Origin of the sequence: Escherichia sp. E10V5, assembly GCF_004212315.1 — a bacterium.
Taxonomy (GTDB): Bacteria; Pseudomonadota; Gammaproteobacteria; order Enterobacterales; family Enterobacteriaceae; genus Escherichia.
The window spans coordinates 285776-343446 of sequence record NZ_RHJM01000009.1; the positions used below are offsets into that span (position 1 = coordinate 285776).

Consider the following 57671-nt stretch of genomic DNA (forward strand, 5'->3'; position numbering starts at 1 on the left):
AAACGCATCAATCACGTTGTGATCGATACCTTCATTCTCCCCCGCCAGTTCAGCACTAAGTTTGGCCATAAACTCCACCAGAAAACGGGCGTTGTGTTGCGCCAGTTGTTTACCTTTTGTGGTTTGCATCGTTTGGGGTAGTTTTAGCAGCTTGGTCTGGAAGTGGTCCAGCGCGTAACGTTTATCATCGAGCGGGCGATGCTGCGCGAACGGATCTTCGCCATCAAACAGCGCCACACCTAACGCGCCTGAAACCGCAAACACACGCGCCAGGCCAATCGCGCCTAAGGCTTCCAGCCGGTCCGCATCCTGCACGATTTTAGCTTCCGCCGTTAAGGGCGTAATTTGCGCACTGAAACTGTGTGCGGCAATGGCATGACAAACGGGCTCTATTTTCTCCGCTGGAAATTGCGCAAACTCTTCACATAGCAGGCGACGCGTCTCTTCTGCTGCCAGCATTGAAGATTGCTGCCGTTGCGGATGATTTTTCGCCAGACTCACGATATCGTGAAAATAACAGGCGGTTAAAATCACCAGCATGTCCACGTCTTCATCGACCGCCAGTTTTTGTGCCGTCGCCCAGACGCGGCGAAAATGACACAGGTCATGGGCCGCGTCCTGATACTGATGATGGCTCTTCAACCAGTTCTCGAATTGTGCCTGCCAGTGTTGTAAGTCCATATGCGCTCCGCTGCCAAAGAGTCGCAACCTTAGCAGTTTTTACTCATAGCGTCTGCTACGTACGGGGCGAGGTCGCGTGTACCAGGCAATGCCGCCTAACAACGCCCCGACCATGGCCATAAACAAAAAACCCACTAACGCGCCTAACCACTTTCCCGCAGTTGAACCTAAATCACTTTCAAATCCAGACACGGGGGCATCGGGGATGCGGCTCATTACCCAGATGTAACGCGCCATTACCCAGACAAAATAACCACACCAGGTATAGAAAGCCCATAAAGCCAGTTTGCCGCCAGGGCTACGAGAGAGTCTTTCTTCCATTGCTGTCGAACCATACTCCATTTTGAGATAACCCGGAAAATTCAGACTTATACTGTTATGTGATAAAAGTCACATTTTTCCACATCGGTCGAGCCAGTCAAGTCTCACTCATTTTTTGAACAAATATATGAATCTTAACCACTGACATTATGTGCAGAAAAAACAAGTCGGAAGGCATTTGTTTTTTGTTTGGGCATAATTGATTAATTCATATTTTGAATATATTGGCATTGAATACAATTATACCTTTTTTGTTTTCTGTGTCATGATGACTACGTTATTAGCCTTTTATCGTCTTGTTTATATTTTTTGGGCCGGCATGATGCCGGCTTTTTTTATGCGTTCATTAATGTGCAGTAGATCACACTCAGTCTTTAGTTCAACAATCATTGATGTAATCCATCCTTCCAAAAGAACAATAACCAATTGATATACAAATATAAATATGATGAATGCTTATGCCTGAAATTCATAATTATGAATTATATTAAATAGAATAGAAACATTTTGAAATCTTTTAAATACATTTGTTACATGTAATCTTTAAAATAAAATGAACTTCATAGAATAGTATCCAAATGTGCTTTTTTTTGGATAACGGCACTTATTGATATATTCATGAAGATTATAATCACAAGGGAATACATAATGAAAAGAAAAGTTCTGGCAATGCTGGTCCCGGCGTTATTAGTTGCTGGCGCAGCAAATGCGGCTGAAGTCTATAATAAAGATGGTAATAAACTGGATTTATACGGAAAAGTAGCAGGTCTGCACTACTTCTCTGATGACTCAGGCAGTGATGGCGACATGTCATATGCCCGTATCGGTTTCAAAGGTGAAACCCAGATCGTTGACCAGTTCACTGGCTATGGTCAGTGGGAGTTTAACATTGGCGCAAATGGCGCTGAGAGCGACAAGGGCAATACCGCAACTCGTCTGGCATTTGCAGGCTTAGGTTTCGGTCAGAACGGTACTTTCGACTATGGTCGTAACTACGGTGTCGTATATGACGTTGAAGCATGGACCGATATGCTGCCAGAATTTGGTGGCGATACCTACGCTGGTGCCGACAACTTCATGAACGGTCGTGCTAATGGTGTTGCAACCTACCGTAACAATGGTTTCTTTGGTCAGGTTGATGGCCTGAACTTTGCTCTGCAATATCAGAGTAATAATGAAAGCAGTGGACCATTCGGTCAGGAAGGTTCTGGTAAGGGACGTAGCATTACCAAAGAAAATGGTGATGGTTTCGGTATGTCAACTTCCTATGACTTCGACTTCGGTTTAAGTCTGGGTGCTGCATATTCTAACTCTGACCGTACCGATAACCAGGTTCACAAAGGTTTGCATGATACTCGTTACGGGGATCGCTTCGATGCAACTGCTGGCGGTCAAACAGCAGAAGCATGGACCGTTGGCGCTAAATACGACGCTAATAACGTTTACTTAGCAGCCATGTATGCTGAAACCCGTAACATGACTGGTTACGGTGATGCTGATGCTATCGCTAACAAAACCCAAAACTTCGAAGTTGTTGCTCAGTATCAGTTCGACTTCGGTCTGCGTCCGTCCATCGCTTACCTGCAATCAAAAGGTAAGGATTTAGGCGGTGTAAATAGTGATAACTTTGACAGCCAGGGTAATCATCATTACACCAACAAAGACCTGGTTAAATATGTTGATATCGGTATGACCTACTATTTCAACAAAAACATGTCCACCTATGTTGATTATAAAATCAACCTGCTGGACAACGGCGACGACTTCTACAAAGAAAACGGCATCGCGACCGACGATATCGTTGCTGTGGGCTTAGTCTACCAGTTCTAATCAGCCAACGCGCCGCGGCACGTAACTGTAAAACGTAATATCGGCCTGAGTTCGTCCCTCATCGAATTCAGGCTTTTTTATATCCCACATCAAATCACCAACAGCGGCACGCTAAACTGCCGTAGCATGTCGATAAACCCTAATTCCTGCGTAGCTCCCAGCACAATAACATCAGCCAGTTGTTGTTCAGCAAGTTCCTTTATCCCTTCCGGAAGAGTGCCGAAATGAACATATGTATGAATAAATCCTTCAGGCAAAACCAGTTGTTCTGCTATATGAGCTAAACGGCACACAGCCTGCCCACGTAGACCTTCTTTAAAACGATGCATATCAGAAATATACCCACGCTCGAGAACTCTTAAATATTCCGGTATAAAGCCAAGTAAGTGAACATGTCCAGAAGAAACATTGGCGAAAAATTGCGCGTGCAAAAACGCTTGCTCTCTATCATCCCGAGAAAAAACATTCACCGGAATAACAATATTTCGGTACATAGGTATTCCCTGAAAAAATTCAATATAATCAACTGCACTTGAATTATTAGTGCATATTTCTAATACTATATTTAAGTCGTTTTTTTGGAAAAGTTATCGTTGCTGCCCCACTTTAGTCTCCAGGCCATTCCCTCTGACAAATTGTGCAAAGAGTACATCTGATGACAAGTAATTAATCATATCTGTCATCAGTTAAACCTTAATCTGGATCATCATTCTTTCGCGATAATCTCTCGTGCCAGACAGTTTTACGATTATTTTTTTGCTAATAATCTCATTTTCTTAACTTACACTCTCATAGCATGGCCCGGCGAGATTCTTCGCTTCAGCATTTACCTGTTTTAAGCAGGCCTCAGGCGAATCATCCTATTGTAGGCACATCTGGCGCCGCTCTAAACTTCACGTGAGCACAAAAAATCACCACAATTAAAAATTGTGCTACCGTGAGTCAATATCCTGATTTCTGAAAAATAGACTAAAATAAATTAACACCAATTACGACCACTTTACGCAATAAGGAGAAATCGGCATGATTAATATTCGATACAAGTGCAGCACAATCATCGCACATTCCCCCCTTGCATACCGCTTTCGATATATTGACTCCAATTTACCACCTGGTTAAAAATAGCAACCAGCTCAGTCGCGAATATAGTGACTAACCTACATAAGTAACAACAAGGAATACACTATGTCTGTTCAACAAAGTAAGAATCCGCAAATCGATATGGCTGAAGATAATGCTTTCTTCCCGTCAGAATATTCGTTAGGCCAATATACCAGCCCGATTTCTGATCTTGATGGGGTAGACTATCCAAAATCGTATAGCGGAAAGCAAAAAATTCTGGTAATCGCCGCCGATGAACGCTATTTGCCAACTGATAATGGTAAGCTCTTCTCAACAGGAAACCATCCGATTGAAACGTTGCTGCCGTTATATCATCTGCATGCTGCTGGTTTCGAGTTCGAGGTTGCGACGCTTTCTGGCCTGATGACAAAATTTGAATATTGGGCTATGCCGCGTAAAGATGAAAAAGTGATGCCATTCTTTGAGCAGCACAAATCTCTGTTCCGCAATCCGAAAAAATTGGCAGATGTTGTCGCCAGCCTCAACGCAGACAGCGAGTACGCAGCAATCTTTGTTCCTGGCGGTCACGGTGCACTCATTGGTTTACCAGAAAGCAAAGACGTGGCTGCCGCTCTGCGGTGGGCAATCGAAAATGACCGTTTTGTTATCTCCCTTTGCCACGGTCCGGCAGCCTTTCTGGCGCTTCGCCACGGCGATAACCCATTAAATGGTTATTCAATTTGCGCATTCCCTGACGCTGCAGACAAACAAACACCAGAGATTGGCTACATGCCGGGTCATCTGACCTGGTACTTTGGTGAAGAACTGAAGAAAATGGGCATGAACATCGTCAATGATGATATTACCGGCCGGGTACACAAAGATCGTAAACTTTTAACCGGTGACAGTCCTTTCGCAGCAAATGCGTTAGGCAAACTGGCAGCACAGGAGATGCTGGCCGCATACGTAGGTTAATCGGCTGACACTTACTGTGGAATAAAAGTGGGGGTAACTCTCCCCCACTTAACAAACATGAAAACGACCACCTCCAATTACTGACGTTTTAACGCTTCCCTTCACTTTATGCCCCCCAGACTGAAGAATGCGACACAAGCTGTTTTTAAACAAAATGATAATTCTCGAAAATGATTAACACATAAATAATAAATATATAGTATATTCCACGTTATTATTTATCGATTTTAGAAATCAATCATTTCTGTTAAACTTCACCACGTTTTAACCAGAATGGAAGCGAGGTTGGAAATGTCATTTGTATCATTTTTCAGACGTATTGCATTTGCGTATTATGATTATCGCTGCAAAAATACTGATATTGCAAAAAGTGAATTCGTAGTTATTCACATTCCCGATCAAATTGGGGATGCAATGGCTATTTACCCAATAATCCGATCGCTTGAAATGCATAAAATAAAACACTTATTAATCGTCACATCAACAATTAATAAATCTGTTTTTGATGCACTTCATCTGGAACAAACAAAATTAACATTGATCAGTATGACAATGCAGGATCATGCCAGTATTAAAGAAATAAAAAAATTAGCAAAAAACATCAATGAACAATATGGAACTCCTGATCTTTGTATTGAAGCAATGCGCAAGAAAAACCTGAAGACGATGATATTTATTAGCCATTTACGAGCCAATACAAATTTACAGGTTGTGGGTTTAACAATGAAATGTTATTCACCGATATGTAAGTCAGCGTCGAAAATGGATCAGTCACTACGCGCCCCAGTACCGCTGACATGGGCCTTCATGATGCGAGAAGTAGGATTTCCGGCGCCCCCGCCCATATTTGAATTGCCCCTCAGCGAAATAGTGCTAAAAGAAGTACGTTGTGAAATGCATTCATTAGGTTCATATATTGCTCTTAATTTAGAAGGTAGCGTGCAAGAGAGAACATTTTCATTAGCAATGGCACAAAGAATCATTGAGATGATTAAAACACAATCAGACATGCCAATTGTCATTGTTCATGGTCCGAAAGGTTCGGAAACAGCCCTGAAACTAACCCGGCATTTTGATAACGTTTATCATTTGTCGTTATCACCTTCAATAATGCGGTCTGCAGCAATCATAAGAGATGCCTTCCTTGCAATAACGCCAGACACATCTATTTTACACATGGCAAGTGCTTATAATGTTCCTGTCATCGCCGTGTATGCTGATTATAAGACTCGCTGGCCTGCCATGGCCGGCATTTCAGAGACGATTGTGGTAGGAAAGGCTATTGATCATCTAAATTTGGATGAATTCAGCAATACGCTGAAAAGGATTATCGCGAAAATTTCAGTCACAGCGTAATGAAAGCTCTAACAAAAATTCAAACACTAAAGCACGTTTGCAGAAAAGCAAAAAGCCCGCTCGAAAGCAGGCTTTTTTGAATTTGGCTCCTCTGACTGGGATCGCCGTAGCCATTAACTGGCTGATTGGTAAGCTAAAACAAAAAATGGAGTTTGTCAAGACCACCAGACTGACCACCTTTTTACGGTATCTATATAAGCAGGCCTTAGGTAGATATGAGAAATGGAGCTTCTCAAATTTCAGGTAGTAATCATTCACTTAAATTACCACTAGCGATTTTTACGTCAATTCCAGGTCACATATTCAATGAGTTGATTGACGTTATTGCAGGTAATATTCTCGCTCAATAAAGGTACCGATAACTTTGTCATGCATTTCTGCCGATTTCGAATACCCTAAAGTCTTACGGTTCAGCCGTTTCAGCCTGTTACGCAGCGTCACATTTTCACCCTTGATACGCTGCGTGTAGAGTTTACCTGTGATGTGTTTTCCATTCGGCAACATGTAATGCGCTGACGCTATCTGTACACCAGAAGACAACTTTAAATCCCGCCAGCAACTTCAATAAGTTACGGAGCGTCTTTTTACTGCGACGGCCAAAAGCATGCTCAACAATACGTTTGAGGCGAAGCTCCCATGCCTACCACAACCAGCGCTGCTGCTTCTTATTGCCCACAAATGACTACATCTCATCAACTTCATAGATTAGCTGAATTTGCAGGTTGTCCAGCGGAAGCGTTGTTACACATCGCGGCGTAAGTTTTTTAGCATGCGCACAACGGCATTAATACTGATATGCAGTGCCCGTGCGGCGTCACGAATACCGGCATTGTTCATAGCAAAATCAACAATCTGTTCTTTCATGCCGTGCTGGCAGGCGCAGTATTCATACTCAAGCTGGAAGGTTCGGGAGCACCCCTGGCTGCGATAACGCTGATGGTTAGCTTTCCCCAGACCGTGTTTTTTAACAGGGTCAGTTTGCTCACAAAACGGGCATTTCACATCAACTTTAGCCATTGGATACACTTAGCAGAAGAGCGATCTTACAACATGATCAACACCTTGAATACTTGATCCAATTCCATTACCTTACATACATTATTATTTGCGATTCAGATACTAAGTACTAAATTTCATTATGGTAAAATACACTTGCTTTTAAGAAATTCACTAACAATGGTATCTATTTTCTCTGTTTTTAACAAACCATCAAGATAACCACATGACAATATAAAATCACCATTAGACGCCACGGAATATATGTATCTCGGCGATGATGAATTATCATCGGAATGTGCGTTTGTTATTACAAAAAAATACGGCGTTAATATGTCGCCTGTTGGGATTCCTAGAACATCATATTTTATGAATAAGTATTTAAATGCATTTTTTATGAAAACAGGTTCTATTTTTTTATTTGATGTTTTTGGAGGCATAAATTCAGTACTCTCACTTATCGCCTGTAAATTTGCATATAACGGTTTCCCTCCTAACTCTCCATGTGTAAATAAATAATGAAGTTTAGCCCCCCCCCATGCTATCAAACTTAACAGGAGACATGCAAAAAAAATGAATTTGCTATTCTTCATTTCAAATTCCTAACCCAGGATTATAATGAGAAAGAACAGGGGACAGAGGAGCACCTTGTGCGTAATGCACTGAGTTTCCATGAGATAACATCCCACCCAAGAACCCTACAGTCGCAGGAAATTGGGCTGGCTTTCCACCATTAGCGATAGCGTACCTGATAAAATCACTAGATACATTTGCATCGTATAGTGCATCGATTACCATTGTGGCACAATTATGAGAAAAATATGAATAATCACCTATGTCACTGTAATTATCTTTTATATATTTCATCATTCTTTCTTCTTGTTCTGGTGTAGTATCTATTTCATACACAGTAGTGGCTCTGTAAGTAGATTGCCAACTTAGGTAGTTTGTCAACTCGGATCCGAACTTTGTATTTGTGCCATAGCTGTAAACTCCATGGCCACTAAACGCTAATGCGGCATGGCCAAATGGGTTTCCGTCAGTTTCACCGCCAACTAATATTAATGTTTTTAAGCCTAAGGGATCTATATATGCAATAGGGTTTAGCGGGTATTGGAATAAATTACTCCCTCCTTCCAGCCCTATCGGGTCCTGGGTGATATAACGTCCCTGTAGCGGATCGTAGTACCGGTGACGGTTATAGTACAGCCCCGATTCATCATCGTACTGCTGCCCCGGCAGGCGGTATGGCTGGAACAGATGATGCGGGTTCTCCTCATTAAGCTGGTTCCCCCACTCGTCATACTCCCCGCGCCATTCCGTTGCCCCTTCGCTGCTGATGAGTGCCAGCGGCAGTCCCCGGTGGTCACAATGGTAAAGATGAATTTTTCGCTCAGGCAAATAAACCGGTTCTATCTGTGCCGCCAGCCGCTCCACCGTCAGTCCGCACTGTGCCAGCCACTGACTGCTTTCACTGCTCACGCGGTCTGCCCGGATTTCCCCCTCCAGCCTGTCCAGCATCCTCACCAGTTCCGCCGGGAACACCACACCGTGACCGTCCTCACTCCCTTCCTGCTGTAACTTCTCCGCCAGGCTTCGCCGCTGCGCTTTATCCAGTTCGCCGTTCTCTGTCTCGATGCGGATGAGCGGCGTGAAGCTTCCCGGCTGGTACACTGTCTGGATACGCGTGGTGTCGTTCTGTACTGTGGTCAGCCGGTCGCCGTCCCAGCCGTACCACGTCATCTCCGGTTTACGCGACAGCGACATCCAGCCCGTCAGGTCACGCTCGCGACGCCACACCCGTTTCCCTGTCCGGCGACCCAGCGGGTCGTAAAGGTATCGGCTCTCGACCAGCGGCTCACCATGCTGTATCCGCGTATAGAACACCAGTCGGTGCTGATGATCATAATGGTAGTGGTGGGTACGTTCGTCATCCGTCCGGATAACCCCTTCCGGTATGCAGTCTGTCTTCTCCATCAGCCTGCCGTATTCATCGTAGCGGTAGACATAATGCGCGTCTTCGGTGATGCGGTTATCCGGCCACGCAGTGAGCGTACTGTCAGGGTGCAGCTCCGGGTCCGGCAGCCGGTTTCCCGCCGGGTCGGTGGCATACAGGATACGGACATCCAGATTCGCGGCGATGGTGCGCACGCTCGCCAGCCTGCCCGTGGCGCTGTAGCCATATTCCCGCGTCTGTCGTGGGCTGCTGATGCGCACCAGGTCGCCGCTGTCATTCCAGTTATAGTCACAATCAAACACCAGGCTGTTCAGGTGCCGGCTCTGTAACTGGCCTGCGGGGGTGTAAGTGCTGGTCAGTTCCCGGGCGTTATTGCCGAAGCTCCGTACCGTCTCCCGGTGCAGTTTGTCCCGCGTGTACTCCACCAGGGGCGTGTCGCCCAGCTTCATGCCCGCCAGGTAGCCGCTGCCATACGTCAGCCACTCCACCGGTGGCAGGCTGTCTGCCTGAAAGCGGTTTGCCAGCCCCTGTTCGTTGTAAGCGTGTTTCGTCTCATGCTGCCAGAGCAGTTCCCCCGTCTCCGGGTTATGTACCGTCTGGCGCTCGCCTGTGAGACGTCCCTTACGGTTATAGCCGTAATGCACCGCCACCCGGTGACCTTCGCTGATATGGCTGATTTCTTTCAGCCAGCCACGGGCGTCATACTGCCACTGCTCCGCCATATCACCGTTCACCATGCGGTGTGTCAGCCGGTCAGCCTCGTCGTAATGCCAGTGCGTGACCAGCCCCTCATCCTCGCTCTGCGTGAGTTTCCCGGTCAGGTCGTAACGGTAACGCTGTGTCCGCCCGTCAAAACCGCTCTGCTGTATCAGGCGGTCCAGCGCATCGTAACTGAAGTTGCTGTGACTGCCGTTCTCGTTAGTCAGCGTGGTAACGCGTCCGGCAATGTCGTATTCCATACTGCGTGTCAGCCCGCCCTGGATGGTACTGACGGCCTTTCCCCACCCATCGTACCGTGTCTCACTCCGGTTGCCGTCCGGGGTGATGACGGCGGTCAGGTCGCCTGCGGCGTTGTACTCATACTGCGTTTCACGGCCCTGCGTATCTTTCACCGAGATTAACCGGCCACGGTTGTCATAGCTGCGGTAAAAGCTGATGCCTTCCTCACGGTGAACCACCGTCATCTGGCCGAAGCGGTCGTATTCGTAATGCGTTTCATAGCCTGAGCAGTCGGTGAACGTCAGCAACTGACCGTAGCGGCTCCACGTCATCTGCTTGCGGCTACCCGTCGCATCTTCAGTTGCAGAGGGTAATTCACTGTGCTGATTATCATAACTGTAGCGGGTGACATCGCCGTTGCGTGCGATTTCCTGCGTCAGACGCCCGTACTCATCATATTTCCGGCGCATTTCCAGCCCATCAGGCCCGGATGCTGAGGTTAACTGGTTCTGGTTGTTATAGTAAAATTCCGATTTCCTGCCGTCCGGCGTGGTGATGCGCGTGACGAGACCCGTCACCACATTCGGACTGTATTCTGTTGTCCGGCCTGCTGCATCCGTCTGTGACTGGAGTCGCCCCATATAGTCAAATTTACTTCGGGTGATGCTGCCATCCGCGAGTTCCTTTTTCACCACACGTTTCAGCCCGGCTTCACCTTCCGTGTGCAGCACCTCGCGCCGGTTCAGGCTGTCGGTGATGGTGATGCGGTTTTTCTCATACTGATAGGTGTAGCTTAAGCCTGCCGGATTAAACTGCTCCGTCACTCGCCCGGTGTCATCGTAACGGTAACGCATCTCCGGTCGGCCCGTGTGACGGTGCGCCACCATCCGGCCCCGGTATTTATCATCGTAAGTAAAGCTGCGCACCTGTGTATTGCTGCGGTCATACACCGCCGCCAGCTCACCGCGTGGCGTCCAGTCGTAGCACACCAGTGGCGCGGCAGGTAAATTTTCCGGGTATTCCGGGTCGTGCGTCAGCCACACCGCTGACAGGCGGATACCATTATCCCGGTCATACTCCGTATAGTCCGGCAGTGAATCCGGGATATCCGGTCGTTTTGTTCCGGCTGCAACCGCCTGCTGCCGGGCCTCTTCCGCCCGCTGCGCCTGCGTGGTCAGCATCAGGCGGAACTGACGGCCTGCGCCATCGGTCACGCCGGTGATTTCGCCGCTGAATTCACCGGCGGCTTCACGGTGGAACGTCTGTGTGCGCCCGAAGCGGTCCACCAGCCCGGTCAGTACCCGGTACGGCGGCAGTGGCGCGGGCAGCACCTCATCCGCTTCCGGCACCCGCTCACACCAGCCGAGCAGCCACCACGGCCCCTGCGGACTGTTCGTCGCCAGATAACGATGCGGACTTAAGCGGAGTTCTTCCGGCAGCGCCTGCCAGAGTGCGGCCAGCCGGTGACCTTCATCCAGTTTCGCCACGCCGCCGCGCACCAGCCACAGTGACTCGCTGCGGCTGTAACCGTCCTCACCGGGAAGCAGGTGCTCAAAATACAGGCTTCTGCCGCCGTTATCATTGAGTATCAGTGTGTTATCGCGCAGCTGTAAGCGGATATCAAAGGGTGCTTTCCAGCCGGGGCCGAGGATACCGACCGGCGCGGGCGTTTTTGTCCGGTAACTGCTGTAGGTGCGGGAGAGCATGAACGGCAGCGGGCCGGGCAGGGCGAAGTCGGTTTCTCCGGGAAGGACCTTTGCACCCAGCAGCGGATTGACCGGATGGCCGGACGTCACCCCGCCGGGGCACACCGAACAGGCCACGCCGGTGGGGGCACCAATTCTCACGCCTGCCGACCCCTGGACTATCGGACCGCCTTTCATTGTGGCATCGCCCTGACGTGCTGCCGGTTTTCCGCTCATGGTTGATATCCTTTTTATGGTTCATCTGGCCTGATGCTGGCGGCACCGGACAAAATGATAAATAGCGTTACTGTATGAAACGAAATACGCTTTTTTTACATTCATTTTTTTGACTGATATCAACGGGACGAAATAACTGACAGAATATTTATTAAAAAGTGTCTGCATATTGCCCAATATATATTTTATATAAATATAATTGTATTTAATATTTATCGCGTGATTGTATTTTTCTGTGCGTCAGCTTCCGCTAAACCTCTTGCTGTAAATTACCGATCATTGTATTGTTGCGCCGCGCCTGCAAAATCAGGCGTCGGGATTAGCCTCCTGAAGCTCCTCACTGACGATACAATGTTTTTGTGTCGCGCACGGTCTCATCTCAATGGTGGGATCGGGCGGGGGCGTCGAAAGACGCGCCAGTGTCAGTGAGGCTGGTAAGGCTAACCCCGTCCGATTTCACCACCCGTGAGATTAGCCTCTCCAGTGGTGGAATATTTATCACTCACTGGAGATGGCCTTATGGCAACTACCCTCACTTCTGAATGCAATTTACTTGCTGCTCCCTTTAGTGCCGCTACCGATTTCACCGATCTGGCGGAGTACTGCGATCGCGTTGCCACAACACTCATCGAGTGCCGCGATCCGGCGCTGAAAACGGCGCTCTGTGGCAGGCTTAATACCTGTCTTGCACTGTTGCGGCCCACGCTGAACGAGCCGATCCCGCCACATCTGATCGACGGTTTTATTACGAATGATCTTCCCGATGTTTCACCCGGTTTTGAGCCTGGTGCAGGATTACTCTGCGATTACTGCCTGGCGCTGACGCAGATACTGAACAGTCACGCGCTGTTGCCGGAAACCGAAACGACGCTGACCGGGTTGCTGTGCGATCTGGTCTGGTATTTTGCTGACAGTCTGAAAGCCCCGCACTGGATACGTACCGCTGACGGCGTGCAGGTTATCGACGGGAGGTCAGTATGATACAACCCGACTGGCACCCCGCCGATATTATTGCGGGCCTGAGAAAAAAGGGAACATCGCTGGCTGAGGTTTCCCGCAGCGCGGGACTGGCGTCCGCCACGCTGGCAAACGCGCTGACCCGTTCGTGGCCACGCGGCGAAAAACTCATTGCGGATGCGCTGGAAACATCACCGGAAATTATCTGGCCGTCCAGATATTTCGATGATCAGGGCAACCGCATTGTAAGACTTATGCGAGAGCGACGCTCCTGATGGCTGGAGCGTCAGGAACACGGTTACAGTAAAATCAGGCTCTCCCGGCTCTCTGCCTGCTTCTGCTGGCAGAGAGCCGGGAGAAGACAAGCGAAGCGCGGCAGTTTTTCAGTCACGAAGTAAGCAAACAATCTTTTAAACGCAAAAAACGTTTTTTCTTTCTGCGCCAGAAATAACGGTGTAATCTTCCTCCTGCACTATCGCCTTCGGGCACCCTTTGGCTTCATGGTCTGCAAGAAGTCCCTGATTTATCAGGACGACCAGCCCTTGCTACCGGTACGACCTCCGCAATACCGGAACGTGAAAGCGTTTGAGGCTAAAAGTACATACACCCGGACGGCTTCATCGTCATCGTTTTACCGCAATGGCCTTCACTGGCTGCAAGGTTTCTCTTTGCCGGAATTTCTCCGGCCTGCTTATCCCCTGCTGATGACCGGCGCCCTTTACATGACGGGCTGCGGCCTGCATTGCCGCCAGGCTTTGCTGCCGCGTGACCGTTAACCTGCATCAGACTGTTAATTTTCGAATACTGCACCAGAAACGCAATGTTTGTCCCTGCACCAGACGAGGCGTCACTTTGATCGCGTAAGCGAAAAAGCAAAGTGATGCCGCACAACATACCGCCGCAAGCCGCTCCAGTTCTGGCCTGCGCCATATTTCCGCCGTCTGACATGCCCTTTGGGGCCGCTGTCAGTTCAGAGTAAAGGAGAAAAAGATCGATACCGAGGGGGGCACGACGCCCCGGAGACACCCCTGCTTCGTCAGGCAGTCTGTACCGCGTACAGCCTGAAACTCCCTAAACCTCAACAAACTGCCACTCCGGCGTGAAGGTATCGTTCTGGCGCAGCCAAAAAGCACACGCCGGAGACTGTTTGTTTTTGTTGTCAGGGGGAGTCATGAGCAAATTAAGCAGTGAAATGAAGGCGCTGGCGAAGAAAGCGGGCGGCAGCTTCAAAACGGTGAATGATCGTATCCATATTACAAAACGGTTCAGTGAACATTTACGGGCGCTGAATATCCAGATCCAGCGGGTGGAGCAGATCAGGGTTCGCCATATCGAATGCTACATTGAGGAACGGCTGGAGCAGGATATCGGTTTACGGACACTGCAAAATGAAATGGCGGCGCTGCGATCCGTGCTGAGACTGGCGGGACGCCGACAGGTGGTAGAGCATCCGCGTCTGACCAATAAGGCGCTAGGGTTGTCAGGCGCTTCGCGCAACGGCACGCGCCGCGCCATCACGCCGGAACATTACCAGCAGGTGATGGAGAAAGCCCGCACTCAGGACGCAGGGCTGGCAGCAGCGCTGGAGATTGCGCGGCTGATGGGGCTGCGTTCGCAGGAGGCGGTACAGAGTTCACAGTCGCTGAAAACGTGGCTGAAAGCCATTTCCCGTGGCGAAACCTGGCTGAAAGTGGTGTTTGGTACTAAAGGCGGGCGTCCACGTTATACGACGATCCTGAACGCTGGCGCAGTCAGAAAGGCGGTGGAAAACGCGTTACCGATCGCCAGACAGCGCAATGGCAGGCTGATCGACAAACCTGACCTTAAAACGGCGCTGGAGAGCTGGCACAAACAGGCAATCAAGGCGGGGCTGAAGGGGGAATTTTCCCCGCATTCGCTGCGTTATGCGTGGGCGCAGGACGCGATCCGCCATTATCTGGCGCAGGGATTCAGCGAAAAGGAGTCACTGGCGCTGACGGCGACGGATCTGGGTCACGGCGACGGTCGCGGACGCTGGGTGAAACAGGTGTACGGCTACCGATGGAAGGAGGAATGACGGATTTCATGAATGGCGCAAAGTAGTACGTTACTGCGTAACGACAGCGATTTGCCGCACCCTCTGTACCGGATCTGGCGCAGGGGGCGAACGAGTTTGCTGGCACAGAGTTATATTATTATTAATAATGATGGCAAATAATTTATTATTTCCCTGTCACAATCTGGCGCACTATCCTGCCGTATCTGATGACGTCTCCAGGAGAAAATAATAATAGTCATAACCTTGCATAAATACCGGATTGATAGATTTTCGTGCAAAAAATTTTGGCCCCAAAAATTTTTGCACGCTTTCCTCTCAAAGAAATAACATCTATCGGTAATACCTTTCATAATAAATCAATTCTGGTGCAGAAGAATGTCTTAATGATCCTCTCCATGTTTTTCTGCGTCCTGTGGCATATTCTGCGAGGTCGCAGGATGGCTTATCATTTTATAAAAAATACTGCGACGGTTTTTGACATCATATCCTGCTGCATATAAATTAACAATCTCTGGTGCAGACTGTCATGGTATATTTCCGAATAAACTGGTTGCGCCAGAAAGGGAAAGGGCCATAAAGGTTAAGGGGGCTATAAGGGTAACAGCGCCTGACCGGAAAGGGCCAAAACCAAAGGGCCAGAAACTGGCGCAGCCCTGAATGTGTAAAGCGGCGGGATGCGGATACAGATACCGACTCATCCGGAACTGATGCAGAATGGTGTCCCTGTATATCTGATGCAGTTATAATGTGTTTCAGGACGGACTGTCTGGTATTTTATGGTTCAGCTTTTAGGTTATGTTAATCGGTATTTTCGTGAAAATATCGCTTATTGATAGATTTTCATCCTCCGTGATTAACACGTTAATAACGGAAGGTGGTTACCTATTAATGGGTTATATATTGATAGGTTTTCACCTGTTTTGATTTGCACGCAAATCAAAAAGGTCAGTTACCTGCCAATGAGACATTGATTAATAGATAATCTCCTGAAAATATTCTACTGGAATAATTTTTGGTATTTACCTATTGATATGTGATCTATTGATTGGCTTTCGCCAAAAATTATTCACTGGTGAATAATTTTGTACGCTTCCCAATTAATAGTAATAAAAACAGCGGCAATACCTCTCAATACAAAAAAGCAGATCCCGATCAATCAGGATCTGCTTTTCCAGTTTTAATGATTTACGCTATTTCTGATTCAGGCTGCCTTATGCTGCCGCGCATAAATGTACGGCGCAACATACCCCTCGCGGCACACATCCAGATAATCCGACCACCACTGCATCATGGCTTTTCTGGCCTCCAGATGCTCGGCCTTATGCACATATGCCGCCCGCACGCTGTTACGCTCCTGATGGCTCATTTGTCGCTCCACCGTATCGCGTGACCAGAGATCCGACTCCACCAGGGCGCTACAGGCCATTGCCCTGAGTCCATGCCCGCAGATTTCAGTTTTCGTGTCATACCCCATCAGACGCAGCGCCCGGTTGGTGGTGTTTTCGCTCATCGGCTTGTACGGATTATGATCGCCGGGAAAGACCAGATCCAGATGCCCGGAAATATCCTGTATCTGTTTCAGAATGGCAATCGCCTGACAGGAGAGCGGCACGATATGCGGGGTACGCATTTTTGCGCCACGCCCCGAAAACCGTACTTTATCGATGGCCTCACGGGTGGCGGGGATGGTCCAGATTTTGTTTCGAAAATCAATCTCGCTCCAGCGGGCGAAACGCAGTTCGCTGGAGCGGATGAACAGGTGCAGCGTCAGCACCACCGCCAGTCGGGTTAACTCCCGGCCCTGCTGGTAGTCGCCAATGCGGTCAAGCAGTTCAGGCAACCGCTCCAGCGGTAAAGCAGGATAGTGATTCTTTACGGGTGAGGCGACAACGCCATCAAGATGCTGCGCCGGGTTGCTTTCGGTAAGTCCCTGCTGAACGGCATAGCGCATGATGTTGCTGAGTTGCTGCCGGGTTCGGGACGCGACTTCCAGAAAGCCCTTATCCTCAATAACCCGCAGCAGGGCTGTGAAATCCTGTGTTTTAAGGGCAGCAACGGACAGATGACCAATCGCCGGGAAGATATGGTTTTCCATGCTGGCGCGAATACGGGCGGCATAGTCAGCCGACCATTTTTTGTTGGTTTTGTGCCAGGCCAGCGCCACCGCCTTAAAGCACTTTTCAGGCGAGCAGGCCGCTTTCTCTGCCATGCGCTGTTGCGCCGGGTTGATATTCTGCGCCAGTAGCTTGCGGATACCGTCGCGCTGTTGCCTGGCTTCCGCCAGTGAGACCAGCGGATATGCACCCAGACTGACTCTGGATTCTTTGCCAGCGAAGCGATATTTGAGATACCAGATGCGCGAACCGCCCGGATTGACGAGCAGATACAGACCATGAGAGTCGGAGAGTTTTACCGGACGGGAAGAAGGTTTTAACTTGCGGATTTTAGAATCGTTTAAAGACATTTGGGGGTCACTCCAGAATCGAACCAAACTGACCCCAGATCTGACCACCAAATTATCCCGATGCGGAGAGAAAACCAGATACGCATCGGGAAAGATTTTCACGCTAACTTACTGAATCACAAACGAATAGGGACGTATAGATAAGCATGAAAACTTGAATTTGGCTCCTCTGACTGGACTCGAACCAGTGACATACGGATTAACAGTCCGCCGTTCTACCGACTGAACTACAGAGGAATCGTGAGAACGAGGCGAATATTACTTAGCAGCGCAGCGAGTGTCAACACTAAAATTCGTAAGTCATTTCAATCGGTTAATTAAGCAACAAAATTTATATTTAATGAACATTTGGTACTGAATTGGTGTCTCGCCCATTGGCATTTCGTAGCCGTTGTAATGGATCCTGCTTATAAAATTGGCAGAAACGTTGCCACAGCGAGGGGAAGCGTGGCGCAAAAAGTTCCGGTGCACTAAAAAAGTATTCGGAAAGTACGGCAAAACATTCTGCAGGGTCACTAGCAGCATAAGCATCGATGCTGGAGGCATTTTCGCCCACTAACTCAATTTCTTCCTGAATGTTATCCATCGCCGCATGAAGATCGTGTTCCCATCCAGCGACTTCACGCAAAGAAATGAAGGGAACCCCACTGGCGCGATCGCCATTTCGTGTATCCAGCTTATGTGCAACTTCGTGGATAATCAGATTAAAGCCCGAGGCATCGAAAGAATCTTGTATATCGAGCCAGTTCAGCACGATTGGGCCTTGCTGCCAGCTTTGTCCTGATTGAACGATACGTTGATTATGCACCAGCCCTATATCGTCTTCCCATTCATCGTCTACCACAAATGGCGCAGGGTAAATTAGCACTTCATGAAAACCATCCAACCATTCCAGTCCAAGCTCCAGAACAGGCAAGCAGAAAAGTAAGGCGATGCGACTACTTTTCAATGCATCAAGTTCAAATCCTTGCAGCGGGACCAGCCTTTTTTGCTGCAAAAAACGTTCGGCAAGAGTGACTAGTTTGCTTTGCTCCTGCTCTGTCAGACATGTCAAAAGAGGTATCGCCAGAGCTTCCTTCCATGGCAGCGTATCTTCATGATCTGTTTCTTGTACTTTCCAGGGCCACTTAATCATCGTTTTGCTCGCAAACTCGTCACTTGAACAAAATTGCACGGACAGGGACTGTTAAAATGCCAAATTTCCTGGCATCATGGCAACCATCTGAACGGAGAGATGCCGGAGCGGCTGAACGGACCGGTCTCGAAAACCGGAGTAGGGGCAACTCTACCGGGGGTTCAAATCCCCCTCTCTCCGCCAATCATTCAAGCAATTAGCTCGCCTGGTGTCAGTGACACAAATCCCATTAGGAAAATTCAAAAAAATCCATCAGAGAAAAATAGCATCAGCCGAGCATGCGTTGCGGCTTTAGCGTTCACATTTTTCTGTTCAACGCGGTTGTGATATGTAACTGCCCCCCTCCCAGCCCTTCATCCTCAGTTCTTGGCATAAAAACATTTGCAGATGCTTTCTGTCGCGGTAGTCTCATAAGGTTCGTTTATAGATCGACGGCAATGTGAGTTACCTTTTCCATACTAATTATAAAAAGACAGTACAAACAGGATCACTATGGACTCCACGCTCATCTCCACGCGTCCCGATGAAGGAACGCTTTCGTTAAGTCGCGCCCGACGCGCTGCGTTAGGCAGTTTCGCGGGTGCCGTCGTCGACTGGTATGATTTTTTACTCTATGGCATTACTGCCGCATTGGTGTTTAATCGCGAGTTTTTCCCGCAGGTAAGCCCGGCAATGGGAACGCTCGCTGCATTTGCTACCTTTGGTGTCGGTTTCCTTTTTCGTCCGCTCGGTGGTGTCATTTTCGGCCATTTCGGCGACCGACTGGGGCGTAAACGCATGTTGATGCTTACCGTCTGGATGATGGGCATCGCCACAGCATTGATCGGCATTCTCCCTTCGTTTTCAACTATTGGCTGGTGGGCTCCAATTTTGCTTGTGATGCTGCGAGCTATTCAGGGATTTGCTGTTGGCGGAGAATGGGGAGGCGCTGCGTTGCTGTCCGTTGAGAGCGCGCCAAAAAACAAAAAAGCCTTTTACAGTAGCGGCGTGCAGGTTGGTTACGGAGTAGGTCTACTCCTTTCAACCGGACTGGTTTCATTGATCAGTATGACGACAACTGACGAGCAATTTTTGAGCTGGGGTTGGCGCATTCCTTTCCTGTTTAGCATCGTACTGGTGCTGGGTGCATTGTGGGTGCGCAATGGCATGGAGGAGTCCGCTGAATTTGAACAACAGCAGCATAATCAAGCGGCGGTGCAAAAACGCATCCCGGTTATCGAAGCTCTGTTACGACATCCCGGTGCTTTCCTTAAGATTATTGCACTGCGACTGTGCGAGTTGCTGACGATGTATATCGTTACCGCCTTTGCACTTAACTATTCGACCCAGAATATGGGGCTGCCGCGCGAATTATTCCTCAATATTGGTTTGCTGGTGGGTGGATTAAGCTGCCTGACAATTCCCTGTTTTGCCTGGCTTGCCGATCGTTTTGGTCGCCGTAGGGTTTATATCAGCGGCGCAATAATCGGAACGTTAAGCGCATTTCCTTTTTTTATAGCGCTTGAGGCACAGTCCATTTTCTGGATCGTTTTCTTCTCCATTATGCTGGCGAACATTGCGCATGACATGGTGGTTTGCGTGCAACAGCCGATGTTCACCGAGATGTTTGGTGCCAGTTATCGCTACAGCGGCGCTGGCGTCGGATATCAGGTTGCCAGCGTGGTAGGCGGTGGATTTACACCTTTTATTGCTGCTGCTCTGATTACTTATTTTGCAGGAGACTGGCATAGCGTCGCCATTTATTTGCTGGCAGGCTGCCTGATTTCCGCAATAACTGCGTTGTTAATGAAAGACAATCAACACGCTTGATAGCCTGGCGAAGATCGTCCGATCTTCGCCTTACACTTTTGTTTCACATTCCTGTGACATACTATCGGAAATGCGGTAATTGTATGGAACAGGAGAGACGTATGAATAATAAGGGCTCCGGTCTGACCCCTGCTCAGGCACTGGATAAACTTGACGCGCTATATGAAAAATCTGTAGTCGCTTTACGCAACGCCATTGGCAAATATATTAAAAGTGGCGAACTGCCTGATGAAAACGCCCGAAAACACGGTCTTTTTGTCTATCCATCGCTGACCGTGACCTGGGACGGTAGCGCAACAAACCCTCCCAAAACACGCGCGTTTGGTCGTTTTACTCACGCTGGCAGCTACACGACCACCATCACCCGCCCTGCTCTCTTTCGTTCATATCTTAATGAACAATTAACTCTGCTGTACCAGGATTATGGTGCACATATTTCCGTGCAACCGTCAGAGCATGAAATTCCTTATCCCTATGTCATCGACGGCTCAGAGCTGACGCTTGATCGCTCAATGAGCGCCGGATTAACTCGTTATTTCCCGACAACCGAACTGGCACAAATTGGCGATGAAACGGCAGACGGCATTTATCATCCAACGGAATTCTCCCCGCTATCGCATTTTGATGCACGCCGGGTAGATTTTTCCCTCGCACGGTTACGCCATTATACGGGTACGCCAGTCGAACATTTTCAGCCGTTCGTCTTGTTTACCAACTACACACGTTATGTGGATGAATTCGTACGTTGGGGGTGCAGCCAGATCCTTGATCCTCATAGCCCCTACATTGCCCTTTCTTGTGCTGGCGGGAACTGGATCACCGCTGAAACCGAAGCACCGGAAGAAGCAATTTCCGACCTCGCATGGAAAAAACACCAGATGCCCGCATGGCATTTAATCACTACCGATGGTCAGGGTATTACTCTGGTGAATATTGGTGTGGGGCCGTCAAATGCCAAAACTATCTGCGATCATCTGGCGGTGCTGCGCCCAGATGTCTGGTTGATGATTGGTCACTGCGGAGGATTACGTGAAAGCCAGGCTATTGGAGATTACGTACTTGCGCATGCTTATTTACGCGATGACCACGTTCTTGATGCGGTTCTGCCTCCCGATATTCCTATTCCGAGCATTGCTGAAGTACAACGTGCACTTTATGACGCCACCAAACTCGTCAGCGGCAGGCCGGGTGAGGAAGTTAAACAGCGGCTACGCACTGGAACTGTAGTAACCACTGATGACAGGAACTGGGAGCTACGCTACTCAGCTTCTGCACTGCGTTTTAATTTAAGTCGGGCCGTGGCAATTGATATGGAAAGTGCCACCATTGCAGCACAAGGATATCGTTTCCGCGTACCATACGGGACGCTACTGTGTGTTTCAGATAAACCGTTGCATGGTGAGATTAAACTTCCCGGTCAGGCTAACCGTTTTTATGAAGGCGCAATTTCCGAGCACCTGCAAATTGGCATTCGGGCGATAGACTTGCTGCGCGCAGAAGGCGACCGACTGCATTCGCGTAAACTGCGGACCTTTAATGAACCACCGTTCCGATAATGAGTTCAGATCCTTTGCGTCAGGGAAAGATGTGAAGGATTTGATTAAGTAACAAAGCAAAAAGCCCGCTATAAAAGCGGGCTTTTCAGAAATTTGGCTCCTCTGACTGGACTCGAACCAGTGACATACGGATTAACAGTCCGCCGTTCTACCGACTGAACTACAGAGGAATCGTGAGAACGGGGCGAATATTAACGATGCCCATCCACAATGTCAAAGCCTGTTTTTTAATTTTGAATTCGTTTGCTGAAATAATCTGCGCTTTGTCGTTTATTCCGACACATCTGGCTTTTTTTCATACTATTTATGCTCAGGACGAGGGTATTTCCATAACCATCGCCCTGTCACCATTCGCCAGTAAAACAGCACCGCCCGCACGGCCCAGTCGGCAAACATCCCCATCCAAACGCCAACCACGCCCCAGCCAAGCATAATTCCCAGCACATAACCGACTACCACCCGGCATCCCCACATGCTCAGCATAGAAACCCACATGGCGTAGCGAGCATCTCGAGCACCTTTAAAACCAGCAGGTAGTACCCAGGAGGCGGACCAAATCGGCATAAATAAAGCATTCAACCAAATCAGAATCACAACGACATGTTTAACCTGCGGATCCTGGGTATAAAACGACGCCATAATCCCGGCAAAGGGGGCGGTTAACCAGGCTATTGCCGTTAATCCAATAGTGGACAGCCAGAAAACATGCCTCAATTGAATTTCTGCTTGTGCTATCTGCCCTACCCCCAACCTTCGACCCGTAATGATTGTAGAAGCAGATCCAAGTGCACTTCCTGGTAAATTGATAAGAGCTGCAATCGAAAAAGCGATAAAATTCCCGGCAATAACACTCGTCCCCATCCCGGCAACGAACATTTGTGTTAATAACCGGCCACTGGTAAATAATACGGATTCCACACTTGCAGGAATACCAATCCCCATGACTTCCCAGATAATGCTGAAATTCAATGGCTTAAAATAGCTTTTTAACGAGATCCGTAGCGCAGGATTAAAACCAATCGCCAGAACCCACAAAATGGCGACTGCGCCAATATAACGGGAAATAGTTAATCCCAGTCCTGCCCCGACAAACCCTAACCCCTGCCAGGAGAAAAGACCGTAAATCAATATGCCGCTAATGATGATATTAAGGATATTCAAACTACCATTTATAAGAAGCGGTATTTTCGTATTCCCTGCGCCGCGAAGTGCTCCGCTGCCAATCAAGGTGATTGCCGCCGCAGGATAACTGATGACTGTCAGCTCCAGATAAGTCAGCGCCAGTGCTTTTACCTCCGGTGTGGCCTCACCTGCAACAAAATCGATAATTTGCTCACCAAAATGATGAATAAGCGCTGCCAACAGTACGGCAAACAATGTCATGATCACTAATGACTGCCGTGTCGCTACCCTCGCTCGCCGTCGATCACGCTTACCGAGACTAAATGCCACAACGACTGTAGTACCAAGGTCGATAGCTGCAAAAAAAGCCATAATGACCATATTAAAACTGTCCGCCAACCCAACGCCTGCCATCGCATCTTTTCCCAGCCAACTGACCAGAAACGTGCTCAGTACGCCCATCAACAGGACACAGGCATTCTCCATAAAGATAGGAACAGCAAGCGGGGTTATCTCACGCCAGAACAACACCTTGTAGCTCTTACGTTTTGCGTGCCAGCGAGTGCCGTGAACAAACTGGCGTAAAGCTGAGGAGATATTCAAAACTGACCTTAATTGCAGAAAGTGAAACCACATTTCAAATAATGAGGGAGAATCAGCAAAGCTGCAAAGATTTTCGCCAGCAAATTGTCTGCAAATGCAACAAACTGTTGATAGAAACGGCAAACGGTTGAGAAATTTAAAAATCAGGTTTGACAAAAGATTTTTCGCCGTTAAGATGTGCCTCAACAGCGATTCCTCTGTAGTTCAGTCGGTAGAACGGCGGACTGTTAATCCGTATGTCACTGGTTCGAGTCCAGTCAGAGGAGCCAAATTTCTGAAAAGCCCGCTTTATAGCGGGCTTTTTGCTATATCTGATAATCAATTTCCTCTTCACTATTTTCCATCACCTGTCGCTTAATATCCTCAACCGACAGTCCTGCATTGCACAGTTCCAGAAAACGCCAGACATAATTACGCTGCAATTGGCCTCGTTTTAACCCCAACCAGACGGTATTAGCATCGAAAAGATGGCGCGTTTCCAGACGGATTAAATTCTCTTCCTCTTGTTCGCCACTGGATTGTTCGGCGACCAATCCAATCCCCAGGCCAAGGGCTACGTAGGTTTTGATAACATCAGAATCCTGCGCACTCAATACAATATCTGCCAACAAACCTTTGCGGGCAAATGCGTCATCAATCCGCGAGCGACCAGTAATCCCCTGTCGGTAAGTGATCAACGGCCACTTCGCTATTGATTCCAGCGTCAATGGCGTAATTTTTGTTAAGGAATGATTATCTGGAACGAGCAAACTATGATGCCAACGAAACCATGGGAAGGCGACGAGTTGCGGATCATTGCTCAGACGCTCACTGGCGATGCCAATATCGGCCCCGCCATTTTGCAGCAACGTCGCAATTTCCTGTGGTGTTCCCTGGATAAGCTCAAGCCGCACTTCCGGGAAAAGTTCGCGAAAGGCTTTAATGACCTTTGGCAAGCTGTAGCGTGCCTGAGTATGCGTCGTTGCGATAGTGAGAACGCCAGATGTATTGTTGGTAAAGAGATCGGCAAGTCGACGAACATTACTGGCTTCATTCAGAATGCGTTCTGCAATTACCAGCAATGCTTTGCCCGGTTCAGTCATACCAAGCAGTCGTTTTCCCCGACGAACGAATATTTCTATACCAAGCTCATCCTCCAGCTCTCGAATATGACGGCTGACACCTGACTGTGAGGTAAAAAGCATATTCGCAACCTCTGTCAGGTTGTAATCCTGACGTGCAGCCTCGCGGATTATCTTTAGTTGTTGGAAATTCACGGTAAACTCCGGGCAGATCAGACATTCCGCTATTGTTAAAGTCTAACGCCCGGCATAACAAATAATAAAAACCCGCATCTTATTCCATCCAGATATAACGTTTAGCTAACCAATTGCCATTGTCTTTTTTCCATGACTGGAGGAGTGATCACTGACAATAACAGCTCTTTCACTGCTTGTGCCTGTGGCGACAGTTTTGCTCTGGCAGGTAAATTTAATGACAAGGAGAGGCTCATTGACGGTGTGGTAATACGTGACATCCATCCGTTAACTGCGTCACATAACGAGCGCGCGGCTGATTCGGGTAACACTGCAACCCCCATGCCGCTGGCAATCGCTGCGGTAAGCGTGGCGATAGACTCAATTTCACCGATGACTTTTGCCGTGAGTCGCCGTAAAGAAAAAGCCTCATCAACGCGGAGTCTTACGGCACTGTAATCGCTGGGAAGAAAGAGATTCATTTGCGCTATAGCATTAACATCAACGCTTTGCCCTGGAAAATCCTGAGTTCCGACAAGAAAAAGATCTTCTTTTAACAAAGCCTGGCTGGATACACCTGCCACAGGGGAATGCTCGTAAATTATCGCCATATCAAGCTGGCTATTTATAAGTTTATCATTAAGAACAGCGCCGCTGTTTTCATGTAGATAGATAATCACTTCCGGAAATTCAGCACGTACCGCCTGTAATAAGGGCATGGTGATAGACGACGCGGCAGTTCCTGGCGCAAAGCCAATTGAGACTTGACCCGATAATGTCTGACCTACGTTATGAACTGCCAGTTGGGCCTGTTCACACTGACGTAAAATTGCCCGCGCATGGGTATAGAGAATTTTTCCGGCATCTGTTGGAGTAACGCCACGTTTAGTGCGAATCAAAAGTTGTTGATCCAGCTCGCCTTCCAGTGTGGCGACCTGCTGACTGAGCGCAGGCTGCGCGATATGTAACACTTCAGCAGCCTGGGTCAGGCTACCAATGTCTACAATTTTTACGAAGTATTTCAGGCGTCTGAAGTTCATGTTGCCTCCGGTTTTTAAGAATCGGCCCAAGTGCCGGTATTACTCACAACCAGATTGCAAGATGCTTGCCAGTTTAAGTTTGGCGCTAATGCGAAAGCTAATCGCCTGTCAAATAAGAGATTATGATTGTTTTGTCCTTTCATCCGGGTTACAGAACGAGCGTTCATTGCCCCATAAAAGGATGGCATGCACTACAATGGAACATTACAAAAAAGATTGAATGTTCATCGCTTTGTCGAAATTGCCAGCAAACGAACAAAAAAATGCATTTCCCCCTTTGACATCGCGGAACGCTGCCATTAATATGCGCCCCGTTCACACGATTCCTCTGTAGTTCAGTCGGTAGAACGGCGGACTGTTAATCCGTATGTCACTGGTTCGAGTCCAGTCAGAGGAGCCAAATTCAAAGAAGCCTGCTTTCGAGCAGGCTTTTTGCTTTCTACGTAACAACTATTTTAAAACATCTGTCTCGCCCCAGAATTAACTTGCACTGGCATTCCTGAACGACGCTGCAAAGCTGCGTTTGCGCGATTTACATCAACTTCTTGTCCGTTGATAAACGCCTGCAATGAAGGTGTTACTGGCAATGGCACTTTTCTGTCGGACTCATATTCCGCCCGATTACGCGATAACGGTTCATGAACTTCCAGCCACTTTGAGCCATCCAGTTCCGTTGTGTATTTCACCGGCTGATCGATAATTTGCACGCGCGTCCCGACTGGAACATTATCGAACAAATACTTTATGTCATCATTGCGCAGACGAATACAGCCCTGACTCACCCGTAAGCCAATGCCAAAATTGGCATTAGTGCCGTGGATGGCATAAAGCCGACCAATATAGATGGCATAAAGCCCCATAGGATTATCGGGACCCGCAGGGACAAATGCGGGCAGGCTCTCCCCTCGTTTTGCATATTCACGGCGAGTATTAGGGGTCGGTGTCCAGGTTGGTGCTTCTTGTTTGCGTTCAACGGCCGTCACCCAATTGCGCGGCGTTTCACGCCCGGCCTGACCAATGCCGATAGGAAACACTTCCACTGTATTACTGTCTGGCGGGTAGTAATAAAGACGCATCTCAGCGACGTTAACCACAATCCCCTTGCGTACAGTGGCAGGCAGAATCAGTTGCTGCGGAATGGTGAGTTGCGAACCAGACTTTGGTAAGAAAACGTCAGCCCCTGGATTCGCCTCCAGCATATTACTCAGACCTTGCCCATACTGTGCAGCAAAGGTTTCCAGCGGCTGGGTATTGTGATCAGGAACCGTTATTGTCAGTGGTTGCCCGACTAAACGGCTACCCTCTGGAGGGAGTGGATAAGTTACCGCCAGACTATTATGGCTGGCAAAAAGCAGAACAAATGAACAAAGAATATTTACACGACGCATCATGTCCCTTTCCTAAGTCGCGAAAGCTATCCGATAATTATAGCTTTTATCTGACTTTTCGTTTTTAACTGTTCAATTCAGAAGTCGTCTTCCCCGGTAGAACAATATTACTGGCGGCAAGTTCTCCCATGTTGCTGTATATCGCGCAGGCGGCTTCGATGATGGGCATCGCCAGCGCTGCGCCACTCCCCTCACCTAAACGCATTTCCATATTGAGATAAGGCTCCAGCCCCAAATGTGACAGCGCTATACGCGCCCCTTTTTCTGCCGACAGGTGAGAAGGAATGAGATACGGTTTGATTGCAGGACACATCCGGCAGGCGGCAAGTGCAGCGGCGTAAGAAAGAAATCCATCCAGCAACACGGGTAAACCGCAGGAAGCGGCACCTAACATTACGCCAGCCATTCCGACCAAATCAAACCCACCAACTTTGGCCAGCACATCAATACCATCCAGTGGATTCGGTTGATTCAATGTTATTGCCCGACGAACAACATCAACTTTATGCGCCAGTTTATCTGTCGGCAGGTTTGCGCCAATACCGACCACTTCTTCAGGATCGCGTCCAGTAATCGCACTGACTATCGCCGCTGCCGGTGTGGTATTTGCCATCCCCAGTTCACCCACACCAAACAGCGTGACGCCATTTCTCGCTAACTCGCGCGTATATTGTATGACGTCCAAAAGCAACGCTTCAGCCTGACAGGGGCTCATTGCCGGACCCGAGGCAATATTACCGCTACCTCGTGCGACACGCATGTTAATAAGCCCAGGGATAGGCTCAACGGTATCAATCCCAACATCAATCACGTGAACTTTAGCGCCCGCTTGTGCTGCCAGCACACACACACCAGTTGTTCCACGTGTCATATTTTCAGCCTGGATGGCTGTCACTGCTTTCGGAGAAATAGCGACACCTTCATCCCAGACGCCATGATCGGCACACATAACCAGCACTGTTTTTTGGCCCACATGAGGCACACCATTCAGTCCCGGCATTCCTGCCAGTTGTACGGCAAGCGCCTCCAGTCTTCCCAGACTACCGACAGGTTTGAGTAACCCATCAATATACCGTTGGGTACGCGACATAGCGGCAGGATCGATGGCAGGGATCGTATTCAATAATTCGGCGAGTGTTTGCATGTAGCGTCTCTTCGGTAATCAGTCTTATAGCAGTGCCAGCAGGAAGACCAGTTCACCAAGTTCTATGGCTGCTCCTAGCGTATCGCCGGTTTGCCCGCCCAGAGTCCGTTTGAGAAGCTGGCCGAGGATGAAAATCGCCACCATCGTCACCACCATAGCAGCCACACCATGCATACCCGGCAATAATACGGCAGCAAAAATAGCGGCTAAACCGAGGGTGACACAGGTTTGTCGCCCGTCAATTTTGCCAATGAACACATTACCAAGCCCTTCTTCCCGGGCATAACAATGACGATACATCAACAATGCGGCAGTCCCACGGCTAACCGCACATGCAGCCGCCAGCGATGCAAGGATCGGTTCGCCACGCAGTGCCAACTCGCTTAGCACCAGAATCTTTGCCAGAACCACAAAAATCAGCGCCAGACCACCGTGGGTACCCAAACGGCTATCACGCATGATTTCCAACATGCGATCGCGGCTACGTGCAGAAAATACGCCATCACAGGTATCTGCGAGGCCGTCCAGGTGGAATCCCCCTGTCATCAGCGCCAGCACCAGCACGCTAAACAGTGCCGCCAGCGGTATGCCACACCATGCCTGCAACGCCATGAAGACCACTCCACTAATGGCGCCAAGCAATAAACCAATTAAGGGAAAAGCAATGATACCGCGAGAATAATGCTCGAAATCCAGCCCCTGGGACCAACGACGCGTTACAGGCAGACGCGTAATAAAAGAGAGCATCGCCCAAAATAATTTACTCATTTGATTTTTACTCCAATACCCGAAACCACCAGCCATACTTCATCTGCCGCAGCGGCCAGCTGCTGATTTACCCGCCCGGCAATATCACGAAAATGTCGCGCCAGACGATTCTCCGGCACAATCCCCATGCCCACTTCATTGGTCACTAATACGACCTTTGCAGTACAACGTTGACAGGCGGCAATCAACGACTGAATCTCACCGTTAATCGCCTGCTCCATCGCGTCATAATCCCATTTTTCAGGATCTTTATCGCCGCCATATTCAAACAAAAGATTAGTCACCATTGTTGTAATGCATTCCAGCAACACGGCAGCCTGCGGGTTAATGTCTGCGTTAATTAACTCATCAAGATTTTGCCAGCGTTCCACCGTGTGCCAGTGCGCCGGGCGGCCTTGCCGATGATGTTCAATCCGTGCGGCCATCTCATCATCAAAAATTTGCGAAGTAGCGATATACAGGACCTGTGGAGTGTCCCCAATAAGCGCCTCGGCGTGCCGGCTCTTCCCGCTCCGTGCGCCCCCCGTCACCAAAATCATCATACGGACTCCCGGTTCAATTGTATGATGGTATTCATTGACCAGAGCAATGGATGTTCCACTGTTACTGACCGTAATAACATTTCTTCGATTAATACTGCGCGTATTAAAAATAAAAATCCAGCATTCTCAATCCATTACGAATGGGGGAGGCATTGTGAAATAGCCCAATTTCCCTGCGTTAACGACCGACAAAATGTGTCATTAGCAACGGTTTCTCTGAATTGACACATTTCATTCAGATAATGGATTAACGCTACAGCCCCATCAGCCGAGCCATTCAGCAAACGAGCATTGTGCTCTGCTATTAAGATTACCGTCACGCCATCAGGCATAGGGAGCCTTTCTGGGATGAGTGTCCCGCTTTCAGCAATCAATAACAGCACTGAATAATCGCTATACGCATCTGATAATGATTGTTCTGGCCCACCCTTAAAAGGCAGGAAACCTTGCTGCCAATCCTCACCGACAAAACAGGTAATAGGCAACATTTCAGCCAGATGTTTAGCGAGTTCAATATCGCCAGATGAGAGGCAAAAAAGAGCTATCGATTCAGGTTTTATCGTTTTCATGACCACCACCCTCCGCTTAGTTTCCTGTAATAACGGTCAGGTTGATATGCCACAAAAAAAGATTGCCACACCATAAGTGCAGCCCTGGTGCCTGTCGACACGACGATGAATGAAATAAATGCTGCCGCCATCCCCTGATCCTTTCAGGGTGGTAGGGGTATAAAGACGCGCCAGTGCTCAACCGGGCGCTTCCAGACAACCCACTTCCCACCGAAGTTGTTGGTATTAACTGACAGGCTGGTCTTCTGGCTTAGCGTCATCCTCCCCCGACCTTCCCGATCTCACGATCAGTGGCATTTTCGGGGTTGTCAGCATTACAGCAGCGGGGGCTGCGAGGGATTTCCACCCTCTTCCCAGGCACAAATGTGCCAAACATGTCAGCGTATGTTATGAGCCGATTTCAATTTTCCCATAACACGTAAATGAATTATTACTGCCAGAGTATATTTAACCACCCCTCATTTTTTACATTGAATTTATGCCGTTTCCGCAGCCGTATTTTCGCTAATTTGCTGACGGTAAACCTGCGGCGTTACCTGATAGGTCTGTCGAAAAACTTTGCAAAAATAACTGGTTTGAGAGAAGCCTAAATTACGCGCAATGCTGGCGATGCTCCAGTCACTATGGCACAGCAACTCACGGGCGCTGGCCATGCGTTGTTGGTTTACCCATGCATTAAAACCAATTCCATGATATTTCTTAAACAATTTACTGAAATAATAAGGGCTTAGATAAACATGCGAAGCAACATCCTCCAGGCGTAAATCGTCTGATAAATGCGCATCAATATAGCGCAATGCTTTTTTCATTTTATTATCGTGGGGATTAGACGCACGGGTCTGACGAACTGAATCCGAATGAGGTTTATTCTCTTTAATAACGACAAAATTGAGTTGCTTTTTGAGGCAATTTTCCACAATCAACTTCAACAAATCAGCAGAGGCCATAACTCGCGAGTAATCCATCTCCGGGACTTTGCGAAATTCATTAAGTAATTCGGGATCAGCTTGCCAACGATCATCGACATTCAGAATATCGATCAAATCGACATCACCATTACGCAGGCGGACTTGTCCACACAACACAAAGCCGACTAAATGCCCGGCAATCACCAAAGGAATAGAGAAATCAGTTAATCCTGCATGGCAACGGTAAATACAAGGTTGATCGGATTTAGAAGCTTCCAGGCCTCCACAACGATCGCTCATGCGGCAGCGAGTGCTAAGCTGTGGATGTTGCCGCATCATCTGACAAAACGGGGTGAAGTTAAAAAGTTCGGAAATTTCATCACCGTGGATATTGACCACGACAACCGCAAGGCTGGTCGCCTGCGCAAAATCCTGCGCGATTTTATTAATGAGTTCTGAATTAAGTGTCGCCGCAGAAATCATGATAAAACCTCCCAGTTAATTTATTGTTATTGTAAAAAACAATTGTTTTACATTTAATCTTCACATCATCCCTGATGATTTACTGACGAGAAGCACAGAGGACAATAACAAAAGCCTCCATGAAGCGGGAGACTTTTTAATAAGTTCGGAAAGCAGATCACAAACAGTAAAAAAATAAACGTTTATAACCGCCAGGTTATTTCGCTATTCGCGGATATCTTTAGGCGTAACACTATTGACAGGTAAATTTTGTGCAATGAGAAAGCGATAAATCGCCGCACCAACGCAGGCACCAATGACCGGGGCAATAATGGTTACAATAAAATAAGGAATATTGCGTCCGCCAGTCATCGCTATTTCTCCCCAGCCCGCAAGCCAGGTGAAAATTTTTGGCCCAAAATCACGCGCTGGATTCATGGCAAAACCGGTTAATGGTCCAGTAGAAGCACCAATAACAGCAACCAGAATACCAATCAGTAAAGGTGCAAGAGGCCCCTTCGGTACACCGTTGCCGTCATCGGTCAACGCCATAATCAATCCCATCAACATAGACGTGATGACTATTTCAACCAGTGCCGCCTGCCATACATTTATTGCCGCTGCCGGGTAAGTACTGAAGATACTGGCGAGTTGTAAACTTTCTGCACTTCCACGAACCATATTGTGGGCAGATTCAAAATCGGTAAACAAATTGCTGTATAAAAAATATGCCAGAACCGCACCACCAAAGGCACCCGCTAATTGCGCCACACAAAATGGCAGCACTTTACGGGCTGGGAAAGAGGCAAACAGCCACAGAGCAATGGTAACTGCCGGGTTGAGATGAGCACCGGAAATACCTGCCGTAAGGTAAACAGCAAGCGAAATCCCTAACCCCCAAATAATACAAATTTCCCACAGCCCCAGACTTGCCCCAGCAAGTTTGAGGGCACACAAACAACCAATGCCAAAAAAGAGGAACAGTCCGGTGCCCAAAAACTCGGCAACGCATTGCGCCTTGAGTGAATCATTCATAGTGACACCTTCTTTGCGGAGTTTGTTTCTTCATCAGCCAACAGAATTGCTGATTGTTGTGTATATCGAGCGCAACTATAAAAATTGCTCTGCGGAAAATATTGCCAACATGCATGACAGACTCGTGGAAAAATCGTGCTGACATAGCAAATTATTGTCATTGCAGAAGCATGCAACACAGCGTTAATCAGTGTTGAAAGTAATAATTACCGCCAAACTTTCACAATAAAAAATTGTCATCATGACATAATAAAATTTAAACAAATATCACAGTTCCTTTCCGCGAACCAAACCCAACGAAATATTATTCGCGATTAAACCCTTCAGCCAACGCAATTAATTCACATTGAAAGGCCCACAAAACAACCAATAAATTAATAACATATAGTATATAAAAGCAATTTTATAATATTTGTCCTCTATTTATTTTTCTCATTGGCCGATTAAGTCAGCCATTCTTTTTCCTCGCTTTTTTTTATAGTCATATCGTCAAAAAATCCAGGCGAGGTCTTTATGCAACAAGAAGCGTTAGGAATGGTAGAAACCAAAGGCTTAACTGCCGCCATAGAGGCCGCAGACGCCATGGTGAAGTCGGCAAATGTATTGCTGGTTGGCTACGAAAAAATAGGTTCCGGGCTGGTGACCGTCATCGTTCGTGGTGATGTCGGGGCTGTAAAAGCGGCAACAGACGCAGGTGCCGCCGCCGCGCGTAACGTCGGTGAAGTAAAAGCCGTACACGTTATTCCCCGCCCACATACCGATGTCGAAAAAATCTTACCAAAGGGAATTAACCCATGAGTAGCAATGAACTGGTCGAACAGATCATGGCGCAGGTCATCGCTCGCGTAGCGACGCCAGAGCATGAGGTTCTCCCGGAAACCACTCATCAAACACGAGAGACGGCTATGGCAGAAAAAAGCTGCACGTTAACGGAATTTGTTGGCACCGCTATTGGCGACACTGTAGGTCTGGTCATTGCGAACGTTGATAGCGCCCTGTTGGACGCGATGAAACTTGAAAAACGCTATCGCTCCATTGGCATTCTGGGTGCACGTATTGGCGCAGGTCCACACATTATGGCCGCTGATGAAGCGGTAAAAGCTACGAACACTGAAGTTATTAGCATTGAACTTCCTCGCGATACCAAAGGCGGTGCCGGACACGGCTCATTAATCCTCTTAGGTGGCAACGATGTTTCCGACGTGAAACGCGGTATTGAAGTTGCCCTGAAAGAACTCGATCGGACCTTTGGCGATGTCTATGCCAACGAAGCCGGGCATCTTGAACTGCAATATACCGCCCGCGCCAGCTATGCACTGGAAAAAGCGTTTGGTGCACCACTGGGACGGGCTTGCGGCGTTATTGTCGGCGCTCCAGCCGCTGTGGGTGTTCTGATGGCCGACACCGCGCTGAAGTCCGCCAATGTGGACGTGGTGGCATACAGCTCTCCCGCTCAAGGCACCAGCTACAGCAATGAAGTCATTCTGATTATCTCGGGTGACTCCGGCGCAGTCCGTCAGGCGGTCATCTCCGCACGCGAAATCGGTAAAACCGTACTTTCGACTCTCGGCGATACACCGAAAAACGATCGCCCTTCCTACATCTGAATTCCCTGAGGCAGATTCATGAGATCGAAAAGATTTGAAGCACTGGCCAAACGCCCAGTCAACCAGGACGGTTTCGTTAAAGAGTGGATTGAAGAAGGCTTCATTGCGATGGAAAGCCCGAACGATCCAAAACCGTCAATCAAAATTGTTAACGGCGTCGTCACCGAGCTGGATGGAAAACCCGCCAGCCAGTTTGACCTGATCGACCACTTTATCGCCCGTTACGGCATCAATCTCGCGCGCGCCGAAGAAGTCATCGCGATGGATTCGGTCAAACTTGCCAATATGCTGTGCGATCCAAATGTCAAACGTAGCGATATCGTTCCCCTTACCACAGCAATGACGCCCGCCAAAATCGTCGAAGTGGTTTCGCAGATGAACGTGGTAGAGATGATGATGGCGATGCAGAAAATGCGCGCCCGTCGAACACCATCACAACAGGCTCACGTCACTAACGTCAAAGATAACCCGGTACAAATTGCCGCTGACGCAGCTGAAGGCGCATGGCGCGGGTTTGATGAACAGGAAACCACCGTTGCCGTGGCTCGCTATGCGCCGTTCAACGCCATCGCTCTGCTGGTAGGTTCCCAGGTAGGGCGCCCGGGCGTCTTGACCCAGTGTTCACTGGAAGAAGCCACCGAACTGAAACTCGGTATGTTAGGCCACACCTGTTACGCCGAAACGATTTCTGTTTACGGCACGGAACCTGTTTTCACCGATGGCGATGATACCCCGTGGTCAAAAGGATTTCTCGCGTCATCTTATGCTTCTCGCGGCTTAAAAATGCGCTTTACTTCCGGCTCCGGCTCTGAAGTACAGATGGGTTACGCGGAAGGCAAATCAATGCTTTATCTCGAGGCTCGTTGCATTTACATCACCAAAGCCGCAGGCGTACAGGGGCTGCAGAATGGTTCCGTAAGCTGCATTGGTGTTCCATCAGCTGTGCCGTCAGGCATCCGCGCAGTGCTGGCGGAAAACCTAATTTGCTCATCGCTGGATCTGGAATGTGCCTCCAGTAATGACCAGACCTTTACCCACTCAGATATGCGCCGTACCGCGCGTTTCCTGATGCAGTTTCTGCCGGGTACTGACTTTATCTCTTCCGGTTTTTCCGCTGTGCCGAACTACGACAACATGTTTGCCGGTTCAAACGAAGACGCCGAAGACTTCGATGATTACAACGTCATTCAGCGTGACCTGAAGGTTGATGGCGGTCTGCGACCGGTGCGCGAAGAAGATGTTGTCGCTATCCGCAATAAAGCCGCACGCGCTTTACAGGCTGTCTTTGCCGGTATGGGATTACCCCTTATTACCGATGAAGAGGTCGAAGCGGCGACCTATGCCCACGGTTCGAAAGATATGCCAGAGCGCAACATTGTAGAAGACATCAAGTTCGCCCAGGAAATTATCAATAAAAACCGTAACAGCCTGGAAGTGGTGAAAGCCTTGGCGCAAGGCGGTTTTACCGATGTCGCTCAGGACATGCTCAACATGCAAAAAGCGAAACTGACCGGCGATTATCTCCATACCTCAGCCATTATCGTCGATGACGGACAAGTGCTCTCTGCGGTCAATGACGTCAATGATTACGCCGGACCGGCTACAGGTTATCGCCTGCAAGGGGAACGCTGGGAAGAGATCAAAAATATTCCCGGTGCACTTGATCCCAACGAAATTGACTAAGGGTGAGAAATGGAAATTAACGAAAAATTACTGCGTCAGATTATCGAAGACGTGCTGGCAGAAATGCAAACCAGCGACAAGTCCGTTTCATTTCGCGCGCCTGTCGCCTCCACTGCCACTTCCGCACCGGATGCCGGAAATTTTTTAACTGAAATTGGCGAAGCCCAACAAGGCACTCAGCAGGATGAAGTCATTATTGCTGTAGGCCCGGCATTTGGCCTGGCGCAGACCGTCAATATTATCGGTATTCCGCATAAAAACATCTTGCGTGAAGTGATTGCCGGTATTGAAGAAGAAGGCATTAAAGCGCGTGTCATTCGTTGTTTTAAATCGTCCGATGTCGCATTCGTAGCAGTCGAAGGCGATCGCCTTAGTGGTTCCGGCATTGCTATTGGTATTCAGTCAAAAGGCACCACGGTTATCCACCAGCAGGGGCTTCCTCCTTTGTCTAACCTGGAACTTTTCCCGCAAGCGCCTTTGTTGACGCTGGAAACTTATCGCCAGATTGGTAAAAACGCCGCGCGTTATGCGAAGCGTGAGTCTCCACAACCAGTTCCGACCCTCAACGATCAAATGGCGCGGCCTAAATACCAGGCCAAATCAGCCATTTTGCATATCAAAGAGACGAAGTACGTGGTCACTGGCAAAAAACCGCAAGAACTGCGCGTGACGTTTTAACAAAGGAAACCTTCATGAATACCGATGCAATTGAGTCGATGGTCAGGGACGTGTTGAACCGCATGAACAGTCTACAGGATGCAGCTCCTGTTTCTGCGACACCCAACGCGTCAATACAGAACGCCAAAGTGACGGATTATCCGCTGGCAAATAAACATCCGGAATGGGTTAAAACGGCGACCAATAAAACGCTCGACGATTTCACTCTGGAGAATGTACTCAGCGATAAAGTCACCGCCCAGGACATGCGCATAACCCCTGAAACATTGCGTATTCAGGCCGCGATTGCCAGAGATGCTGGTCGCGATCGTCTGGCGATGAATTTTGAACGTGCCGCCGAGCTTACCTCAGTGCCGGATGATCACATCCTTGAAATCTATAATGCGTTACGCCCTTATCGTTCAACTAAGCAAGAACTCATTGCCATTGCTGACGATCTTGAACGTCGTTATCAGGCCAAAATTTGCGCTGCATTTGTCCGCGAAGCTGCAGAACTCTATGTCGAGCGTAAAAAACTGAAAGGCGACGATTAAGGACGAACTATGCGATATATAGCAGGCATTGATATCGGCAATTCATCTACAGAAGTTGCTCTGGCGACGCTCAGTACGTCTGGAGAATTGTCATTCGTGAGCAGCGCCCTTGCGGAAACCACCGGAATTAAAGGTACGTTGCGTAACGTATATGGCATTCAGGAGGCGCTCGCACAGGCAACGAAAAAAGTCGGCATCAATGTCAGCGATATTTCGCTTATTCGTATCAACGAAGCAACTCCTGTCATTGGCGATGTGGCGATGGAAACCATTACGGAAACCATCATCACCGAGTCAACCATGATTGGTCACAACCCAAAAACGCCAGGCGGAGTAGGACTGGGCGTGGGGCTCACCATCACTCCACAAGAGTTGTTAACACGTCCGGCGGATACACCGTACATTCTGGTCGTGTCATCGGCATTTGATTTTGCCGATATCGCGACCATGATAAACGCCTCCGTGCGTGCCGGATATCAACTGACTGGCGTTATTCTGCAACGTGATGATGGCGTGCTTGTCAGTAACCGCCTGGAAATCCCTTTACCCATTGTTGATGAAGTCCTCTACATCGATCGTATTCCGCTCGGCATGCTGGCCGCGATTGAAGTCGCCGTTCCCGGGAAGGTTATCGAAACCCTGTCTAATCCGTATGGGATTGCCACTGTTTTCGCCCTCAATGCTGAAGAGACTAAAAATATCGTTCCTGTTGCACGAGCACTCATAGGCAACCGTTCTGCAGTAGTGGTGAAAACACCTTCTGGCGACGTTAAAGCCCGTTCGATACCCGCCGGAAACATCGAGCTGCTTTCTGCCGGACGTACAATACGAGTTGATGTTGCTGCTGGTGCCGATGCCATTATGAAAGCGGTCGGCGAGTGCCCAAAACTGGAAAACGTAACGGGAGAACCGGGCACCAACATCGGCGGTATGCTGGAACATGTTCGCCAGACTATGGCGGAACTGACCAATAAACCCAGCCACGAAATTTTTATTCAGGATTTACTGGCGATAGATACCTCTGTTCCCGTCAGCGTAACCGGTGGGCTGGCTGGTGAATTTTCACTGGAACAGGCAGTGGGTATCGCCTCTATGGTGAAATCCGACCGACTGCAAATGGCGATGATCGCCAGTGAAATTAAGCAAAAACTGCATGTTGATGTTCAGGTCGGAGGCGCTGAAGCAGAAGCTGCAATTCAGGGAGCCTTGACTACCCCAGGAACCACACGCCCTCTGGCAATTCTGGACTTAGGCGCAGGTTCTACCGATGCCTCCATCATCAATCAGAAAGGGGAAATGATAGCCACTCACCTTGCGGGAGCGGGCGACATGGTGACGATGATTATTGCCAGGGAACTGGGCTTAAATGATCGTTATCTGGCAGAAGAAATCAAAAAATACCCGTTGGCAAAAGTAGAAAGCCTGTTCCATTTACGCCATGAAGACGGCAGCGTTCAGTTCTTCCCTACTCCGCTGTCCCCTCATGTATTTGCCCGCGTTTGTGTGGTGAAACCTGACGAACTGGTGCCTATTCCCGGCGATTTAACACTGGAAAAAGTACGTGCTGTTCGCCGCAGTGCGAAAGAGCGCGTCTTCGTCACCAATGCCCTGCGCGCGCTACGTCAGGTAAGTCCAGGCGGAAATATTCGCGATATTCCGTTCGTCGTTCTGGTCGGCGGTTCTTCGCTGGATTTCGAAGTGCCGCAGTTAGTCACCGATGCATTGGCGCATTATCGATTGGTCGCCGGACGGGGGAATATCCGTGGTAGTGAAGGCCCGCGCAATGCGGTAGCTACCGGGCTACTGATTTCCTGGCACAGGGAGTTGGCTCATGGAAAGTAAAGAATATACGCCCGCTATTGTCGTTACGGAAATAGGTGACTGTATCAGTACATGGAATGAGGTGCTTCTTGGCATTGAAGAGGAAGGTATCCCCTTTCGCATTCAACATATCCCGTCAGGTGAAGTCATCGATAGCGCCTGGCAGGCTGCTCGTCAGTCCCCCCTGTTGGTTGGCATAGCCTGCGACCAGGAAAAGCTGATTGTGCATTACAAAAACTTACCGGCATCAGCGCCACTGTTTACGCTGATGTATCAACAAGATAACCATGCCCGGCGCAGCATCGGCAATAACGCTGCCCGCCTGGTAAAAGGCATTCCCTTCAGGGAATGCCACTCATAATCCACAGGAGAAACGCTGTATGAACAACGCACTAGGACTGGTTGAAACAAAAGGGTTAGTTGGCGCAATTGAAGCCGCAGATGCCATGGTTAAATCCGCCAACGTGCAACTGGTTGGCTATGAAAAGATTGGTTCGGGTCTGATTACGGTGATGGTCCGTGGCGATGTTGGCGCAGTAAAAGCCGCCGTTGATGCAGGAAGCGCCGCCGCAAGCGCCGTTGGCGAAGTGAAATCCTGCCATGTCATCCCGCGGCCACACAGCGATGTTGAGGCCATTTTACCTAAATCTGCATAACCCCATTCGCTAAGGAGCACAGCGTGAAGCAATCACTGGGATTACTTGAAGTCAGTGGTCTGGCACTCGCCATCAGTTGCGCAGATGCTATGGCAAAAGCCGCGTCCATCACGCTGGTTGGCCTTGAGAAGACCAATGGCTCAGGCTGGACGCTCATTAAAATCACCGGTGACGTCGCCTCGGTTAATGCGGCGATCGCGACGGGGGCCAGTTTCGCCGAACAGCGAAATGGCCTCGTCGCACACAAAGTGATTGCCCGCCCGGGTGAGGGAATACTGCCCCGCCCAACAGAAACAATGAATATGACGGTGGCAGTAAGCGAAACGCCAGCAACAGTCGCCCCCCCAGAGATTATCTGCTGTAATTTGTGTCTTGATCCCGCGTGTCAACGGCAAAAAGGTGAGCCACGTTCACTTTGTCTGCACTCTGATAAGCGAGGGGAGTAGCAATGGATAAACAAACCTTGCAGGATACTGTTAGCCAGGTTCTGGATGAAATGCGCGAGCGCCCTATCCCTCTGGGCATTTCCAGTCGTCATATTCATCTTTCAACGGCGGATTATGTGCGCCTTTTTCCTGAACAAGCGATCAGCGAGAAAAAGTCATTACTGCAACCTGGTCAATTCGCTGCTGAACAGGTTGTTACGCTGGTGGGTCCAAAAGGCAAATTACACAACGTTCGCTTGTTAGGGCCACTACGTAATTCAAGCCAGGTGGAGATTTCCCGGACTGACGCCAGAACATTAGGGATCACCGCCCCGCTACGTATGTCTGGCGATCTCAGCGGCACACCGGGGATTCGTCTGATAAGCCCGTTTGCAGAGCTGGAAATCGCTTCTGGCGTTATTGTCGCACAACGGCACATTCATATGTCTTCGCTAGATGCCCTGATTTATGGCGTTACACATGGCGATAAAGTGGCGGTCGCCATTGAAGGTGATGAACGACGACTGATATTCGATAACGTTGCTGTTCGCGTCTCACCAGATATGCGCCTTGAAATGCATATTGATACCGACGAGGCCAACGCCGCAGGCGCTGATAATCCAGCCGTTTTTGCCACGCTGGTGTCGTTGCCATGAATAACAAACTGATGCAACACATTGTTGAAGAAGTGATTTTTCGCCTGAAACAACGTGCGGGGAAAACACTCGCGCTGTCGGTTTCGCAACTGCGAGAAGCCAGCGTTAACGAGATAGTTCATCAGTATGCTTCGTTACAAATTCGATACGTCGATTTACCGTTGCTGCGACAACTTGCGGAGAACGAAACGTCCGATCGAGCGGTAATCCACATTCACGAGGCGTTAGCCTGGGGAATACACATTCAATTGTCGTTGCAGAGTCATTTCCTGAACGCCATCAAATTGAAGTCTCTCGCCCATCTACCGCTAACCTGGTGCGACGAACAAGGACAACCAATCTACCTTCATCGTGGTCAGCTTTTAAGTTATGCCGACGTAGTGCAGTTATGCGCAGGGATAGTGGTGTTGCAACGGAAATGTTGTGTGACCGCACTTGCGCGTGAAGCGGCAATGACCCGAAACATTCAGTTAATCAGGCAGGAGTAACCCATGCATCTGGCTCGAGTCACTGGCGCGGTGGTATCCACGCAAAAATCACCATCCCTGGTTGGGAAAAAACTGCTGCTGGTTCGCCGGGTCAGTGCTGACGGCGAACTGCCTCTCACGCCATTAACCGGTGACGAAGTTGCCGTTGATTCAGTCGGTGCAGGCGTCGGTGAGTTGGTACTCCTCAGCAGCGGCTCCAGCGCCAGACATGTTTTTAGCGGTCCCAACGAAGCCATCGACCTGGCAGTGGTCGGCATTGTAGATACGCTTTCGCGCTAAGGAGTTGAAAGATGGCGATTTATACCCGCACAGGTGATTCAGGAAGTACGTCTCTATTTACCGGACAACGCGTGAGTAAAACTCATCTACGCGTCGAAGCCTACGGCACACTGGATGAACTGAACGCGACACTCAGTCTGTGTTATTGCGCCACCGCCATCGAAAGCCATCGCATATTACTGGAAGCCATTCAGCAACAGATATTTTGGTTTAGCGCCGAACTCGCCAGTGAAAGCGAGCAGCCATCAGCGCAGCAGCGTTACATCAGTACGGAAGAAATTGCTGCACTTGAAAAAGCGATCGATAGCGCAATGAGCGCTGTTCCTCCAGTTCACTGTTTCATTCTGCCAGGACGTTGTGAAGCCGCGAGCCGCATGCATTTCGCCCGCACCGTGGCCCGGAGAGCTGAAAGGCGTCTGGTTGAACTGACAACGGAAGCCTCCGTCCGCCATGTTTTACTGCACTATATCAACCGGCTTTCCGATTGCCTGTATGCCCTCGCCCGCGTGGAAGACAACGTTGCTCATCAGAACCTGATGATTCAGGAAATCACAAAACGTTATCACGCAGCCAACCACATTCCAGCATTGAAGGAACGCACGATGTCGCTCACTTTTCAGGATCTTCATCAGCTCATTCGTAGCGCGGCAATGCGCGCGGATGAACTGCATATTCCCGTTGTCATCAGCATTGTTGATGCCAACGGGACAGAAAGTGTTACCTGGCGGATGCCTGATGCACTTCTGGTCAGCAGTGAACTGGCACCGAAAAAAGCCTGGACCGCCGTGGCGATGAAAACGGCAACACACAAGCTTACGGATACCGTGCAACCGGGTGCGCCGCTTTACGGACTCGAAAGCCATATGCAAGGCAAAGTCGTCACTTTTGGTGGCGGCTTCCCCCTCTGGCGTGACGGAATATTGCTTGGAGGGCTTGGGATTAGTGGTGGTAGCGTTGAACAAGACATGGATATTGCCCAAAGCGCAATGACGGCAATTAACGTGGGAGAAAACCAATGAATAACTCTGAATTAGAAACACTGATCCGCAATATTCTGCGCGAGCAGCTAGCACCCACGACATCACAAACGCAAAGAAACGGTATTTTCCAGACTGTCGATGAAGCTATCAGCGCTGCACACCAGGCCTTTTTGCGTTTTCAACAGTGTCCTCTTAAAACCCGCAGCGCCATTATCAGCGCTATTCGCGAAGAATTAACGCCCCGTCTTACAGAACTGGCGGAAGAGAGCGCTAACGAAACGGGAATGGGAAATAAAGAAGATAAGTACTTAAAAAACAAAGCGGCACTCGATAACACACCTGGAATTGAAGATTTAACCACCACCGCACTGACCGGTGATGGTGGCATGGTTTTGTTTGAATACTCCCCGTTTGGAGTTATTGGCTCGGTCACGCCAAGTACCAATCCCACGGAAACCATCATTAACAACAGCATCAGCATGCTGGCAGCTGGTAATAGCGTCTACTTCAGTCCACACCCGGGAGCCCAAAACGTCTCGCTGAAATTGATCGCCATAATCGAAGACATCGCGTTTCGCTGTAGTGGCATTCATAACCTGATCGTTACTGTATCTGAACCGACCTTTGCCGCAACCGAACAGATGATGGTGCACCCTAAAATCAGCGTTCTGGCGATTACCGGCGGTCCGGGTATCGTCGCCATGGGAATGAAAAGTGGCAAAAAAGTGATTGGTGCCGGTGCGGGTAATCCCCCCTGCATCGTCGATGAAACGGCAGATATTGTGAAAGCTGCCGAAGACATCATCAATGGAGCCTCGTTTGATTACAACCTGCCGTGTATCGCTGAAAAAAGCCTGATCGTCGTGACCTCAGTGGCTGATTATTTAATTCAACAGATGCAAAGTTTTGGCGCCCTTCTTCTTAGCCATGAACAAACTGAAAAATTGCGTGCTGTTTGCCTGCCAGACGGCGTCGCCAACAAAAAACTGGTCGGCAAAAGTCCATCAACCTTGCTCGAGGCCGCAGGCCTCCCTTTGCCGGTAAAAGCGCCGCGCTTACTGATTGCCGTTGTTGACGCCGATGATAGCTGGGTTACCAGCGAACAACTCATGCCAATGCTACCCATTGTGAAGGTCAACGATTTTGATAGCGCCCTCACACTGGCGCTGAATGTAGAAGACAGTTTGCATCACACCGCAATTATGCACTCGCAGAACATCTCACGGCTCAACCTTGCTGCGCGCGTTATGCAAACCTCTATCTTTGTCAAAAATGGCCCCTCCTGGGCTGGTATTGGCGTCGGTGGCGAAGGTTTTACGACCTTCACCATTGCTACACCGACCGGAGAAGGGACAACGTCAGCCCGGACTTTTGCCCGCTCACGACGCTGTGTGTTAACCAGCGGCTTTTCCATTCGCTAGAGAAACGGAAATGAATACTTTTTCACTACAAACGCGTTTATACAGCGGACCGGGAAGTCTCAAAGTGCTTAGTCGTTTCACCAATAAGCACATCTGGATTATTTGCGACGCCTTTTTGGCACGCTCACCGCTGATTGATACATTGCGCCAGGCGCTGCCCGACAGTAATCGTCTCAGTATTTTTAGCGAAATAACGCCCGACCCAACTATCCAGACAGTGGTAAAAGGCATCACTCAGATGCAAACTTTACGCCCGGATGTGGTTATCGGTTTTGGCGGCGGCTCTGCACTGGACGCCGCAAAAGCAATTGTCTGGTTTAGTCGCCAGTGTGCTATCGAAATTGAAACCTGCGTCGCTATTCCCACCACCAGCGGCACCGGTTCAGAAGTGACCAGCGCCTGTGTCATCAGCGATCCTGAGAAAGGAATTAAATATCCCCTTTTCGATAACGCACTTTATCCGGATATCGCGATCCTTGATCCATCTCTGGTCGTGAGCGTGCCACCGGCGATAACAGCCAATACCGGAATGGATGTTTTAACCCATGCGCTTGAAGCCTATGTTTCTCCCCGCGCCAGCGACTTCACGGATGCACTGGTCGAAAAAACCGTGCAAATTGTTTTTCAATACCTGCCCACTGCAGTGAAGAAAGGCGATTGCCTTGCCACCCGCGGTAAAATGCATAATGCCTCGACGCTTGCAGGAATTGCCTTTAGTCAGGCGGGGCTTGGGTTAAATCATGCGATTGCCCATCAACTCGGTGGGCAGTTTCATTTGCCCCACGGTCTGGCGAATGCGCTCCTGCTGACGTCAGTTATTCGTTTTAATGCTGGCGATCCTCGCGCCGCCAAACGCTACGCCCGGCTGGCTAAAACGTGTCATTTATGCCCGGACAATGCCAATGACACCGCAAGCCTGAATGCACTCATTCAACATATTGAACAGCTCAAAAAAGCGTGTTCAATACCGACTCTCGCCAATGCGCTGAAAGAAAAAAAAGCAGAATGGTCATCACGTATTCCCGATATGGTTCAGGCGGCGCTGGCGGATGCTACATTGCGTACCAACCCACGTGTGGCTGATACCAATGCTATTGCAGAATTGCTTGAGGAGTTGTTATGAACGTCGAGTTTACGTCCTGCGACGGTCAGACGATCCGCGAGCGAGTACAAGCAGCAGGCGTTGTTGGTGCTGGTGGCGCAGGATTTCCGACACATATCAAGCTACAAGCACGTGTTGATACGTTCCTGGTGAATGCGGCGGAATGCGAACCCATGTTGAAAGTGGACCAGCAGTTAATGGCACAGCAAGCCAGCCGCCTGCTTCGCGGTGTTCACTATGCAATGAAAGCCACCGGGGCCAGTAGCGGAATCATCGCGCTGAAAGAAAAGTATCAACTGGCAATAAACGCCCTCACACCATTACTACCGCCTGATATCCGCCTGCATATTTTGCCCGACGTTTACCCCGCAGGAGACGAAGTGCTGACCATCTGGATGGCTACAGGTCGCCGCGTTCCACCAGCCGCGTTGCCCGTTAGCGTCGGCGTAGTCGTCAATAACGTCCAGACTGTGCTGAATATTGCCAGAGCTGTTGAGCAGCAGTATCCGGTAACGCGCCGCACGCTAACCGTTAATGGTGCAGTTGCTAAACCCGTAACGGTGACCGTTCCCATCGGGATCTCTTTACGCGAGGTACTGGCGCTGGCGGGAGGCGCAACGGTAGATAATCCTGGTTTTATCAATGGCGGTCCGATGATGGGGAGTTTGATCACATCGCTCGATACGCCAGTCAGCAAAACCACTGGCGGCTTGCTGGTTTTACCCAACTCTCATTCACTGATCCAACGTCGAATGCAGGATGACCGCAGCGTACTTGCCATCGCGAAAACCGTTTGTGAACAATGCCGCTTATGCACCGATCTCTGCCCACGCCATTTAATTGGTCACGAACTATCACCACATTTGTTAGTACGTGCAGTTAACTACCAACAGCTCGCTACGCCGCAACTGTTACTGACAGCGCTCACCTGTTCGGAGTGCAACGTCTGCGCCAGCGTTGCCTGCCCGGTAGGTATTTCACCCATGCGCATAAACCGCCTGCTTAAGCAGGAACTACGCGCAAAAAACCTCCGCTACGAAGGTGCCTTAAATCCTGAGGATGCCATGGCAAATTATCGGCTGATTCCAGTAAAACGGCTGGTGGCAAGATTGGGATTAGCCACGTGGTATCAGGACGCGCCATTGTCTGAACACGTACCACAACCCGAAAAAGTGACACTATTGTTACGTCAGCACATCGGTGCCAGCGCAATTCCGTGTGTACAAAACGGCGATCGCGTCGTTCGTGGGCAGTGCGTGGGGCTAATTCCACACGGCACATTAGGTGCCCCTGTTCATGCCAGTATTGATGGCATGGTCAGCGATGTGACAGAAAACGCGATTACGATAGTGAGAGGTTAATCATGTCGAAAGCGGTAGGTATTTTAGAACTTAGCAGTATCGCGAAAGGAATGGAAACCGGCGATGCCATGCTGAAAAGCGCCAACGTTGAATTACTGGTCAGCAAAACGCTTTGCCCCGGTAAATTTCTGCTGATGCTCGGAGGCGATGTCGGTGCAGTACAGCAGGCCATCAACAGCGGCGCTTCCCTTGCAGGTGAAATGCTGGTCGACAGTCTGCTCCTTCCTAATATTCATCCCTCTATCCTGCCCGCAATCAGCGGTCTGAACCATGTTGACCAGCGACGGGCTGTCGGTGTAGTCGAAACCTGGAGTGTAGCGGCCTGCATTGACGCTGCCGATTGTGCAGTGAAAGCGGCAAACGTCACGCTCGTACGGGTACATATGGCCTTTGGTATTGGCGGTAAATGCTACATGGTAGTGGCAGGCGATATTTCTGATGTTAATAACGCGGTATCTGTCGCCAGCGAACGAGCGGGGGAAAAAGGTTTGTTGGTCTATCGCTCGGTAATTGCCCGTCCGCATGAAGCCATGTGGCGTCAGATGGTGGAGGGATAATGTCAACTCAGCACACGACTGAACGAATGATTCAGGAATATGTCCCCGGTAAACAGGTCACGCTGGCACATGTTATTGCCAATCCTGGAAAGGATCTGTTTAAGAAATTAGGCTTACCGGACACCGTTTCTGCTATTGGCATTCTGACGATTACCCCCAGCGAAGCATCTATCATCGCATGTGATATCGCTACAAAATCAGGCGCTGTAGAGATTGGTTTTCTTGATCGTTTTACCGGCGCGGTAGTTCTGACTGGCGATGTTTCCGCCATCGAATATGCGCTTAGCCAGGTCACCCGCACGCTGGGCGAAATGATGCACTTTACCGCCTGCCCCATTACTCGGACCTGACACTATGCGACGCATGATGCTCATTGGCCCCAGCCAGTGCGGAAAAACATCACTCACACAGTGTCTGCGCGGAGAGAATATTCAGTATCAAAAAACGCAGGCAATCGTCTGGTCCCCGGCAACTATTGACACGCCCGGAGAATACCTCGAAAACCGTAACCTTTACAGCGCACTGCTGGTCAGTGCCTGCGAAGCGGACATTATCGCGCTGGTGCTTAATGCAGACGCGCCGTGGTCCCCTTTTTCGCCAGGCTTTACCACGTCAATGAATCGCCCGGTCATTGGGGTAGTCACCAAAGTGGATTTAGCCAGTGAGGAACAGATATCTTTGGTGAAATGCTGGCTACGGGAAGCTGGAGCACGAAAGGTGTTAGTGACCAGTGCGGTAAATAACATCGGGATTGCAGAACTTCTTGCCTTATTGCATACAGAAGAAGGCTGTCGTTAAGCCAGAAATTTCAATATGTTATGAGATGGGTATGATGACTTACAACAGTGAGAAAAGAATCAATGAACAATGAGGATTGCCCGGCAATCCTCATTGAATAAAGCAGAAATTACTTCGCTTCGCCGTTTTTCATTTCGCCCATAGCTTTCAGCTTTTTGGAGATATCGCGGCGTTCTTTGGAGAGCTCAGCATTTTTGATGATGTAATCATCAACACGATCTTCATAGTCGCCTTTCATGCTGGCGATGATGCCCTGAATTGCTTCAACGCTCATACCAGGTTTGATGTAGTCGCTCAGGTTGTCGAGCAGCAGGACGCGTTTCTGGTTGTCACGGATCTTTTTCTCAACGTCCTGGATTTCACGTTGCAGCTTGTTCTTACGGCGGAACAGACGAACAAATTCCAGCACGTCCTGGAATGAAGGCTTGGTAGTTTCCATTTTTATACCCCTGATAATGTGAGAGTCGGATTCGTTTAAGCAACCGCTATTCGTTAGGGCCAACATTACTCATAGCTGCCGCAGATGACAATGCTTTTATCCCTGTTCACTATCATACCCTTTATCCTTGCTGAATCGAAGCAGCAGCAATTTGATTCTGAAGGTCGGAATTTATTTGCGTAAAGCCCGACAAATCAGATTTGACAGTAACTCCAGTTGATGCGCCGTTTCCATGTTTAGCCATACATAGCCATAAATCGGCGTCTCAACGACTTTCAGATCATGATGATTAGCGAGCAACTGGCGCAACTCTTCCACAGCATCGTTCAGTTTTTCTGTATTAGCAAAAACCGGCTGTGGATTGCCTTCGTAAAGGACATGAACAAGAGTCAGCACTATTTGCTGCATCATTTGCTGTGTGTCGCGCAGTTTTTGCGCATTCAGTAGCACAAAATGACTGGGCCTAGTGGCCCAGTAAGCATTGATTTGCAGCTCCAGCATACAAACCAGATTACGGTTAATCGTCTGGATACCTTCATATATCGATTTTGGAATACGGGTTTCTTTGCTGGCGGGCGCAATCAGCCCACGCATTTTCACGGCATCAGCCAGGAGTTTTTGCAGATGGCTTTCCAGATGCGGGCGTTCCAGTAGGTTCGGTGAAAATGCTGATTGGTAGACCCGGTTATATTCGGTCAGACTTTTCGCCAGTTGAATACGCCAGTGGATGAAGGCCCGTTGCGGCCAGATGCCGGTAAACAGCATTGCCAGTAAAGAACCGAGGATCACATCGCCGCTTCGCCATAATGCGGTATCAATTTCACCTGTCGGGGAACCAACAACAATTGCCAGCGTCACGCCAATCAATAAACCTTGATACGGTTTCTTACCCAACGCCAGCCAACCGCAAAGAAACATGGCTGCTGCACACCAGATTAACATCAACGGTAAAGAGATTAACTCCAGTTGCAGAGCGATAAGACCTAAAATCGACCCCAACACCGTACCGCCAATACGTTCGAATGCTCGAGGGACGACGTTACCCCAAAACGAGATAGGCCCCATGATCACCACCATAGTGACCAGTGGCCAGGTGCTTTCCGGGATAGTAAACAGGCGAATAATGAGAAAAGTCAGCAGGAATGCTAGTGCGACGCGAGTACCATGCACGATACGGTAATGACGGTACACACGAATTTCAAACGGACTAAGGCACTTATCAGCTCGCACGCTGGAACTCCGTTAAATAAGGATAAAGTTAACTCAGAACGATTACTGCGGCCAGACACTAAACCAGGTGTCCAGCCGACTTACAAAAAGTAATCCGGAACATTCCCGAAGGGATTATCAGAAGTCTGAAGGTCAATTTTACCCTTTTACATGACGAAAAACAGCGAAGCAATCAGGTTAACACCCTGTTGTTGCACCAGCATTAACCCATTTTCGGCTGCACTGCGACATACATTTCAATATCCCAATAGCCGTCTTCCGCTCCGTTATTAAGATAAACTTCGAAACAGGGCTTAGGTGACATCTGATAAGCACTGTCTTGCAAGAGAGTATTAAAAAACTGATACCATGGCGTAGAAAAATCATCACCTTCTACGCGGGCAACGGCAACCGCATATTGCCCACCGGAGATTTCCGTCAGGATCACGCCTTCACTGTTTTCCGGTAGAGTGAAGTTGTTCTCCAGGGAAACCACCGTGTCACAACGTAACTTTTCGGCAGGTGTTTCATCTGGGTTATCGTAATAGACGGCAAGCCATTCCTTAGGCACAACTTTTTTGTTCTCTACCCACATCATCAACTGCTCAAAACCTTTCTTCACCGTTTGTTCCCACGGGCCAACGAGATGGAAACCTGCAACGGTACGTTTATCTTCCTGCTTAATCTCGTAGTTCATGACGCCTCCACACACTGTTTTTTTGTACAGTATATTTTGCAATGTAAATACCACAAGGAATGAGTGTTGATTATGCGAGCAGACTCGCACTCCTGCCAGTCGGCGCTAAATAAAGGTCAGGATTTATGGTGGAAATAATCGCTCAACCTGGAAAACATACCGCCTTCACCGACAGATTCCAGGGTAACCAATGGCCAGTGCGCAACCAATTTATCACGGTCGTAAAGCTCAATCTCCCCTACCCGCTTATGAGCAGCAATTGGCGCAGTGAGTTCTTTACCATCAAGGGTATATTTTGCTTTGATATTAGGGATCTCCGCTTTCGGCAGCACCATCCAGAATTCTTGTTCCGTTCCCAGTGCGATGTTTTCTTTATCACCATACCAGATGCGTTCCGTACCGACCTTTTTCCCACGGTGCAAAATTTGCACCGTAGTAAAGTTTTGCTGCCCCCAACGCAGTAATTTTCTAGCCTCTTCTTCGCGAGCTTTTGCGCTGTCGGCCCCCATTACCACTGCAATGAGACGGCGTTGCCCATCCACCGCCGAAGCAATGAGATTAAACCCTGCCCCGGATGTATGCCCGGTTTTCAGGCCGTCAACGTTCATGGTTTTATCCCACAATAGCCCGTTTCGGTTTTGCTGGGTGATGCCGTTCCAGGTAAGGCTTTTTTCGCTGTACATATGGTAAAACTCAGGTTCGCCGTGGATGATGGCGCGAGAAAGCACGGCTAAATCATAGGCTGAGCTATGCTGGCCCGGCGCATCCAGACCGTGAACCGTTTCAAAATGGGTATCCTGTAAATGCAACTTTTCAGCGTAATTGTTCATCATTGTGACGAACTGCCGTTGTCCCCCGGCAATATAATCCGCAAGCGCCACACAGGCGTCATTGCCGGAATCCACAATTAATCCACGGCTTAAATCACGTACCGATACGCGATCGCCCTCTTTCAAAAACATCAGTGAAGAGCCGACAAAGACCGGATTATCTTTCGCCCACGCATCGCGCCCCACAGTAACAATATCGTCTGGTGTTATGCGATGGCTATCGATAGCGCGATCGACGACATAGCCCGTCATTAGCTTAGTCAGGCTGGCAGGGTTACGTTGTTGGTGCTCATTACCCGCCGTGAGGATCTGTCCGGTTGTGTAATCCATCAAAACCCATGATCCCGCATGAATCTCCGGAGGTTGGGGTGAAAAGGGAATATTTTCCGCCGCAAAACCAGACGATAAATTAAAAACGAACAAAGAAGCAGCAATAATAAGACGGCGTTTCAACAGCAAATCCTCAGGTGTTTCCAATAGCTGTTCTTTTTACGGAAATCCTGATGAACTGGCTGGAATAAAGTGCAAGAAAATGTGACATTTATCTCATTTTAATCTGACATTATCTGTTTTCACACGCAGCCAAAATATCGCTCTAAAGCTGATTAGCACGGTGATATTTGATACTCTGGCATACAACAGAAATAACGGATTTAACCTAACGATGAATGACGGTAAGCAACAATCTACCTTTTTGTTTCATGATTACGAAACCTTTGGCACGCACCCCGCGTTAGATCGCCCAGCGCAGTTTGCCGCCATTCGCACTGATAGCGAATTCAATATTATCGGCGAACCTGAAGTCTTTTACTGTAAGCCTGCGGACGATTATTTACCCCAGCCAGGGGCGGTGTTAATTACCGGCATCACTCCACAGGAAGCGCGTGCAAAAGGGGAAAACGAAGCTGCCTTTGCCGCCCGTATTCACTCGCTTTTTACCGTACCGAAGACCTGTATTCTTGGTTACAACAATGTGCGTTTTGACGACGAAGTTACACGCAATATCTTTTATCGTAATTTTTACGATCCCTATGCCTGGAGTTGGCAACATGATAACTCTCGCTGGGATCTGCTTGACGTGATGCGTGCCTGTTATGCCCTGCGCCCGGAGGGGATTAACTGGCCTGAAAATGAAGATGGTTTACCGAGCTTTCGACTTGAACATTTAACCAAAGCTAATGGTATTGAACATAGCAACGCCCACGATGCGATGGCCGATGTGTACGCCACTATTGCGATGGCGAAGTTGGTGAAAACACGTCAACCACGGCTGTTTGATTATCTCTTTACCCATCGTAATAAGCACAAACTGACGGCGTTGATTGATGTGCCGCAGATGAAACCGCTGGTACATGTTTCCGGTATGTTTGGCGCATGGCGCGGCAATACCAGCTGGGTGGCGCCACTGGCGTGGCATCCTGAAAATCGCAATGCCGTGATTATGGTGGATTTGGCAGGAGATATCTCGCCACTCCTGGAGCTGGACAGCGACACGCTGCGCGAGCGTCTGTATACCGCAAAGGCCGATCTGGGCGATAACGCCGCAGTCCCGGTTAAGCTGGTGCATATCAATAAATGCCCGGTGCTGGCGCAGGCGAATACGCTGCGCCCGGAAGATGCCGACAGGTTGAGAATTAATCGTCAGCATTGTCTCGATAACCTGAAAATTCTGCGTGAACACCCGCAAGTGCGTGAAAAAGTGGTTGCGATATTTGCTGAAGCCGAACCATTTACACCTTCAGATAACGTCGATGCACAGCTCTATAATGGCTTTTTCAGTGACGCCGATCGCGCCGCAATGAAAATTGTCCTGGAAACCGAGCCGCGTAATTTACCGGCACTGGATATCACCTTTGTCGATAAACGTATTGAGAAACTGTTATTCAATTATCGGGCGCGTAACTTCCCGGGGACGCTGGATTACGCCGAGCAGCAACGCTGGCTGGAGCACCGCCGTCAGGTCTTCACAGCAGAATTTTTGCAAGGTTATGCTGATGAATTGCAGATGCTGGCACAACAATATGCCGATGACAAAGAGAAAGTAGCGCTGTTAAAAGCGCTTTGGCAGTACGCAGAAGAGATCGTCTGAAACAAAAAAGCCGGAGCGATATAAACTCCGGCTTTTTTAGATTTACCGGATGATTATGTCATCCGGCTTTAAAGATTATGCTACGTCTTCGTACTGCGGAACCGGGTTGCGGAAGCTCTTAGTCACGCAAGCCAGGTAAATCAGACCGATAGCCGCCCAGATCAGCCCCAGAACCATTGAGCTTTCTTCCAGGTTAACCCACAGCGCACCTACAGTCAGCGCACCACACATCGGCAGGAACAGATACTGGAAGTGATCTTTCAGCGTCTTGTTACGTTTCTCACGGATCCAGAACTGCGAGATAACCGACAGGTTAACGAAGGTGAACGCCACCAGCGCACCAAAGTTAATCAGCGCCGTTGCCATTACCAGGTCAAAGTTGATTGCCAGCAGAGCAATCGCGCCAACCAGGATAATGTTCATCGCCGGAGTACGCCATTTCGGGTGTACATAACCGAAGAAGCTTTTCGGGAACACGCCGTCACGACCCATTACGTACATCAGACGCGCTACGCCTGCGTGCGCCGCCATACCGGACGCCAGTACGGTAATGGTGGAGAAGATCAGCGCGCCAACCTGGAACGCTTTGCCCGCAACGTACAGCATGATTTCAGGCTGTGACGCATCCGGATCTTTAAAGCGAGAGATATCCGGGAAGTACAGTTGCAGGAAGTAAGTTGCAAAGATGAAGATCATGCCGCCAATCAGCGCGGTCAGGAAAATCGCTCGCGGGATCACGCGCTCTGCATCTTTGGTTTCTTCCGACAAGTTGCTGATGCCGTCAAAGCCGGTAAAGGAGAAGCACAGAATCGTCGCACCGGTAATCATCGGGATGACATGTGCATCACCGGACCAGAACGGACGCGTGCTCGCCAGCGTACCAGCGCCTTCACCTTCAAATACGCCATACACAACCATGCCCAGAATCACCGCGATCAGCACTACCTGCAACACCACGATTACAGTGTTGAAGTTCGCTACGGATTTCAGACTACGCAGGTTAAAGGCGGTCATAAAGGCCACCAGCGCCACCACAAACATCCACGATGGGATGGAAGGCACCAGAGCTTCAAAATAGATTTTCGCCAGCAGAATGTTGATCATCGGCGCGAACAGGTAGTCGAGCAGAGAAGACCAACCCACCATAAAGCCAACCGTCGGGCTAATGGATTTCTGGGCGTATGTGTATGCAGAGCCAGCAGAAGGATAGCGGCGAACCAGCTTCCCGTAGCTCAGAGCCGTAAACAGGATCGCAATCAATGCGAACGCATAGGCTGTCGGCACATGACCATCCGTGAGGCCTGAAACGATACCAAAAGTATCAAACAGCGTCATCGGCTGCATATAGGCAAGACCCATCATTACAACCGGAACTAACGTAAGCGTTTTACGCAATTCCACGCGAGAGGTGTTTGGAGTAACGTTATGCGACATGGTCATTCTCCTTTACGGTGATAACCGTCGCGTAAGCAAAAAATTGCCCCATTTTTTTGGATTCCTCAGCGACAACAACTGTCGATTTTTAGTAAATATCTATCCGGTACGAAGCCCGGCCTCTTGGTATGAATGATTGGTTTGAAGCAAAAAATAACCGACGCGGATGAAACGTCGGTTTTTAGTCATTTTTTGACAGCGGCGCATTGTGCCTAAATGGGGGGTAAATGACAAGAGAATGAGAGGCTTGTCATATAATTTTTTATTTAAATGGCTGATTTTCCGTCATCATATTTTGCATAAACACCAGCAATAGCACTATTTGCTAAAATCTCATCACGCCACCACGCACTGGCAAGCCCTGCGGTTTGTTCATTCCAGCCAATCCATACGGGTTCAAAGAGGGATTGCGCAACCACTTTCTTCTCAATTAACGCGCCACTATCGAGAAAGCGTTGCGCCAGATAGCGCGGTAAATAACCGCAACCAAGACCGCTGATTTGTAATTCCAGTTTGGTTTTAAAATCAAATACGGTAATGGCCTCTTGTTCGTCGAGAAGTTGTGATGCCGTAGATGCGCCAGCCTGCGCGGTATCACCCACGATAATCGCCCGATAGCGTTTAATGATACGGCGATTTAACGGTTCCTCTTCCAGAGCTAACGGATGATGAGGAGCAATCGCGAAAACTTGTTCCAGACAGCCCAACCGAGAGAAACCATATTCGCTGGAAGATGGCGGTTCATGCATCGCGCCAACAATAATATCTGCTCGCCCCTGAGTCAGGGCATCCCAGGAACCGCCCAGAACGCCATTGATAAACTTCAGACGCGTGACGTTGTGATGTTGATAAAAGGCTTCAATGAGTGGCGCAAGCAGTGAAAAGGGAAAGGTATCATCAACCCCGATTACCAGCTCGTTTTCCCAACCTTCATGGAGTTTGATCGCCTGCTTTTCCAGTTCATGCACAGCATGGAGAATTTCCCGCCCCTTCTCCAGCAACATTTTTCCGGTGCGGGTAAACTTAGCGCGGTGACCACTACGATCAAGCAATTGAATATTAAGGTCGCTTTCCAGCTTGTGAACAGTATAACTGAGGGCAGATGGCGTCTTATACAGTTTGGCTGACGCCGCCGCAAAACTACCCTCTTTTTCTAAGGCATCAAGGATCATCAACACGTCCAGCAGTGGTTTCATACACGCCCCCTTGCGGTGTATGCGGCATTCTGCTGGCGTGATGCTTTACTCCAGCGGCATTACCAGTGGATCGGGATACTGGTATTCAAATCCCAATTCATTACAGATCCGGCTGCCATCAATAATTTTACCTTTGCCGCTGTCCAGGCTATTCCTGAACTGCGGAGGTTCCAGTCCCAGTAAACGGGCCATCTGTGGATAGAAAACATTACGCGCAGGGTGAGCTGGCGCACATATATTATAGATGTGCCCGCCTTTAGGTGCCTGTAACAACAGAGTGATAGCGCCAATAACATCTTCCAGGTGGACTAAATTGACGCCGTGTTCTCCATCCGGCGCAGTTTTTCCGGCAAAGAAACGGCCGGGATGACGCCCAGGCCCGACCAGACCAGCAAGACGCAAAATATCAACCGAAGTACCGGGTAAATTGTGCAGCCAGTCTTCCAGCTCTTTTAACACTCGTCCACTATGGGTCAGCGGATTACGCGGAGTGTTTTCTTTCACTGTGCCTTGCGCATCACCGTAAACAGATGTTGAGCTGGTAAAAATAATGCGGGGAATGTGATAAGCCAGCGCGCTATCCACCAGCTCCTGTACCGCTTGTAAATAGAACTCATCGCCGGGGCCGCTGCGGCGTGCCGGAAGCGTAATGACCAGCGCGTCAGCATCCATCAGGGCATCCAGATCGTCAGAGTCGCAAACTAAATCGGGCTCCATGCGAAGCAGATAGCTATCAATGCCACTCATTTGGGCCGCATCTACGCCATCTTGTGTAGTTTTACTCCCAGTGACTTGCCAGCCTCGTGCTGAAAGTGACATCGCCAGCGGCATGCCTAACCACCCTAACCCGACAATTGCGACCTTTTTCATCCGTTTTCTCCTGATACACCTTAGATCTATAAGGCTACGCCAGCGTATCAAAACTGACAATTCATTCTATGAATGAATCTCTTCAATAATGATAACGACATGCTGCAATAAGCAGTGAATCGTCAGTAACCGCGCATACCAGACGGTTCTCCTCTGTAATGCGTCGGGACCAGAAGCCTGACAAATTATGTTTCAGGGGTTCTGGCTTCCCCTTACCTTCAAATGGCGTTCTGCGGGTATCTTTGATAAGTTCATTGATCTTTTTAACAATTCGCTTATCTGTTTCCTGCCAGTACAGATAATCATCCCCCTGATTCCTCAGACCCGATTAGTTTCACTCGATAATGTCCTTTTCCGTTCCTTTGCCTGATTTCAGGCTATCAATTGAGTCCATCAATCTCCGGGCGTTAGCGGGGGAACGCAGTAGATAAGCCGTTTCTTCCAGCGAGTTGTATTCTTCGAGTGACATCAGAACACAAGCCTCTCCATTCTGACGAGTAATAAGGATCGGGGCATGATCTTCAACGGCTTTCATCATTGTTGCCGACAAATTCTGACGCGCTTCGCTGTAGCTAATTGTACGCATGTCAATCTCCTCTTTTGTACAGTTCATTGTGCAATGATGAGTGGCAATAAACTATTTATTAATTAGCCAGTAGCTCAAAGCATTGTCAGCGAGACGAAAAATCCAGGCTTCGCTATTTTTGGTGCCGTCAGGTTAGAGGACTGTCCTCTTAGCCCCCTCCTTTCCCCGCTCATTCATTAAACAAATCCATCGCCATAAAATATATAAAAAAGCCCTTGCTTTCTAACGTGAAAGTGGTTTAGGTTAAAAGACATCAGTTGAATAAACATTCACAGAGACTTTTATGACACGCGTTCAATTTAAACACCACCATCATCACCATCATCCTGACTAGTCTTTCAGGCGATGTGTGCTGGAAGACATTCAGATCTTCCAGTGGTGCATGAACGCATGAGAAAGCCCCCGGAAGATCACCTTCCGGGGGCTTTTTTATTGCGCGGTTGATAACGGTTCAGACAGGTA

At 49.1% G+C, this 57671-nt stretch carries 58 protein-coding genes, 5 tRNA genes, 2 pseudogenes, 1 riboswitch and 1 other annotated feature (1 of these 67 cut by a window edge); of the genes and pseudogenes, 33 read left to right on the forward strand and 32 right to left on the reverse strand.

Translation table 11 applies throughout. From position 1 onward, the window contains the following. Both D9738_RS08395 and drpB read right to left on the reverse strand, forming a co-directional pair. On the reverse strand, positions 1-681 hold the 5' portion of the coding sequence (locus D9738_RS08395) for a phosphohydrolase (protein WP_130259950.1). 39 nt of this gene lie to the left of the window's left edge; 681 of the gene's 720 nt are visible here — the first part of the coding sequence; its start codon is at positions 679-681; its stop codon lies beyond the left edge, outside the window. Between the two features lie 39 nt (positions 682-720). Beyond that, positions 721-1002 (reverse strand): cell division protein DrpB, encoded by a 282-nt coding sequence (gene drpB, locus D9738_RS08400; protein WP_246769576.1) that lies wholly within the window; start codon positions 1000-1002, stop codon positions 721-723. A gap of 648 nt (positions 1003-1650) precedes the next feature. Between drpB and ompC the strand changes: the two genes are divergently transcribed. Continuing rightward, positions 1651-2832, forward strand: coding sequence for a porin OmpC (gene ompC, locus D9738_RS08405; RefSeq protein WP_130208623.1), 1182 nt, complete (start codon positions 1651-1653; stop codon positions 2830-2832). Positions 2833-2921: 89 nt separating this feature from the next. Here ompC and D9738_RS08410 read toward each other — a convergent pair whose 3' ends face one another. Beyond that, on the reverse strand, positions 2922-3326 hold the full coding sequence (locus D9738_RS08410) for a universal stress protein (RefSeq protein WP_130208625.1): 405 nt from the start codon (positions 3324-3326) through the stop codon (positions 2922-2924). Between the two features lie 691 nt (positions 3327-4017). Here D9738_RS08410 and hchA point away from each other — a divergent pair. Next, positions 4018-4869: a glyoxalase III HchA gene (hchA, locus tag D9738_RS08415; protein WP_130259951.1), complete on the forward strand. Its 852-nt coding sequence runs from the start codon at positions 4018-4020 to the stop codon at positions 4867-4869. A 291-nt stretch (positions 4870-5160) separates the two neighbouring features. Then, positions 5161-6225, forward strand: coding sequence for a glycosyltransferase family 9 protein (locus D9738_RS08420; protein WP_130260047.1), 1065 nt, complete (start codon positions 5161-5163; stop codon positions 6223-6225). On the opposite strand, the gene D9738_RS25500 is transcribed toward D9738_RS08420, so the two are convergent. The 4 genes and pseudogenes from D9738_RS25500 to D9738_RS08440 all read right to left on the reverse strand — a co-directional run bounded on the left by D9738_RS25500 (position 6211) and on the right by D9738_RS08440 (position 12039). Next, positions 6211-6402, reverse strand: coding sequence for a hypothetical protein (locus tag D9738_RS25500; RefSeq protein ID WP_346459589.1), 192 nt, complete (start codon positions 6400-6402; stop codon positions 6211-6213). The two genes, D9738_RS08420 and D9738_RS25500, sit on opposite strands and share 15 nt — an antisense overlap. 144 nt (positions 6403-6546) lie before the next feature. Further along, positions 6547-7242: pseudogene (locus tag D9738_RS08430) on the reverse strand (IS1 family transposase). 119 nt (positions 7243-7361) lie between these two features. After that, positions 7362-7814, reverse strand: a complete 453-nt coding sequence (locus tag D9738_RS08435; RefSeq protein ID WP_130259952.1) for a hypothetical protein — start codon at positions 7812-7814, stop codon at positions 7362-7364. Position 7815: 1 nt separating this feature from the next. Further along, positions 7816-12039, reverse strand: a complete 4224-nt coding sequence (locus D9738_RS08440) for an RHS element core protein (RefSeq protein ID WP_240780580.1) — start codon at positions 12037-12039, stop codon at positions 7816-7818. A gap of 519 nt (positions 12040-12558) precedes the next feature. On the opposite strand from D9738_RS08440, the gene D9738_RS08445 reads away from it, so the two are divergent. Next, positions 12559-13020 (forward strand): hypothetical protein, encoded by a 462-nt coding sequence (locus tag D9738_RS08445; RefSeq protein WP_130259953.1) that lies wholly within the window; start codon positions 12559-12561, stop codon positions 13018-13020. Further along, on the forward strand, positions 13017-13271 hold the full coding sequence (locus tag D9738_RS08450) for a helix-turn-helix transcriptional regulator (protein ID WP_130259954.1): 255 nt from the start codon (positions 13017-13019) through the stop codon (positions 13269-13271). The genes D9738_RS08445 and D9738_RS08450 overlap by 4 nt, the downstream gene beginning before the upstream one ends. Positions 13272-13587: 316 nt before the next feature. Here the strand turns inward: D9738_RS08450 and D9738_RS25075 are convergent, their stop codons facing one another. Next, positions 13588-13926, reverse strand: coding sequence for a hypothetical protein (locus D9738_RS25075; protein ID WP_165383324.1), 339 nt, complete (start codon positions 13924-13926; stop codon positions 13588-13590). Positions 13927-14167: 241 nt separating this feature from the next. Here D9738_RS25075 and D9738_RS08460 point away from each other — a divergent pair, with 241 nt between their 5' ends. Both D9738_RS08460 and D9738_RS25410 read left to right on the forward strand, forming a co-directional pair. Next, positions 14168-15052, forward strand: a complete 885-nt coding sequence (locus D9738_RS08460; protein WP_130259955.1) for an integrase domain-containing protein — start codon at positions 14168-14170, stop codon at positions 15050-15052. Between the two features lie 12 nt (positions 15053-15064). After that, positions 15065-15193: a hypothetical protein gene (locus tag D9738_RS25410; protein WP_276320294.1), complete on the forward strand. Its 129-nt coding sequence runs from the start codon at positions 15065-15067 to the stop codon at positions 15191-15193. Positions 15194-16235: 1042 nt separating this feature from the next. On the opposite strand, the gene D9738_RS08480 is transcribed toward D9738_RS25410, so the two are convergent. From D9738_RS08480 to mtfA, 3 genes are all read right to left on the reverse strand, one after another. Then, on the reverse strand, positions 16236-17498 hold the full coding sequence (locus tag D9738_RS08480) for an integrase arm-type DNA-binding domain-containing protein (protein WP_130259957.1): 1263 nt from the start codon (positions 17496-17498) through the stop codon (positions 16236-16238). A gap of 161 nt (positions 17499-17659) precedes the next feature. Then, positions 17660-17735, reverse strand: a tRNA-Asn gene (locus tag D9738_RS08485). A 100-nt stretch (positions 17736-17835) separates the two neighbouring features. Then, a complete protein-coding gene (gene mtfA / locus D9738_RS08490) occupies positions 17836-18633 on the reverse strand; it encodes a DgsA anti-repressor MtfA (RefSeq protein WP_130259958.1) in 798 nt (265 codons plus the stop codon). 93 nt (positions 18634-18726) lie between these two features. On the opposite strand from mtfA, the gene D9738_RS08495 reads away from it, so the two are divergent. The 3 genes from D9738_RS08495 (at position 18727) to amn (ending at position 21998) form a co-directional block, all read left to right on the forward strand. Beyond that, positions 18727-18816: transfer RNA gene (locus D9738_RS08495), tRNA-Ser, on the forward strand. Positions 18817-19125: 309 nt separating this feature from the next. Further along, positions 19126-20442 (forward strand): shikimate transporter, encoded by a 1317-nt coding sequence (gene shiA / locus D9738_RS08500; protein ID WP_130259959.1) that lies wholly within the window; start codon positions 19126-19128, stop codon positions 20440-20442. 101 nt (positions 20443-20543) lie between these two features. Beyond that, a complete protein-coding gene (gene amn, locus D9738_RS08505) occupies positions 20544-21998 on the forward strand; it encodes an AMP nucleosidase (protein WP_130208633.1) in 1455 nt (484 codons plus the stop codon). A 94-nt stretch (positions 21999-22092) separates the two neighbouring features. On the opposite strand, the gene D9738_RS08510 is transcribed toward amn, so the two are convergent. Further along, a tRNA-Asn gene (locus D9738_RS08510) sits at positions 22093-22168 on the reverse strand. A 130-nt stretch (positions 22169-22298) separates the two neighbouring features. After that, positions 22299-23756 (reverse strand): toxic metabolite efflux MATE transporter YeeO, encoded by a 1458-nt coding sequence (gene yeeO / locus D9738_RS08515; RefSeq protein ID WP_280954286.1) that lies wholly within the window; start codon positions 23754-23756, stop codon positions 22299-22301. A gap of 160 nt (positions 23757-23916) precedes the next feature. Between yeeO and D9738_RS08520 the strand changes: the two genes are divergently transcribed. Beyond that, positions 23917-23992 (forward strand) — tRNA-Asn (locus tag D9738_RS08520). A 36-nt stretch (positions 23993-24028) separates the two neighbouring features. Here the strand turns inward: D9738_RS08520 and cbl are convergent. Together cbl and nac are read right to left on the reverse strand one after the other, a co-directional pair. After that, positions 24029-24979, reverse strand: a complete 951-nt coding sequence (gene cbl, locus D9738_RS08525; protein ID WP_130259960.1) for an HTH-type transcriptional regulator Cbl — start codon at positions 24977-24979, stop codon at positions 24029-24031. Positions 24980-25080: 101 nt separating this feature from the next. Beyond that, entirely contained in the window at positions 25081-25998 is a 918-nt protein-coding gene (gene nac, locus D9738_RS08530) for a nitrogen assimilation transcriptional regulator NAC (protein WP_130208639.1), read from the reverse strand. A gap of 324 nt (positions 25999-26322) precedes the next feature. Here nac and D9738_RS08535 point away from each other — a divergent pair. Beyond that, positions 26323-26398, forward strand: a tRNA-Asn gene (locus tag D9738_RS08535). Positions 26399-26453: 55 nt separating this feature from the next. Here D9738_RS08535 and ldtA read toward each other — a convergent pair. The 7 genes from ldtA to pduF all read right to left on the reverse strand — a co-directional run bounded on the left by ldtA (position 26454) and on the right by pduF (position 32814). Next, entirely contained in the window at positions 26454-27389 is a 936-nt protein-coding gene (gene ldtA / locus D9738_RS08540) for a L,D-transpeptidase (protein ID WP_130259961.1), read from the reverse strand. A gap of 61 nt (positions 27390-27450) precedes the next feature. Beyond that, entirely contained in the window at positions 27451-28530 is a 1080-nt protein-coding gene (gene cobT, locus D9738_RS08545; RefSeq protein WP_130259962.1) for a nicotinate-nucleotide--dimethylbenzimidazole phosphoribosyltransferase, read from the reverse strand. Positions 28531-28554: 24 nt separating this feature from the next. After that, complete coding sequence (gene cobS / locus D9738_RS08550) at positions 28555-29298, reverse strand: adenosylcobinamide-GDP ribazoletransferase (protein ID WP_130259963.1); 744 nt, start codon at positions 29296-29298, stop codon at positions 28555-28557. Beyond that, positions 29295-29840 (reverse strand): bifunctional adenosylcobinamide kinase/adenosylcobinamide-phosphate guanylyltransferase, encoded by a 546-nt coding sequence (gene cobU, locus D9738_RS08555; RefSeq protein WP_130222270.1) that lies wholly within the window; start codon positions 29838-29840, stop codon positions 29295-29297. Before cobU ends, cobS begins: the two co-directional genes overlap by 4 nt. A 134-nt stretch (positions 29841-29974) precedes the next feature. Beyond that, positions 29975-30409 (reverse strand): cobalamin biosynthesis protein, encoded by a 435-nt coding sequence (locus D9738_RS08560; protein WP_130259964.1) that lies wholly within the window; start codon positions 30407-30409, stop codon positions 29975-29977. Between the two features lie 217 nt (positions 30410-30626). Then, positions 30627-30802: riboswitch (cobalamin riboswitch) on the reverse strand. A gap of 83 nt (positions 30803-30885) precedes the next feature. Next, positions 30886-31800: a regulatory protein PocR gene (gene pocR, locus D9738_RS08565; RefSeq protein WP_130216415.1), complete on the reverse strand. Its 915-nt coding sequence runs from the start codon at positions 31798-31800 to the stop codon at positions 30886-30888. A 204-nt stretch (positions 31801-32004) separates the two neighbouring features. Beyond that, positions 32005-32814 (reverse strand): propanediol diffusion facilitator PduF, encoded by an 810-nt coding sequence (gene pduF, locus D9738_RS08570; RefSeq protein WP_130259965.1) that lies wholly within the window; start codon positions 32812-32814, stop codon positions 32005-32007. Positions 32815-33327: 513 nt separating this feature from the next. Here pduF and pduA point away from each other — a divergent pair. The 19 genes from pduA to D9738_RS08665 are packed head-to-tail and all read left to right on the forward strand — an operon-like array spanning position 33328 to position 47859. After that, the gene (gene pduA / locus D9738_RS08575; protein WP_001183614.1) at positions 33328-33612 is read left to right on the forward strand and encodes a propanediol utilization microcompartment protein PduA; all 285 of its coding nucleotides are present in this window, start codon (positions 33328-33330) and stop codon (positions 33610-33612) included. Continuing rightward, positions 33609-34421 carry a propanediol utilization microcompartment protein PduB gene (gene pduB / locus D9738_RS08580; RefSeq protein ID WP_000097479.1) on the forward strand — a complete coding sequence of 271 codons (813 nt, stop codon included), beginning with the start codon at positions 33609-33611 and terminating at the stop codon, positions 34419-34421. The genes pduA and pduB overlap by 4 nt, the downstream gene beginning before the upstream one ends. A gap of 18 nt (positions 34422-34439) precedes the next feature. Then, the gene (gene pduC, locus D9738_RS08585) at positions 34440-36104 is read left to right on the forward strand and encodes a propanediol dehydratase large subunit PduC (protein ID WP_130259966.1); all 1665 of its coding nucleotides are present in this window, start codon (positions 34440-34442) and stop codon (positions 36102-36104) included. A gap of 9 nt (positions 36105-36113) precedes the next feature. Next, positions 36114-36782, forward strand: a complete 669-nt coding sequence (gene pduD / locus D9738_RS08590; RefSeq protein ID WP_130259967.1) for a propanediol dehydratase medium subunit PduD — start codon at positions 36114-36116, stop codon at positions 36780-36782. A gap of 14 nt (positions 36783-36796) precedes the next feature. Then, positions 36797-37315, forward strand: coding sequence for a propanediol dehydratase small subunit PduE (gene pduE, locus D9738_RS08595; RefSeq protein ID WP_130259968.1), 519 nt, complete (start codon positions 36797-36799; stop codon positions 37313-37315). 9 nt (positions 37316-37324) lie between these two features. Next, positions 37325-39157, forward strand: coding sequence for a diol dehydratase reactivase subunit alpha (locus tag D9738_RS08600; RefSeq protein ID WP_130208661.1), 1833 nt, complete (start codon positions 37325-37327; stop codon positions 39155-39157). Further along, a complete protein-coding gene (locus D9738_RS08605) occupies positions 39147-39497 on the forward strand; it encodes a glycerol dehydratase reactivase beta/small subunit family protein (protein ID WP_130259969.1) in 351 nt (116 codons plus the stop codon). Before D9738_RS08600 ends, D9738_RS08605 begins: the two co-directional genes overlap by 11 nt. 19 nt (positions 39498-39516) lie before the next feature. Further along, positions 39517-39792: a propanediol utilization microcompartment protein PduJ gene (gene pduJ, locus D9738_RS08610; protein WP_001057752.1), complete on the forward strand. Its 276-nt coding sequence runs from the start codon at positions 39517-39519 to the stop codon at positions 39790-39792. A 23-nt stretch (positions 39793-39815) separates the two neighbouring features. After that, positions 39816-40238 (forward strand): BMC domain-containing protein, encoded by a 423-nt coding sequence (locus D9738_RS08615; protein WP_165383326.1) that lies wholly within the window; start codon positions 39816-39818, stop codon positions 40236-40238. A 2-nt stretch (positions 40239-40240) separates the two neighbouring features. Further along, entirely contained in the window at positions 40241-40873 is a 633-nt protein-coding gene (locus D9738_RS08620) for a phosphate propanoyltransferase (protein WP_130259971.1), read from the forward strand. After that, a complete protein-coding gene (gene pduM, locus D9738_RS08625; protein WP_130259972.1) occupies positions 40870-41361 on the forward strand; it encodes a microcompartment protein PduM in 492 nt (163 codons plus the stop codon). Before D9738_RS08620 ends, pduM begins: the two co-directional genes overlap by 4 nt. 3 nt (positions 41362-41364) lie before the next feature. Next, on the forward strand, positions 41365-41640 hold the full coding sequence (locus tag D9738_RS08630; RefSeq protein WP_000549830.1) for a EutN/CcmL family microcompartment protein: 276 nt from the start codon (positions 41365-41367) through the stop codon (positions 41638-41640). A gap of 11 nt (positions 41641-41651) precedes the next feature. Then, on the forward strand, positions 41652-42659 hold the full coding sequence (gene pduO, locus D9738_RS08635; RefSeq protein ID WP_130259973.1) for a two-domain cob(I)yrinic acid a,c-diamide adenosyltransferase PduO: 1008 nt from the start codon (positions 41652-41654) through the stop codon (positions 42657-42659). Then, positions 42656-44041, forward strand: coding sequence for a CoA-acylating propionaldehyde dehydrogenase PduP (gene pduP, locus D9738_RS08640; RefSeq protein ID WP_130259974.1), 1386 nt, complete (start codon positions 42656-42658; stop codon positions 44039-44041). Before pduO ends, pduP begins: the two co-directional genes overlap by 4 nt. A 10-nt stretch (positions 44042-44051) precedes the next feature. Then, on the forward strand, positions 44052-45164 hold the full coding sequence (locus D9738_RS08645; protein WP_130259975.1) for a 1-propanol dehydrogenase PduQ: 1113 nt from the start codon (positions 44052-44054) through the stop codon (positions 45162-45164). Further along, positions 45161-46504 (forward strand): 4Fe-4S dicluster domain-containing protein, encoded by a 1344-nt coding sequence (locus D9738_RS08650; protein ID WP_130259976.1) that lies wholly within the window; start codon positions 45161-45163, stop codon positions 46502-46504. The genes D9738_RS08645 and D9738_RS08650 overlap by 4 nt, the downstream gene beginning before the upstream one ends. A 2-nt stretch (positions 46505-46506) precedes the next feature. Next, positions 46507-47061, forward strand: coding sequence for a propanediol utilization microcompartment protein PduT (gene pduT, locus D9738_RS08655; RefSeq protein WP_130259977.1), 555 nt, complete (start codon positions 46507-46509; stop codon positions 47059-47061). Beyond that, a complete protein-coding gene (pduU, locus tag D9738_RS08660) occupies positions 47061-47411 on the forward strand; it encodes a propanediol utilization microcompartment protein PduU (RefSeq protein WP_130259978.1) in 351 nt (116 codons plus the stop codon). The genes pduT and pduU overlap by 1 nt, the downstream gene beginning before the upstream one ends. 4 nt (positions 47412-47415) lie before the next feature. Continuing rightward, on the forward strand, positions 47416-47859 hold the full coding sequence (locus tag D9738_RS08665) for a EutP/PduV family microcompartment system protein (protein WP_130259979.1): 444 nt from the start codon (positions 47416-47418) through the stop codon (positions 47857-47859). A 109-nt stretch (positions 47860-47968) separates the two neighbouring features. Here the strand turns inward: D9738_RS08665 and D9738_RS08670 are convergent, their stop codons facing one another. The 4 genes from D9738_RS08670 to dacD form a co-directional block, all read right to left on the reverse strand. Continuing rightward, positions 47969-48298 carry a DUF496 family protein gene (locus D9738_RS08670; RefSeq protein WP_000450409.1) on the reverse strand — a complete coding sequence of 110 codons (330 nt, stop codon included), beginning with the start codon at positions 48296-48298 and terminating at the stop codon, positions 47969-47971. Between the two features lie 171 nt (positions 48299-48469). Then, positions 48470-49528, reverse strand: a complete 1059-nt coding sequence (locus D9738_RS08675; protein ID WP_130259980.1) for an FUSC family protein — start codon at positions 49526-49528, stop codon at positions 48470-48472. Between the two features lie 202 nt (positions 49529-49730). Then, positions 49731-50204, reverse strand: coding sequence for a DNA gyrase inhibitor SbmC (gene sbmC / locus D9738_RS08680; protein WP_130259981.1), 474 nt, complete (start codon positions 50202-50204; stop codon positions 49731-49733). Positions 50205-50320: 116 nt separating this feature from the next. Beyond that, on the reverse strand, positions 50321-51487 hold the full coding sequence (dacD, locus tag D9738_RS08685) for a serine-type D-Ala-D-Ala carboxypeptidase DacD (protein ID WP_130257598.1): 1167 nt from the start codon (positions 51485-51487) through the stop codon (positions 50321-50323). A gap of 211 nt (positions 51488-51698) precedes the next feature. Between dacD and sbcB the strand changes: the two genes are divergently transcribed. Next, positions 51699-53123: an exodeoxyribonuclease I gene (gene sbcB / locus D9738_RS08690; RefSeq protein WP_130259982.1), complete on the forward strand. Its 1425-nt coding sequence runs from the start codon at positions 51699-51701 to the stop codon at positions 53121-53123. Positions 53124-53198: 75 nt separating this feature from the next. Here sbcB and plaP read toward each other — a convergent pair whose 3' ends face one another. The 6 genes and pseudogenes from plaP to yefM all read right to left on the reverse strand — a co-directional run bounded on the left by plaP (position 53199) and on the right by yefM (position 57209). Continuing rightward, the gene (gene plaP / locus D9738_RS08695) at positions 53199-54557 is read right to left on the reverse strand and encodes a putrescine/proton symporter PlaP (RefSeq protein ID WP_000019197.1); all 1359 of its coding nucleotides are present in this window, start codon (positions 54555-54557) and stop codon (positions 53199-53201) included. Beyond that, entirely contained in the window at positions 54547-54609 is a 63-nt protein-coding gene (gene yoeI, locus D9738_RS08700) for a membrane protein YoeI (protein ID WP_010723108.1), read from the reverse strand. The genes plaP and yoeI overlap by 11 nt, the downstream gene beginning before the upstream one ends. Positions 54610-54823: 214 nt before the next feature. Next, positions 54824-55753 (reverse strand): LysR substrate-binding domain-containing protein, encoded by a 930-nt coding sequence (locus D9738_RS08705; protein WP_130259983.1) that lies wholly within the window; start codon positions 55751-55753, stop codon positions 54824-54826. 45 nt (positions 55754-55798) lie between these two features. Beyond that, positions 55799-56623 (reverse strand): SDR family oxidoreductase, encoded by an 825-nt coding sequence (locus D9738_RS08710; protein ID WP_130259984.1) that lies wholly within the window; start codon positions 56621-56623, stop codon positions 55799-55801. 82 nt (positions 56624-56705) lie between these two features. After that, positions 56706-56961, reverse strand: a pseudogene (yoeB, locus tag D9738_RS08715) (type II toxin-antitoxin system mRNA interferase toxin YoeB). Continuing rightward, complete coding sequence (yefM, locus tag D9738_RS08720; RefSeq protein WP_001259255.1) at positions 56958-57209, reverse strand: YoeB-YefM toxin-antitoxin system antitoxin YefM; 252 nt, start codon at positions 57207-57209, stop codon at positions 56958-56960. Before yefM ends, yoeB begins: the two are co-directional and overlap by 4 nt. A 283-nt stretch (positions 57210-57492) precedes the next feature. On the opposite strand from yefM, the gene hisL reads away from it, so the two are divergent. Then, positions 57493-57543 carry a his operon leader peptide gene (gene hisL, locus D9738_RS08725; protein ID WP_001364200.1) on the forward strand — a complete coding sequence of 17 codons (51 nt, stop codon included), beginning with the start codon at positions 57493-57495 and terminating at the stop codon, positions 57541-57543. Then, positions 57519-57642, forward strand: a sequence feature (His leader region). It overlaps the preceding gene by 25 nt. Positions 57643-57671: the final 29 nt, after the last annotated feature.

What these genes read in the sequence shown, in the direction of transcription:
- drpB (WP_246769576.1), bottom strand. Translation starts at nt 1,002, where the DNA reads ATGGAAGAAAGACTCTCTCGTAGCCCTGGCGGCAAACTGGCTTTATGG.
- ompC (WP_130208623.1), top strand. Translation starts at nt 1,651, where the DNA reads ATGAAAAGAAAAGTTCTGGCAATGCTGGTCCCGGCGTTATTAGTTGCT.
- D9738_RS08410 (WP_130208625.1), bottom strand. Translation starts at nt 3,326, where the DNA reads ATGTACCGAAATATTGTTATTCCGGTGAATGTTTTTTCTCGGGATGAT.
- hchA (WP_130259951.1), top strand. Translation starts at nt 4,018, where the DNA reads ATGTCTGTTCAACAAAGTAAGAATCCGCAAATCGATATGGCTGAAGAT.
- D9738_RS08420 (WP_130260047.1), top strand. Translation starts at nt 5,161, where the DNA reads ATGTCATTTGTATCATTTTTCAGACGTATTGCATTTGCGTATTATGAT.
- D9738_RS08435 (WP_130259952.1), bottom strand. Translation starts at nt 7,814, where the DNA reads ATGAAGAATAGCAAATTCATTTTTTTTGCATGTCTCCTGTTAAGTTTG.
- D9738_RS08440 (WP_240780580.1), bottom strand. Translation starts at nt 12,039, where the DNA reads ATGAGCGGAAAACCGGCAGCACGTCAGGGCGATGCCACAATGAAAGGC.
- D9738_RS08445 (WP_130259953.1), top strand. Translation starts at nt 12,559, where the DNA reads ATGGCAACTACCCTCACTTCTGAATGCAATTTACTTGCTGCTCCCTTT.
- D9738_RS08450 (WP_130259954.1), top strand. Translation starts at nt 13,017, where the DNA reads ATGATACAACCCGACTGGCACCCCGCCGATATTATTGCGGGCCTGAGA.
- D9738_RS25075 (WP_165383324.1), bottom strand. Translation starts at nt 13,926, where the DNA reads ATGGCGCAGGCCAGAACTGGAGCGGCTTGCGGCGGTATGTTGTGCGGC.
- D9738_RS08460 (WP_130259955.1), top strand. Translation starts at nt 14,168, where the DNA reads ATGAGCAAATTAAGCAGTGAAATGAAGGCGCTGGCGAAGAAAGCGGGC.
- D9738_RS25410 (WP_276320294.1), top strand. Translation starts at nt 15,065, where the DNA reads ATGGCGCAAAGTAGTACGTTACTGCGTAACGACAGCGATTTGCCGCAC.
- D9738_RS08480 (WP_130259957.1), bottom strand. Translation starts at nt 17,498, where the DNA reads ATGTCTTTAAACGATTCTAAAATCCGCAAGTTAAAACCTTCTTCCCGT.
- mtfA (WP_130259958.1), bottom strand. Translation starts at nt 18,633, where the DNA reads ATGATTAAGTGGCCCTGGAAAGTACAAGAAACAGATCATGAAGATACG.
- shiA (WP_130259959.1), top strand. Translation starts at nt 19,126, where the DNA reads ATGGACTCCACGCTCATCTCCACGCGTCCCGATGAAGGAACGCTTTCG.
- amn (WP_130208633.1), top strand. Translation starts at nt 20,544, where the DNA reads ATGAATAATAAGGGCTCCGGTCTGACCCCTGCTCAGGCACTGGATAAA.
- yeeO (WP_280954286.1), bottom strand. Translation starts at nt 23,756, where the DNA reads ATGTGGTTTCACTTTCTGCAATTAAGGTCAGTTTTGAATATCTCCTCA.
- nac (WP_130208639.1), bottom strand. Translation starts at nt 25,998, where the DNA reads ATGAACTTCAGACGCCTGAAATACTTCGTAAAAATTGTAGACATTGGT.
- ldtA (WP_130259961.1), bottom strand. Translation starts at nt 27,389, where the DNA reads ATGATGCGTCGTGTAAATATTCTTTGTTCATTTGTTCTGCTTTTTGCC.
- cobT (WP_130259962.1), bottom strand. Translation starts at nt 28,530, where the DNA reads ATGCAAACACTCGCCGAATTATTGAATACGATCCCTGCCATCGATCCT.
- cobS (WP_130259963.1), bottom strand. Translation starts at nt 29,298, where the DNA reads ATGAGTAAATTATTTTGGGCGATGCTCTCTTTTATTACGCGTCTGCCT.
- cobU (WP_130222270.1), bottom strand. Translation starts at nt 29,840, where the DNA reads ATGATGATTTTGGTGACGGGGGGCGCACGGAGCGGGAAGAGCCGGCAC.
- D9738_RS08560 (WP_130259964.1), bottom strand. Translation starts at nt 30,409, where the DNA reads ATGAAAACGATAAAACCTGAATCGATAGCTCTTTTTTGCCTCTCATCT.
- pocR (WP_130216415.1), bottom strand. Translation starts at nt 31,800, where the DNA reads ATGATTTCTGCGGCGACACTTAATTCAGAACTCATTAATAAAATCGCG.
- pduF (WP_130259965.1), bottom strand. Translation starts at nt 32,814, where the DNA reads ATGAATGATTCACTCAAGGCGCAATGCGTTGCCGAGTTTTTGGGCACC.
- pduA (WP_001183614.1), top strand. Translation starts at nt 33,328, where the DNA reads ATGCAACAAGAAGCGTTAGGAATGGTAGAAACCAAAGGCTTAACTGCC.
- pduB (WP_000097479.1), top strand. Translation starts at nt 33,609, where the DNA reads ATGAGTAGCAATGAACTGGTCGAACAGATCATGGCGCAGGTCATCGCT.
- pduC (WP_130259966.1), top strand. Translation starts at nt 34,440, where the DNA reads ATGAGATCGAAAAGATTTGAAGCACTGGCCAAACGCCCAGTCAACCAG.
- pduD (WP_130259967.1), top strand. Translation starts at nt 36,114, where the DNA reads ATGGAAATTAACGAAAAATTACTGCGTCAGATTATCGAAGACGTGCTG.
- pduE (WP_130259968.1), top strand. Translation starts at nt 36,797, where the DNA reads ATGAATACCGATGCAATTGAGTCGATGGTCAGGGACGTGTTGAACCGC.
- D9738_RS08600 (WP_130208661.1), top strand. Translation starts at nt 37,325, where the DNA reads ATGCGATATATAGCAGGCATTGATATCGGCAATTCATCTACAGAAGTT.
- D9738_RS08605 (WP_130259969.1), top strand. Translation starts at nt 39,147, where the DNA reads ATGGAAAGTAAAGAATATACGCCCGCTATTGTCGTTACGGAAATAGGT.
- pduJ (WP_001057752.1), top strand. Translation starts at nt 39,517, where the DNA reads ATGAACAACGCACTAGGACTGGTTGAAACAAAAGGGTTAGTTGGCGCA.
- D9738_RS08620 (WP_130259971.1), top strand. Translation starts at nt 40,241, where the DNA reads ATGGATAAACAAACCTTGCAGGATACTGTTAGCCAGGTTCTGGATGAA.
- pduM (WP_130259972.1), top strand. Translation starts at nt 40,870, where the DNA reads ATGAATAACAAACTGATGCAACACATTGTTGAAGAAGTGATTTTTCGC.
- D9738_RS08630 (WP_000549830.1), top strand. Translation starts at nt 41,365, where the DNA reads ATGCATCTGGCTCGAGTCACTGGCGCGGTGGTATCCACGCAAAAATCA.
- pduO (WP_130259973.1), top strand. Translation starts at nt 41,652, where the DNA reads ATGGCGATTTATACCCGCACAGGTGATTCAGGAAGTACGTCTCTATTT.
- pduP (WP_130259974.1), top strand. Translation starts at nt 42,656, where the DNA reads ATGAATAACTCTGAATTAGAAACACTGATCCGCAATATTCTGCGCGAG.
- D9738_RS08645 (WP_130259975.1), top strand. Translation starts at nt 44,052, where the DNA reads ATGAATACTTTTTCACTACAAACGCGTTTATACAGCGGACCGGGAAGT.
- D9738_RS08650 (WP_130259976.1), top strand. Translation starts at nt 45,161, where the DNA reads ATGAACGTCGAGTTTACGTCCTGCGACGGTCAGACGATCCGCGAGCGA.
- pduT (WP_130259977.1), top strand. Translation starts at nt 46,507, where the DNA reads ATGTCGAAAGCGGTAGGTATTTTAGAACTTAGCAGTATCGCGAAAGGA.
- pduU (WP_130259978.1), top strand. Translation starts at nt 47,061, where the DNA reads ATGTCAACTCAGCACACGACTGAACGAATGATTCAGGAATATGTCCCC.
- D9738_RS08665 (WP_130259979.1), top strand. Translation starts at nt 47,416, where the DNA reads ATGCGACGCATGATGCTCATTGGCCCCAGCCAGTGCGGAAAAACATCA.
- D9738_RS08670 (WP_000450409.1), bottom strand. Translation starts at nt 48,298, where the DNA reads ATGGAAACTACCAAGCCTTCATTCCAGGACGTGCTGGAATTTGTTCGT.
- sbmC (WP_130259981.1), bottom strand. Translation starts at nt 50,204, where the DNA reads ATGAACTACGAGATTAAGCAGGAAGATAAACGTACCGTTGCAGGTTTC.
- sbcB (WP_130259982.1), top strand. Translation starts at nt 51,699, where the DNA reads ATGAATGACGGTAAGCAACAATCTACCTTTTTGTTTCATGATTACGAA.
- plaP (WP_000019197.1), bottom strand. Translation starts at nt 54,557, where the DNA reads ATGTCGCATAACGTTACTCCAAACACCTCTCGCGTGGAATTGCGTAAA.
- D9738_RS08705 (WP_130259983.1), bottom strand. Translation starts at nt 55,753, where the DNA reads ATGAAACCACTGCTGGACGTGTTGATGATCCTTGATGCCTTAGAAAAA.
- D9738_RS08710 (WP_130259984.1), bottom strand. Translation starts at nt 56,623, where the DNA reads ATGAAAAAGGTCGCAATTGTCGGGTTAGGGTGGTTAGGCATGCCGCTG.
- yefM (WP_001259255.1), bottom strand. Translation starts at nt 57,209, where the DNA reads ATGCGTACAATTAGCTACAGCGAAGCGCGTCAGAATTTGTCGGCAACA.